The following is a 47,457-nucleotide window of genomic DNA, read 5'->3' as shown; positions in this document are numbered from 1 at the left end:
GATCTGGACCAGGTGCGGTCGTTTCTGTCGAGCGCTGGTCCGATCGCGCTTTTCGACCTGCCGTGGGTGCCGCTTTATCTCGCAATCTGCTTCCTGTTCCATTTCTGGATCGGGATGGCGGCGTTGGCTGGCGCCGTCATACTCTTCAGTCTGACGTTGTTTGCCGAGGCTCGCACGAGAGAGCCCGCGAAAAGGGCCAACAGCCAGGCTGCAGCGCGCAACACGCTTGCGGAGGCGACGCGCCGCAATGTCGAGGTGCTGCAGGCCATGGGCTTTGGCACGCGCGTCGCCGAGCGCTGGTCAGGGATCAATGCCGGCTATCTCGACACCAATGCAACGGCCAGCGACCTTGCCGGGACGCTCGCAACGATCGCGAAGATCCTGCGCATGATGCTGCAATCGGGCATCCTGGCGATCGGCGCCTATCTTGTCATTCACCAGGAGGCAACAGGCGGCATCATGATCGCCAGTTCGATCATGATGAGCCGGGCGCTCGCACCAATCGAACTGGCCATCGCCCACTGGAAGGGCTTCGTCACCGCCCGCCAGGCGTGGGCCAGGCTGACCCAGCTTTTGGCCCTGCTCCCCGACACTGCCACAAGTGTCTCGCTGCCGGCACCGATATCTGCTCTTGCGGTCGAAAACATCAGCGTCACGCCGCCGGGCGAGCGCCGTGTGGTCGTGCAGGATGCCAGCTTCGCACTTGAGAATGGCGCCGGCCTTGGAATCGTCGGACCGAGTGCGTCCGGCAAGTCATCGCTCGTGCGCGCGATTGCCGGCATATGGATTCCGGTCCGCGGAACCGTCAGGCTGGATGGCGCAACGCTCGACCAGTGGTCGCCGGAAGAGCTGGGCAACCATGTCGGCTATCTCCCGCAGGATGTCCAACTGTTCGACGGCACCATTGCCGAGAACATTGCGCGCTTCGAACCTCAAGCCCCATCGGACAAGATACTGGCGGCTGCGCGTGCGGCCGGCGTTCACGATCTGGTCGTCCATTTGGAGGAAGGCTACGAAACGCAGATCGGCGAGGCCGGGTCGGCGCTGTCCGCCGGCCAAAGGCAAAGGGTCGCGCTTGCGCGGGCCCTCTACGGTGACCCGTTTCTGCTCATCCTCGATGAGCCTAACTCCAATCTCGATTCCGAGGGTGAAGTCGCCTTGTCGGCCGCAATCCAAGGTGTGCGGGCGCGAGGCGGCATTGCTGTCGTGGTGGCACATCGCCCAAGTGCGCTGGCAAGCCTGGATCAGGTTCTCGTCATGGCGAACGGCCGTATCCAGGCGTTTGGCCCGAAGAATGAGATCTTGAGCAAGGTAACCCGTCCGGCAGGCGTTCCTCTGAAGGTCGTCTCTAGCCCTGAAGAGGCTGCATCCTGATGGCGGAAGGCACTGCATCCGCGATTGACCGAACCATTCGGCGCTACTTGCTCGGCGGTGTCGCAGCCTGCATTTTTCTGGTCGGTGGCGCGGGAAGCCTCGCCGCCGTGACCGAGATTTCCGGAGCCGTCATCGCTTCGGGAAAGCTGGTTGTCGATTCCAGCGTCAAGAAAGTGCAGCATCCAACCGGTGGCGTTGTCGGTCAAATCTTCGTCCGGGAAGGCGATGCTGTGAAGGCGGGCCAGATCTTGCTTCGCCTCGATGAGACCATCACCCGGGCTAATTTGGCGATCGTCTCGAAGAGCCTGGACGAATTCGAGGCGCGGCTGGCTCGCCTTGAGGCCGAGCGCGACGGCAAGGCAAGCATCGTCTTTCCAGCTTCGCTTGTGTCACGCCAGGATGCCCCCGAGATTGGTCGGGCGATGGCCGGCGAGCAATCTCTGTTCGAATTTCGCCGACAGGCACGCGCCGGTCAAACGGCCCAGTTGCAGGAGCGCATTGCGCAGCTTGCCGAAGAGGTTTCCGGCTTGAGCGAGCAAAGAGATGCCAAGAGCCAGGAAATCAAGTTGATCGGCTTTGAGCTCGAAGGCATGCGCAGACTTTGGCAACGCAAGCTGGTTTCGATCGATCGCATAACGGCGCTTGAACGCGATGCCGTGCGGCTCAAAGGCGAGCACGGGCAACTGACTGCGGCGATAGCGCAATCGAAGGGTCGTACCTCCGAAATCCGTTTGCAGATCATCCAGATCGATCAGGATTTGCGCAGCGAAGTGGCAAGCGAACTGCGTGACGTCCAGGCAAAGATCTCCGAGTTCGTCGAGCGCAAGGTTTCGGCCGAAGATCAGCTCAAACGCATCGACATACGCAGTCCGCAGAACGGTGTCGTTCATCAGCTCGGCGTGCACACGGTCGGTGGCGTTATAGCTCCAGGCGAGCTCATCATGCTGATTGTCCCGGTGACGGACGACCTGACCGTCGAGGCGCGTGTGGCTCCGCAAGACATCGATCAGTTGACGCCAGGGCAAGTCGCGACGCTGCGGCTATCGGCATTCAATCAGCAAACGACGCCGGAACTGAATGGTGCGGTCAGCAAGATTTCCGCCGACCTCAATGTCGATGAGAAAACAGGCACCGGCTTTTACACCGTGCATGTTGCTTTACCGCGCACAGAGCTTACCAGGCTCAAGGGCGTGGCCCTGGCGCCAGGCATGCCTGTCGAGGTGTTCTTTTCGACCGGCAGCCGCACCATGCTTTCCTATCTCGTGAAACCTTTGGCGGACCAAATCCAACGGGCATTCAGGGAAGAGTAGCTGCGTCTCTGGACCACCCACGCTGCTGAATTCCGGAACAGGTACGCGATTTTGCCGTTTCGCCTGAAACTGGAAGCGATCCACATGTCCGGCATTCAGGGTTGCCGCGATGGCGTTGGTGAACGGCCTCGACGCTTCGCCAGGCGGCGCGACGCATGAAGTGCTTGAGCTTGGCGGAACAGCTGCTCGATCTGATCGAGATCGGGCTGTAGGGCGGCAAGAAGAACAGCCGCGCGCCGGCGGCCCTGACGATGCCGCGCACGGCAGCGCTCTTGTGGAGCCCGAGCACGACGATGTCGCCCGGCTTCAAGGTTTTGATGAGTTGGCATCGGCGCCAAGTTTGGGGACGATGAACGGAACGCGCTGGACCATCGTCCGGCAATGAAGGCGACGTCACGCGAGAGCCTGTGTTGCCGAGCCTTCAAGTTCGTCCACGACCGCTGCCGGGTCCAAGGCCGCGTCAAACCTTTAGCTATCATAATCTTACCGACGTCGCGGCCATTGACCTAGATCATTGCCAGCGTGCAACCGTAGCGGTCCGTTAGCCGGGTCGCCTCGATGCACAGTCACGGGACCTGCTCGCCAGCAACTCGGCCATCCGATAGCGCCGTCGCTATGCTTCGTCGGTGTTTTCGCTGGCTTCAAAGCCTTGATCTCCGTGTCGGTTAGCGGCATTTGCTGGTATCCGGCTTGGCTAGACGTTGGCATTTCGATCGCATGCCAACGAAGATACCAACAAATTAACCGGATGCCAACAAACCGCGCTGGACGCTCTCGGATCACAAGGCAACAAAAAAGCCCGGAAAACCGGGCCTTCTTAGAAGTTTCTGGACGCTATCGAACGGTCCGAAACGGGAATTTGGTGCCCAGAAGAGGACTCGAACCTCCACTCCTTGCGGAACACGGACCTGAACCGTGCGCGTCTACCAATTCCGCCATCTGGGCTGGTGCGGGCTCTTTAGGCGGGCAAGGGGTGAGTGTCAACGCGCTTTTTTGCGCAATCAAGAAACGCGCCCCGCGCGCCGGCTAGTGTAGTTTTGAATTTGCGCATGATCCTTTCCGAACCTGCGGTTCGGGGTCATACGCCGTCCAGCACTTCCTTGGATGCCACGGTCGAATCGGCGTTGAGCTTGTAGATGACCGGCACGCCGGTGCCGAGCTCCAGCTTGACGATCTCCTCGCCCGACTTGCCGTCCAGCGCCATGATCAGCGCACGCAGCGAATTGCCGTGCGCCGCGACCAGCACGGTACCGCCGCGCAGCACATGCGGCTGCAGGTCGTGCAGGTAGTACGGCCAGACGCGCGCGCCGGTGTCCTTCAGGCTTTCGCCGCCCGGCGGCGGCACGTCGTAGGAGCGGCGCCAGACATGCACCTGCTCCTCGCCCCATTTCTTGCGCGCGTCATCCTTGTTGAGGCCGGAGAGGTCGCCATAGTCGCGCTCGTTCAGCGCCTGGTCGCGAATGGTCTCGAGATCGCTCTGGCCAACCGCGTCGAGAATGTGCTGGCAAGTCTTCTGCGCCCTGATCAGCGACGACGTGAAGGCGATGTCGAATTTCAGGCCGCGCGCCTTCAGCTTTGCGCCTGCCTCCTTGGCCTCGGCATGGCCCAACTCGGTCAGGTCGACGTCGCGCCAGCCAGTGAACAGGTTCTTCAGGTTCCATTCGCTCTGGCCGTGGCGCACGAGCACGAGAGTTCCCGACATTTTTGCTCCTTCAGTTTGTGGATCAGATCGCCTCAGGCGAGGCCGAGCACGTCCCGCATCGAATACAGTCCCGGCTTCCTGCCGCGCGCCCACAGTGCGGCCTTGACCGCGCCGCGGGCGAAGATCGCCCGGTCCTCAGCATGATGGGCGAGCGTGATGCGCTCGCCGGTGCCGGCCAGCACCACGGAGTGGTCGCCGACCACCGAGCCGCCGCGCAGCGTGGCGAAACCTATCGAGCCCGTCTTTCGCACGCCGGTGTGACCGTCGCGCGACCGCACGCTGTTCCCGTCAAGATCGATGCCGCGCCCGGCGGCGGCCGCCTCGCCGAGCAACAGCGCCGTGCCCGACGGCGCGTCGACCTTGTGCCGGTGATGCATTTCCAGGATCTCGATGTCGAAATCGTCGGCATCGAGCGCGCGCGCCGCCTGTTCGACCAGCACCGCCAGCAGATTGACGCCGAGGCTCATATTGCCTGATTTGACGATCGTCGCGTGGCGCGCCGCCGCCGCGATCTTGGCATCGTCGTCGGCCGAGCAGCCGGTGGTGCCGATGACATGGGTGATGCGTGCCTGCGCCGCGTATCCAGCGAATTCGACTGTCGCTGCCGGGCTCGTGAAATCGAGCACGCCGTCGGCCTTGGCGAAGGCCGGCAGCGGATCGTCGCCGATCGCCACGTCGATACTGCCGATGCCGGCAAGCTCGCCGGCATCCTTGCCGAGATGTGGCGAACCGGCCCGCTCGATCGCGCCGGCGACGCGCGCGCCCGGTATCGTATGGATGGCACGGATCAGCGCCTGGCCCATGCGGCCGGCCGCGCCCACCACCACCAGGCCCATATCGCTCGTGGGCGTGTCGTTCATAAGGTTCTCCCAACCGCCTTTTTCGCGCGGCGCACCGGAGTTTGGATTGGCTTACCGTCGTCGACAAGCCCCAGCCCCTTGTTGCCCTGGACCCGGTGGAAGCGGGCATAGACGCTGTGCGGGTCGGCCATCAGCGAGGCGTGCGTGCCTTGCTCGACCAGTCGCCCCTGTTCCAGCACGACGATGTGGTCGGCGTTGACCACCGTCGACAGCCGGTGCGCGATGACGATGGTCGTGCGCCCGTGCATAACCTTGGTGAGCGCTTGCTGGACACGGGCTTCCGCCTCGTTGTCGAGCGCCGAGGTCGCCTCGTCGAGCAGCAGGATCGGCGCCTGCCGCACGATGGCTCGGGCGATCGACACGCGCTGGCGCTGGCCGCCCGACAGCGTCACGCCGCCTTCGCCGACAGGGGTGTCATAGCCTTGCGGCTGTTGCCGGATGAAGCCGTCGGCCTCGGCCTGTTGCGCGGCCAGTTCGATTTCGGCGTCGCTGGCGCTCAGCCGCCCGTAGCGGATGTTGTCGCGAATGGTGCCTTCGAACAGATAGGGCTGCTGCGAGACATAGGCTATGGAACTGCGCAGCGACTGTTTGGTGATCTTCGAAATGTCCTGGCCGTCGACCTCGATGCTACCTGCCTCGACATCGTAAAAGCGCTGCAATAGCGCCACCAGCGTCGACTTGCCGGCGCCCGAAGCGCCGATGATGGCGGTCATCTTGCCGGCGGCGGCGACGAAGCTGAGATCCTGCAGCACCGGCGCGTCGGCGACATAGCCGAACGAGACGTTGTTGAAGCGCACCTCGCCACTGGTGATCTTCCCTTCGGCCGCTCCGGGGGCGTCGCCTTGCTGCGGCTCGAGGTCGAGCAACTCGTAGATCATGCGCGCATTGACCAGCGCCCGTTCCATGCCGACCTGCATGCGCGCCAGCCGCCGGGCCGGATCGTAGGCGAGCAGCAGCGCGGTGATGAAGGAGAAGACTGCGCCGGGCGGCTGTCCGAGCACGGTCGCCCGGTAGCCGGAATAGGCGATGACGCCGGCAACGGTGAAGCCGGCCAGTATTTCGGAGATCGGCGTCAGTCGCTCCGAAACGCGGGCGATCTTGTTTGTCCGCTGCTCGGCATCGTCGGCGAGCTTGCCGAGGCGGCGCGACAGCTCGCCCTCCATGGTAAAGGCTTTGACGATGGCGATGCCTTGCGTGGCTTCCTGCATGGCGCCGATCAGCCGTGAGTTGATCTGCACCGATTCACGGGTGATGCGCCGCACCCGCCGCATCAGATAGGTGACGGTGTAGATCAGCGGCGGCCCGATCAGCAGTGAGCTTAGGGATAGCACCGGATCCTGATAGATCATGACGCCGATCAGTCCGATCAGCGTCACACCGTCCCGCGCGATCGACGTCAGCGTCATCGACAGAAGGTCGCGGATGCCGTTGACGTTCTCGTTGACCTGCGCGGCCAGGCGCCCCGAGCGCGTGTCGTTGAAGAAGCCGACGCCGAGCTTCATCAGATGGTCGAAGATGCGCTTTTGGTAGCGCGCCACCAGATTGTTGCCGATCCTGGCCAACGTCACCGCCTGGCCGTAGCCGGCCAGTCCGCGCAGGATGAAGGCACCCAGGATCGCAGCGCAGATCCAGGCGATCAGATCGCCGCGCCGTTCGTAGAAGATCTGATTGACCACGGGGCTCATGATCAAGGCCGTGACCGCTGTCGTTCCGGACACGGTCAACAGGCAGACTATGGTGAAGACGTAGGACCACCGGTACTCGTATCCGTTCTCGGTCAGGATACGGTGCACCACCGCCACGATCTCGCCGGGCCGGGCTTTCGCTTGATGCCGGGCTTTCGCTTGATGTTTGGGCGATTGGTTCAAGTCGGGATCCGTGATGTCGGTTCGGCTTCGCAGCCGGGCTAATTCGGCAATCCTCTTAGCGCTCCGGTGGCGGCTTGCCTATGGCCGAGGCGGCAAAACTTCGCCGGCGCCCCAGGTCGTCACCTAAGCCCGCCAGCGCCGCCCCGCGGTCTGGACGCCGAACAGCGAGGGATTTCTGGCATAGGCGGCAAGGCCGGAGAGCGCAGCCAGCGGGTGGGTGATCACATAGACGGGCATGGTCCGCATCAACTCGCTATGCGGTGCCTTGTCCTCGAAGGCGGCGCGGAACTCGCCCGTCTTCAACGCCGGCAGGATTTTCTGGGCGATGCCGCCGGTCAGGAAGACGCCGCCGCGACTCATGAACACCAGCGCAAGGTCGCCGGCGGTGCGCCCCAGGCAGGTGACGAATATCGATAGCGCTTCCACGGCCACCGGATCCGACTTCGCCAGTGCCGCCGCGGTGACCTCGGCCGGCGTGGCGAAGGGTGCCGGCTTGCCGTCCGCCTTGGCCACTGCCCGGTAGGCATTGACCAGGCCGCGTCCGGACAGGATCTGTTCGCCGGAAATTCTGCCCTCGAGCTTCTCGATATGCGGAAAGACTTGGAAATCGCGCGGCGAGCGCGGCCCGATGTCCATATGCCCGCCTTCGCCGGGCACCGGTATCCAGTGGTTTAGCGCATGAACCAGGCCGGCGACGCCAAGTCCGGTGCCGGGACCGAGCACCACCCGTCCCGCATTTGGCTCCGGCGCATCGCCGCCGATCTTTTCCATATGCTCTTCGCCAAGCGCCACGACGGCCAGCGCCTGCGCCTCGAAATCATTGAGCACCACGACGTCGCTGAGGCCGAGGCTGGCAAACATCTTTCTCGGCTTGACGATCCACGGACAGTTGGTGAGCGGGATCTCGTCGCTATCGACCGGACCGGCTACCGCCAGTACAGACGAGTTGGGCCGGACCGACGAGCGGTCGAGCACGGCTGCCTGGATGGCGTCGTCGATCGTATTGAAATTGGCCGTCTGGACGATCTGCGGTTCGGTCGGTTCCGAGTTCGCGTCGAGCACGATCGAAAAGCGCGCATTGGTGCCGCCAATATCGCCGATCAGGATCGGAAACCGCAGCGCTGTATCGTCGTCGCCTGGCATGCCTTTGTTCGTCCCGGTTCACAATGACGTTCCGCCGTTCGTTCGTTGACTAGCGCATGACCCGGGAAAGGGAAATCGCTTTTCGAAATGAGGCGGCCAGGATTCAGAGCAAGATGATATCCATTGGGGCTTCAGGTCGGGCCGAACCGGGACGAAGGCGTGCATGATGGCGGATTTTGCAGCGGGCGGTAAGTCGGAGCTAATCGTGGCAGAGCGTAGCCCGGAATCCAAGCGAACTTCCTGGGGCTCGCTCAATTGTTCCCGTAATGTTCTTGCCTCAGTCGAAAATCTGTGGTTGTCTTCGGTAACGCCGTTCGCGGCATGATCGCATGGGCTTCGGGCGAGCCCGTATCAGGGGTGAAAAATGGTTGCGCGGGTCCGCACGGTGGCTTTCCAGGGCATCGAGGCCGTACCGGTCGACGTGCAGGTGATGATCGCGCCGGGCAAGGTCAACATGCACATCGTCGGCCTTGCCGACAAGGCGGTGGCCGAAAGCCGCGAGCGGGTGCAGGCGGCCCTGCATGCGTCGGGCCTGTCGATGCCGTCGAAGAAGGTTACTGTCAATCTGGCCCCGGCCGACCTGCCCAAGGAAGGCAGCCATTACGACCTGCCGATCGCGCTTGGGCTGATGGCAGCTCTTGGCGCCATTCCGGGCGACATGCTGGCCGGCTATGTCGTGCTTGGCGAGTTGTCGCTCGACGGCACCATTGCCGCGGTGGCTGGCGCGCTGCCGGCGGCGATCGGCGCCAATGCCGAGGGCAAGGGGCTGATCTGTCCTTTCGCCTGCGGGCCGGAAGCGGCCTGGGCCGGCAAGGATTTCGACATATTGGCGCCGCGCAGCCTGATCGCCATCGCCAATCATTTTCGCGGCACGCAGGTCCTGTCGCGACCGGAGGCCGGCATCCACGCCTCGGCGCGCGACCTGCCTGATCTTGCCGACATCAAGGGCCAGGAAACCGCCAAGCGAGCCCTGGAAGTGGCGGCCGCAGGCGGCCACAATCTGCTGATGGTCGGACCGCCAGGGTCGGGAAAATCGATGCTGGCGCAGCGGCTGCCCTCGATCCTGCCGCCGCTGGCGCCCAGGGAATTGCTCGAAGTCTCGATGATCGCGTCGGTGGCTGGCGAACTGGGCGAAGGAAAGCTGACCGACCGGCGGCCGTTTCGCGCGCCGCATCATTCGGCCTCAATGGCGGCGATGGTCGGCGGCGGCCTGCGGGTGCGGCCGGGCGAGGCGTCGCTTGCCCATCACGGCGTGCTGTTCCTCGACGAGTTTCCCGAATTCTCGCCGCAGGCGCTCGATGCGCTGCGCCAGCCGCTGGAAACCGGCGACTGCATGATCGCCCGCGCCAACCATCGCGTCACCTATCCGGCGCGCATCCAGCTGGTCGCGGCGATGAACCCGTGCCGCTGCGGCATGGCCGGCGAGCCGGGCTATCGTTGCCTGCGCGGCGACCGTTGCCGCACCGACTATCAGGCGCGCATTTCCGGCCCGCTGCTCGATCGCATCGATCTCCGGATCGAGGTGCCGGCGGTCTCGGCCAGTGATCTGATCCGGCCGGACCGGGCTGAGAAAAGTGCCGATGTTGCGCTGCGCGTGGCCCGCGCCCGCACGATCCAACGCGAACGTTTCGAGCGGCTCGGCGCGACCTCCGCCACCACCAACGCGCATTGCTCGCCCTCTGTCATCGAGGAGATCGCCATGCCGGATGCATCAGGCCTGTCGCTGCTCAGGGATGCCAGCGAAAAACTCGGCTTTTCGGCGCGGGCCTACCACCGGGTGCTGAAAGTGGCGCGCACGCTGGCCGATCTCGAGGCCAGCGAGACGGTCGGCCGCATCCATCTGGCCGAGGCGATTTCCTACCGCATGAGCTCGGAGCGAATGGCGCAGGCGGCGTAGAGTATCGCTTTTTCGCGGCCGGAAAGCTTAACCGCCAAGCCAGTCGGCAAGTCTATGCACCGGTTCAGCTGGGCCGCCGGGTCATCTCGAGGAGTTCGGCGCGCAGTTGCTGCCTGTCGGGAAGAGCCATCGTCGCCAGATCGGCCAACCAGATGCCGTCGGCTGCCAGCCTGGCGACTGCGTGGCGCATGTCGCTGTCGGTGGCGCGATGCCGCTCGAAGCGGGCCTGGAACCAATCGACCCACAATGCGCGCAGATCGGCGTCGGTCAGCATCAGGATGGACAACGGAGCCCATGGACCGCCACCGGCCTCCACCCCCACTCGAAAGACGGCTTCGACATAGGCGCGCGTAAACGAGCCATACGGCTCGGGGTCGGCGGCAATGCGCTCGTCCAGCTCGCGGTCGATCGCATCCAGCAGTTCCTGGAACACGGCGTCGATGAGCGCCTGCTTGCTGGGGAAATGATGAATGAAGCCGCCCTTGGTGACGCCGGCGGCGTCGGCCACAGCCTGGACCGTGACCGCGGCAAGGCCCTGTTCCGCGGCGAGCCTGGCGGCGTGGTCGAGCAAAGCGCGCCGAACGATCTCGGGCTGCTTCTTGCGTCTGTGGGCGTTCTCCACGGTCAATGCGCCGCCGAGTTCGAAAAGGCGTTCACGACGATGACGCCGCCGACGATCATGCCGATCCCGATCATCGCCGGCAGGTCGAGCGTCTGACGAAACACGAGCACGCTGACGAAGGCTGTCAGCACGATGCCGAGGCCGCCCCAGATGGCGTAGGCGACGCCGAGCGGCACCATCTTGAGCGCTTGGGACAGGAAGAAGAACGATCCGGCGTAGAAGACCGCCATGACCAGCGTCGGTGCGAGCCTGGTGAACTGCTCGGATTTCTGCAGAAAGGCCGTGCCGATCACCTCTGCGACGATGGCGAGCGCGAGTGCGCCATAGGAAACAAAGAGAGGAGTCATGGCGGGAGCTTTCCGGGCGAGTCAGACTTTCACTAACATACCAAATATACGGTATGTTTCAAGGAGACCTCCTTCGTTATTTTCCCGTCAAAGCCCGAGCCGTCGCCGGCGGCCAATGCCGCGGGCCGGATCCGCCTTGCCGGCGGGCCCGAAGCGGCCGGCCGGCGAGCTACGCAGCTATCGCCAATCGTTTCCGCGGCAGCTACTTAACCGGGATCATGAGATGTGCGTAGGGAGTGCCGCCCACATCACATATGGCCTGGAGGTGTCAGGCTTGGCGTCTTTGGGATAGCCCTGCATCATGTCAGTTGCGTTGACGATCATCACGTGCGGGCCGGTCTCCACCCAGTTGTTGCCTTCCTCGGGCTTCGTCGCGTAGGGATCGGTGTTGCTGCCGTCGGTGCCGCCGGCCAGCATATACATGAAGCCGACCTTGCCCTTGGGCGGTTCCTTTTTTCCGATCCACGCCATCGCCCATTCCATCGCGTTGGCATCGCCACACATTGGATCCGGGCCGGGCGTGGACGGGTTGTCCGGCATGCACCAGAAGCCGTTTGTGCCCTCGCGCAGTGTGCGCATTGCTCCCTTCTCATCCATAGCGTGGATCGCAGCGCCGCTTGCTACAGCGGGGGGTGCGGCGGATTCAGCGCTCTTGATCATCGCAGCGTCATCGGCGGCTGCGCCTTGCATGGCAAGCAAACTGCCCGCCGCCACAAGGGCAGCGACCGTCAGAAGCCGTTTCATGGCCGTTCTCCGGTTTTTTGAGTTGATCTTGTGCATGATGTCGGACGCACGGCCCTCTCAAGCCGTTTGTCGGTGAGTAAATCCTAGCAGATCGCATGCGCCGAGACAATAATGTTTTAGCTATGCCTAATGTATTGGGGTGATTCATGCTGAAGTTTTGCTCCATCAATCCCGCGTATTTGTCTGCGCCGAACATGCTGCCGCAGATGCTCCGAAGCGAGCTGCGACGCGCCTGAGCATGGATAGGCTTCTCTGGAACGTGCGAAGTGAGGTCAGCGCTTTGCAGCGGCGGCTTGTTATCCCGCCATTTCCTTCGCCTTCAGCTCCAGCCGCCGGGCATGCAACACCGGCTCGGTATAGCCATTGGGCTGAACCCGGCCCTTGAAGACGAGGTCGCAGGCGGCAAGGAAGGCGATGGACTTGTCGAAGTCGGGCGCCATCGGCTGGTAGAGCGGGTCGCCTTCGTTCTGGCGGTCGACGATCGCTGCCATGCGCTTCATCGTCTCCATCACCTGGTCCGAGGTGCAGACGCCATGGTGCAGCCAGTTGGCGATGTGCTGCGAGGAGATGCGCAGCGTGGCGCGGTCCTCCATCAGGCCGACATCGTTGATGTCAGGCACTTTCGAGCAGCCGACGCCCTGGTCGATCCAGCGCACGACATAGCCCAGAATGCCTTGCGCATTGTTGTCGAGCTCCTTCTGGATTTCTTCTTGAGACCAGTTAGGCCGCACCGCGACCGGCACCGACAAGATGTCGTCGAGCTTCGCCTTGGGCCGGCTCTTCAGCGCCGCCTGGACGGCATGCACATCGACCTTGTGGTAGTGGGTGGCATGCAGCGTCGCCGCGGTCGGCGATGGCACCCAGGCGGTGTTGGCGCCGGCCTTGGGGTGAGCGATCTTCTCCGCCAGCATCGCCGCCATCAGATCGGGCATCGCCCACATGCCCTTGCCGATCTGGGCGTGGCCGGCCAGCCCGCATTCGAGCCCGGTGTCGACGTTCCAGGCTTCGTAGGCGGCAATCCAGGCGGCCTGCTTCATGTCGCCCTTGCGGATCATCGGACCGGCTTCCATCGAGGTGTGGATCTCGTCGCCGGTACGGTCGAGGAAGCCGGTGTTGATGAAGACGACGCGGTCTTTGGCGGCGCGGATCGCCTCCTTGAGGTTGACGGTGGTGCGCCGCTCCTCGTCCATGATGCCCATCTTGATGGTATTCGCCGGCATCCCGAGCAGCGCTTCGACGCGGCCGAAGATCTCGACGGCGAAGGCGACTTCCTCCGGCCCGTGCATCTTGGGTTTTACGACATACATCGAGCCGGCGCGGGAGTTTTGCCGGCGTCCGTTCGGCCCGACATCATGCAGCGCGATCAGCGCCGTCATCGCCGCATCCAGAATACCTTCCGGCACCTCGTTGCCGTCGCGGTCCAATATCGCCGGATTGGTCATGAGGTGACCGACATTCCTGACCAGCATCAGCGAGCGGCCCGGCAACGTCAGCGTGCTGCCATCGGGCGCGGTGTACGACCGGTCGGGGTTGAGTTTCCGCGTAAACGTCTTGCCGCCCTTGGTGATCTCTTCGGCAAGGTCGCCCTTCATCAGGCCGAGCCAGTTGCGATAGACCACGACCTTGTCCGGCGCATCGACAGCCGCGACCGAATCCTCGCAGTCCTGAATGGTGGTCAGCGCCGATTCCAGCACAACATCGGCAATGCCCGCCGGATCGGTCTTGCCGATCTGATTGCTGCGGTCGATGACGATTTCGATATGCAGACCGTTCCTGGTAAGCAGGACGGCTTCGGGATTGGCGGGATCGCCGCGATAGCCGGCAAACTGTTTTGGGTCGGCAAGCGTGGTGGCGCCGGCACCCTCGCCCAGTCGCAACATGCCGTTGGCAAGCGAAAGCCCGTTCACCCCTGCCCATTTGCCCGAGGTGACCGGCACCGACTCGTCGAGAAAACCCTTCGCCCAGGCAATGACCTTGGCGCCGCGCACGGGATTGAACCTCCCGCCCTTCTCGGCGCCGTCGGTCTCGGGAATGGCGTCGGTGCCGTAGAGCGCGTCATAGAGCGAGCCCCAGCGCGCATTGGCGGCGTTCAGCGCATAGCGCGCGTTCATCACCGGCACCACCAGCTGCGGCCCGGCAACCACCGAGATCTCCGGGTCGACATTTTCGGTCGCGACCGCGAAGGCCGGCCCTTCGGGCACGAGATAGCCGATCTCCTTGAGGAAGGCCTTGTAAGCTTCCATGTCGCTTGGCGCGCCATTGTCGCGATACCAGCGGTCGATCTGATCCTGCAGGGCATCGCGCTTTTCCAGCAGCGCCCTGTTCTTCGGCGAAAGGTCGTGCACGATGGCCGAGAAGCCGGTCCAGAAGGCGTTGGCGGCAATGCCGGTGCCCCGCAGCGCCTCGTTCACGACGAAATCATAAAGCTCGCGGGCAATCCGCAATCCGGCGATTTCGACGCGATCGGTCATCGGAGGTCCTCCAAGATGAAAGGCTTTGGCCGGGCCTTTGGCATGTCAGGGTAGCACGGTCAATTCAGCTTAGGGTGAAGGGATCATTTCGTCATCCTAGGGCGGAGCGAACGCGAAGCGGAGCGCAGACCCTAGGATCCATGCCGTGACGCGGGTGAGAGTCGCTGCGATCCAGAATGAGATGACCATCAGTGTCTCCCGAGATTTAGTTCTACAGGCGTGGCGAAGCTCGAAGGTCACGGCATGGATCCTAGGGTCTCCGCGACGTCGCTTACGCTCCTGCTCCGCCCTAGGATGACGAAAGCGCAGGGAATCACACCGCAATCCTTGGCCGGCCCGAGGCCACCGCCACGACATGCGCCTCGATGAACATGCGCTGGCCCTCGACAGTGGAGACGCGGAATTCGCTGGCGACCTCGATCTCGGCGCTGTCGGTGCCGGCGTCCTTTGCCCGCCCGGCGGCAATGGCGCGCACGTCGGTTTCCGCCGCGGCCATCGCCGCCGCCTCGTCGCGAAAATCGCGCACGGTTTCGCCCGAAGCGACGCGGAACAGCCCTTCCTTGGGCTGGCTGACCCGCGCCTCCGCCGAGACCCTGACCTGGCCGACGACGGCGCCGAGCGCATTGGCGACATCGGTATCGTCAGGCACGACGCAGCCATTGCCGACCAGCTCGGCCAGCCCGGCATAATGCAGCGGCGCCGAGGCGCCGAGGCCGATGACCGGCCGGTCGAGCGCAACGCTAAGGCGGGCAATGCCGGGATGGGAATCGACGGCGCGCTGCACCAGCGCGTGCGCCACGGTGGCGGCGCCATCAAGCCCATCCTCGGCAAAGGCGGTTTCGAGGATGACTTCCGCCGACAGCCGGGTCAGCGTGGTCAGCACCCGTTCCGATATCGCCTCCGGCGAGGCGGCTATTGATTGTCCCCGCCCGTCGCGCCTGCGGGCGAACAGTTCGGCACCAAGACGGGCCGCGGCGGCATCCCAATTCGCCTGCTTGCCCAGCACATGGGCGGCGTCCGACGGCGTGAAGCCGGCGACATGCACCAGCCCGCGCGACACCAGCCGGTTCAATGTGGCGTTCTGCGCGTTCGAGGTCAAAAGCCGGTCGACGGCGAGCGGCACAGCGCCGATCAGCTCATAAAGCTTGGCTTCGGCGCCGGTCAGGCCGGCAGCCAGCCGCTCCGGCACGCCGGTCCTGACAGCCAGGCGGCCATCCATGCGGCCGGGGTTCGGCGCGCGCAGCTGACGTTCGAGCTCTGATGTGACCGCATCGCCATGCACCATGCCGGCCAGCGCCAGCGGCACCAGGCGGCGCGGCCCGAGCAGGATTCTCGGGTTAAGCGCGCCATCCTCCAGCGCCACTTCGGAATCGCCGCCGAGCCCAAAAGTGCGCATGGCCACCGCCTCGACCATGGTGCGGAAACCGCCGACGGTGGCGCCTTCCGGATCGAGCCTGGGTCGGCCCTGGTCGAGCACGGCGACGTCGGTGGTGGTGCCGCCAATGTCGGAGACGACAGCATTGTCGAGCCCGGTCATGTGGCGGGCGCCGACAAGGCTGGCGGCCGGGCCGGACAGGATCGTCTCGATCGGCCGCTGGCGGGCAAAGGCCGCCGAAACCAGGGCGCCGTCGCCGCGCACCACCATCAGCGGTGCGGCGATGCCGCGCTGGCCAAGAAAACCCTCGGTCGCCGCCACCAGCCGGTCGATCATCGAGATCAGCCGGGCGTTGAGCAGCGTCGTCAGCGCGCGGCGCGGACCGCCGAGCTTGGCAGAAAGCTCGTGGCTGGCGGTGACCGGCAGGCCGGTCTTCTCGCGGATGAGGTCGCGAGCGGCGAGCTCATGCGCCGGGTTGCGGGTGGCGAAATAGGCACAGACGGCAAAGCCGGACACCGAGGCGCCGAGCTCCGGCAACGCTGCCTCCAGCCCGGACAAATCGAGCTTTGCCGCATTGCCGTGGACATCATGGCCGCCGGGGCAGAACACCACCGGGTCGGTGCCGAGCGCCGCCTTCAGCCCGTCGCGGGCGAGGTCGCCTTCGGAAAAGCCGATCATGACCAGCGCCACGCGCCCGCCCTGGCCCTCGACCAGCGCGTTGGTGGCCAGCGTCGTAGACATCGACACCAGTTTGATGGCAGCCGGATCGGTGGCAGATTTTTCCAGGACCGCATCGACCGCGCCCGATATGCCGACCGCAAGGTCGTGGCGGGTGGTCAGCGCCTTGGCCTTGGCGAGCACCTTGCCGCTTGGCCCGCCGGCTTCCGACCACAGCACGGCGTCGGTATAGGTGCCGCCGGTGTCTATGCCGAGGAACAGCGGGGTGGATTTGGGCTTGGTGGTCATATTTTGGCAGGTCCGAGGATTTTCGTCTCCGCCCCTTAGCCGATACGGAACGGCGGATAAAGCCACGAGCGCTGGGCCAACAGGCGATGATCGTGGTGGCGGCCAATCTCCCCCCTCGTGGGGGAGATGTCCGGCAGGACAGAGGGGGGCGCTGTCCCGCCAACCTTGCCATGGTTCAGGACGCGCTTCCAAGCCCAGCCGCAATCACAATATGCTGGCAGACATTGTCGATGTCGCGGATGATGTCGTCATTCCAGAAGCGCAGGACGGTCCAGCCATCCTGCTCCAGACGTAGTGTCCTTGCCGCGTCGCCCGCAACAGCATCGCCTTGCGCATGCTGGGAGCCGTCGACCTCGACGATTTGTTTCTTTTCCGGGCAAGCGAAGTCGACGATATAACCGGCGATCGGAACTTGTCGGCGGAAGCCAAGCCCCATCAATCGGTGCGCGCGAAGCTCGTTCCAGAGCTTCAACTCGGCTGGTGTCATGACCTTGCGCATCGATCTGGCGTTTGCGCGATGTTTTGGAGACAATGGCGTGTGAGGCATTGTGCTGCTGAAATTAGCGCTCTACGGCGCCCCCTCTGTCCTGCCGGACATCTCCCCCACGAGGGGGGAGATTGGCGGCTTGGCCGCCTACCCCCAAAAAGGGCTTGTTGGCCGAATAGGGCTACGCCCGGCTGCCCGGAGAGCCGTCGAGCGGCCTGCCGACAGACGCGGCAGGCCGTTCGCGGCAGAAATACAGGATCGCCAGCATCACCGCGACGAGCAGGATGGCGTAGTAGACCGACACGCGGGCATAGACCTCCGCCTTTTCCACCGGGAACGAGCGGCCCTGGCGGGCGGCGCGCGCCACCATCGAGGCAATCAGCGCGTCGTGGGAAAAGATGACGTTTATCGCGGTCATTGGCAGGACCGAAGCGAACAGCAGGGCATTGCGGAGCTTCGCCCTGGGCTCGAATCGCAACAGCATCACGCCACACCAACTGTAGAGGGCGCTGTAGAGCGCAATGACCGCGGTCTTCAGCGGCGTGTCCTCCACCATGAACAGGAACGGCATGCCGTCGTCCGGCTCGGTGAGGTGCAGCAGGTACCAGATCCCGGACAGGACACCGAGCGTGCCAAGCAACAGATTGGCCCATTGACGCTGGCCGGCTGGCTGTTCCGTCTGCGCATAGGACAGCATCCATTCGGCCACCGAGACGTTTGCCACCCGTACAAGGCTAAGCAGGATCAGCGACAGGACCTGCCGGGCCTCCCATGACGCCGGCTGGCCAAGAACGGTTTCGGCAACGCTGGGAAATACCCGGTCGGCCAGGACGATGGCCGCATTCACCCAGAGATAATCGATACAGAGGCTGAGAAACCGCAAGACATATTTGCGCAATTTGAAATCCCCCAAGCCTGACGAACCGCCGTTCCGCACATGCACGCAGCGGTAGCAAAGATCTAGCACCAACCGGTGCGGTTGTCGAAGGCCGAAATTAGCGGGAAGCTGGGGCCACGGCGCCTAATCTCCCCCCTCGAGGGGGGAGATTCCAGCGTCGCCTACTCCACAAATCCCTCGCGCTTGTGGCTGCCGTCGCAGAACGGCTTGTTGGCCGAATGGCCGCAGCGGCAGAGGAAGGTGCGCGTCGTGCGGTCGACCGTGTGGCCGGTGCCGGTGACGATTTCGAGATTGCCTTCGAGCTTGAGCGGGCCGTTGGTGGTCGGCGTCACCGTCAGCGGGCCGTTCCGAGCCTCCAGCGCCGGCGTGTCCTTCAGCGCCGGCTCGCCGGTGGCGGCAAAGCCTGATTTGTTGTGGCTGCCGTCGCAGAACGGCTTGTTCTCCGAAGCGCCGCAGCGGCAGAGCGTGGCGCGGTAGAACGTCTCGCCGCCAAGCACGATTTCGGCATGCAGCGCCAGCGGGCCGTTTTCTCGGATGCGCACGATGTTGACCACCGGTGGCTTTTCCTGCGGGCCGCCATCCTTCCTGACATAGGTGATGGCGCCCGACGGGCAGCTTTCGGCAATCGCCACGATCTTCTCGACGCTGGCCGCCTCGGGATGGATCCACTGGCCCTTCGCGTTGGGCACGAACGCATGCGGATCGCCAAGCACGCAGTTGCGCGAATGGATGCAGCGCCGGCCGGAAAAGCCGACATCGATTTTTTCGCCTTCGACCGTGCCTGCCATGGGTGGGGTCTCCTGTCGAACTACGCTATGGCGGAGGTCAGTACGGCGTCAAGCTGTGCGCCTTTTCCCTTCCCCGTGTGGGCGGCCGATCGCGGGCCATTGCGGCAGCATCACGGTGCGAGAACGACGAAGCGTCTAAGCCCTATAAAGAGATGCGCATATGTAAAACTGGCAATAATGTCAGTAATACAGACTTATTTTGCAGTGCACCAGAATCAGCATGGACCATATATTTGCTTTTTGGCAGAAAAATATTATTATTGTTTCTGAGGCGGGTGACCACGGACGCTAGGTTGTCCCCGTTGGGAGGAGTTGAGTAAGCGTCTGATTTAATGAGGAAAATTTTGAAACCGTTTACTCGCGTTAACGGTCTATTAGGCTTGTCTTGACTCCGGCATTTGCTTGCCCCATTCAGGAAGTTGCCCAGAATGAAGAAACCGCCGCAAAGCTGGGGAGCCGCGACGGTTTCAGAAGTTCTAACCCGCACAAGATGGACGTCAGGCGCGGGGTATGTGTGTATTTAGTACGCTGATCTTGAATCAGAATAATGCGCCATGGTCAAGCCTGACGTTCGCTCACGCCAAATCAAGGAGCGACTCCAATGGCGCAGCGTACTTACCCCTCGTACTGGTTGTACAAGGACAATCGTGGTGAATGGCGTTGGACATACGAAGCTGCGAACGGAGAGACTATCTCCGTAAGCAGCGAAGGCTATAAGCGCCGTGTTGATGCCCAGCGCGGTATCGACATCATGAAGGCTTCGACAAACAGCCTGGTCTGGTACCCGGCGAATCTTGAGAACGCCGCATGAAGTTGTCTGGAAGGCCCGTCAATTTTGACGGGCCTTTTCATGCAGATTCACGAGCACGCCGGAGAAGGAAACGTCGATGCCATCTTTCGGAATTTCCGCCTTTTTGAGAATAGTCCATATGAACGTACGGCCGCAGCGGACCGAGTTGCGCCGGAGGTATACGCCAAGAGAAGGCGGCTATGACTTTCATAGCAGCCTTAGGCGCTTGGCAAATAAGTTGATTGTAGGCGGAGAATCCCTGCAAAGCCTATTGGCTGCTACCGCCACAATAACCAATGAGCCGGAAAGGCGATCTGCGCAAGTCGGACTTAGACGCTTGGAGGCTTGGCGAACCCAAAACCCAGGATCGATTCTGACGTTTGAACCAGCAACCGTCCGGAGCCCTACAGGCATATACGGTGTGACATTCACTCCAAACTTCGGCCTTGAAATTGGCGGTCAGTCTGTTGCAATCCATGTGTGGAATACAGCTTCGCCGCGTTTAGAGCCGCATTTGGTTCGAGGGGTGCTTTCGCTGTTCGCTAGCGTCTACCGCGATACGCGGTACCCGCCAGGCGATTTGGCCGTTTTCTGTTTGCAAACAATGCGCCTAATTCGCCTTGGAAACGTCGCGGAAGTTGCACCGTTGGGGCAACTAATCGCAGCTAATATCGATGGTATCTTCCGAGACATCGAAAGAGAAGTCGGGGAGTCTCCGGCGGCAGGCGATCAACCCCCTGTGCCTCCTCCAGTTCCCTAGCGCAATCGGCCTAGGAAGATGAAGCACGCTGGAAATACCAATTTGCTGGGAGCTAGAACTGAAGATGGCAATATTCAATGGATCTATCAATGAACTTATGTCTGTCGTTGAGGCCACCGGAGCCGACGGCAATTGGGAAGAGAAACCTAATCAATGTTGGAAGTTCACTGGGCGAGATCGGGCCGGTTTAAACTGGTCCTCTACAAAAGGCACCATGTGGTTTGACGGTCCAAACGATTCCAAGAAAACCCTGGTGGCGGCGGTGGAGGCTGTGTTGGGGTCGGGCGTGGCCAAGACCGAGTCGCCTAGCATAATTTTTGTTGTGCACGGACATGATTCAGAAGCTCGTGAGCAATTGGAGTTGGTTCTGCATCGCCTCGGTCTTCGGCCATTTGTTTTGCAAAACACCGACGGTGGTGGGCTCACTATCATCGAAAAGTTGGAGCAGATGATTGGAAAGAACGCCACTAGTTCGTTCGGGATCGTACTCTTGACCCCGGACGATGTCGGATACTCTAAGTCTGACGGCGATGCGCAGGCAAAGCCGCGCGCCCGGCAAAATGTAATTTTGGAAATGGGAATGTTGCTTGCGTCTCTCACCAGAGAGCGCGTGGCAATCTTACAAAAAGGCTATATGGAGCATCCGTCAGACGTCGCAGGGATCATCTATATCGCATTCAAGGATCACGTAAGAGAGGCCGTTCCAAAGCTAGTTGGGAGATTGCAGGCTGTCGGCATCACGCTTGACCCAGCGAAAATTGCTGAAGCGTCAGCATAGCTTTTGATAGACTTTCTGCCCTTCCTTGTTTCTGCGAGGCGGTGCAGTTCCCACCGGGTCGATGCGCCCGGCCAAGGGCCGTACCTCAATCCCCCATCTTCAGCGCCTGGATAAATGCCTCCTGGGGAATATCCACCTTGCCGAACTGGCGCATCCGCTTCTTGCCCTCTTTCTGCTTGTCGAGCAGCTTGCGTTTGCGCGAGACGTCGCCGCCGTAGCATTTGGCGGTGACGTCCTTGCGCAGCGCCGAGATGGTTTCGCGGGCGATGACCTTGCCGCCGATGGCGGCCTGGATCGGGATCTTGAACAGATGGTTCGGGATCAGCTCCTTCAGCTTCTCGCACATCAGCCGGCCGCGCTTTTCCGCCGCCGTGCGGTGGACCAGCATCGACAGCGCGTCGACCGGCTCCTCATTGACCAGGATCGACATTTTTACCAAGTCGCCCTCGCGATAGTCGGTCAAATGATAGTCGAAGGAGGCGTAGCCCTTGGAGATCGATTTTAGGCGATCGTAAAAATCGAAGACGACTTCGTTGAGCGGCAGATCGTAGGTCAGCATGGCGCGCTTGCCGACATAGGACAGATCGGCCTGGATGCCGCGCCGGTCCTGGCAGAGTTTTAGGATGCCGCCGAGATACTCGTCCGGTGTCAGGATGGTGGCGCGGATCCATGGCTCCTCGATGGCCTGGATCTTGACCACGTCGGGCATGTCGGCCGGGTTATGCAATTCCTTGGTCGTGCCGTCGTTCAGCAGCAGCCGGTAGACGACCGAGGGCGCGGTGGCGATGAGGTCTAGATTGAACTCGCGCTCCAGCCGCTCCTGGATGATTTCGAGATGCAGCAAGCCAAGGAAGCCGCAGCGATAGCCGAAGCCGAGCGCCGCACTGGTTTCCATTTCGTAGGAGAAAGACGCGTCGTTGAGGCGCAGCTTGCCGACTGCGGCGCGCAGATCCTCGAAATCGGCGGCGTCGACCGGGAACAGGCCGCAGAACACCACCGGCTGCGCCGGCTTGAAGCCGGGCAGGGCCTGCGCCGTCTGGCGCTTGTCCTCGGTGATGGTGTCGCCGACGCGGGTGTCGGCGACTTCCTTGATCGAGCCGGTGAAGAAGCCGAACTCGCCGGGGCCGAGTTCGTCGACATTGATGCGGGCCGGCGTGAAGACGCCGGTGCGCTCGACCAGATACTTGGCGCCGGTGCCCATCATGCGGATGGTTTGGCCCTTCTTCAGCACGCCGTCGATGATGCGGACCAACACTATGACGCCGAGATAGGCGTCGTACCAGCTGTCGACCAGCATCGCCTTCAGCGGGGCGGCGATGTCGCCCTCGCGCGGCGGCGGCAGGTCGTTGACGATGGCTTCGAGCACGTCGGGAATGCCGAGACCGGTCTTGGCCGAGATCAGCACGGCGTTGGAGGCGTCTATGCCGATCACCTCCTCGACCTGCTCGCGGATGCGCTCGGGCTCGGCGGCGGGCAGGTCGACCTTGTTCAGCACCACGACGATCTCGTGGTTGTTGTCGATGGCCTGGTAGACATTGGCCAGCGTCTGCGCCTCGACCCCTTGCGAGGCGTCGACGACCAGCAGCGAGCCCTCGCAGGCGGCGAGCGACCGCGACACTTCGTAGGCGAAGTCGACATGGCCGGGCGTGTCGATGAGGTTGAGGATATAATCCTCGCCATTGTTGGCGTGGTATTTCAACCTGACGGTCTGCGCCTTGATGGTGATGCCGCGCTCGCGCTCGATATCCATCGAGTCCAGCACCTGCTCCTTCATGTCGCGCAGCTCCAGCCCGCCGGTCAGCTGGATCAGCCGGTCGGCAAGCGTGGATTTGCCATGGTCGATATGGGCGACGATGGAGAAATTGCGGATGTTCTTGATCGGCGTGGTCATGTCGCGCGCTTTAGCAGGGGCGGCTTGCCCGGGCAAGCGGCGGGACGTGCGGCCAGTCGCTGCGCATGCGTTGGACGCCAGCATTGGCCTGAAGCGCTTGTCCTGCCGGCCGCGGGAGCAAAGTCGTTAAACTTTGATCCATCCCATTAGAGCATAGTTCGCGCCCTGCGTGATAGGGAACACCCCGTCACCGTTTGGGGGAACCAGAACATGTTGCAAGCCGGACGCCATTTTCTCGATTCCGGGAGCGGCTCCTTCGCGCCGATACTCGCCATCGCACTTATCCCGATGATTGCCACGCTAGGCTTTTCGCTCGACTACAACTCGGCCGTTAGGACCAAGGCATCGATGCAGAACGCGCTCGATGCCGCGACCCTGTCGATCACGACCCTGCCGACAACCACGTCATTGGCGGACCGTCAGGTGAAGCTGCAGGAGTCATTCGCCGCCAATAGCGGGCATGGCGCCGCCAAGCTCGACGGCTTCGCCGTCGCCGCCGACGGCACCGCCACCATCAACGCTTCGGCCCGTTTTGCCATGCCGACCAATTTCATGCAGATCGCCCATATCCCAACGGTGCAGGTCGGGGTTGCCTCGGCGGTGCGCAAGAGGCCGGCGCTGATAGAGGCCACGTTCAAGGTCGACAAGGTGTCGGGCTATTGGAACAAGACGATGAGGCTTTACGGCACGAAATTCAGCGAGACGAACGCGCAGAGCCTGATGAAGATCGCTTACACGTTCCAAAGTTATACTTATAGCTACAAGATTGGAAATAAAAACTATTCGGCAGCTGAGCCAAAGGGGTACGGAACGTCGACTGTGTATACGGTAAACGGAAGTACAGAGACGAAGGTTCAGCAGCAGGTCTGCACGACGGTCGGTTCCACGACCAGCTTCGGAACCCTGCCGGCCGGTTCTTTCTCCAGCACCACCACCAACAAAAACGACAACAACAGAACTATCTACTTCAAGATCACGTGCGCGACCACCAACTTCCCCGCCACCGGCACCGGCGCGGTGATCAACGTCAGTCAGATGGACCGGCTCTATCTGCAGATGGATGTCCCCTCGGGCAATCCCACCAAACTGAAGTCGGACGATACGGTGACATCGAACCGGTTGTATCTCGACGGCGTCGAAGTCGCGAGCGGCCAACCGGTGGACATCTTCACCGCGGTGCCGTGCGGGCAACCCAGTTCACAGGCTTGGGAAGACGGCGGATCGCCCGTGCCGACGGCCGCCGCCCTTAAAGATACCCAAGCCGACTTCTTCTATACCGTGACCGGCAAGTGCGGGTTCAATCAGCGGCCTTCGGAAACAATGCTTACGCAATAGGCCACCGGCAGGTTTCGTGCCGACCGACAACACCGCTCCGCTTCCGCCGAGCGGTGTTTTTGCTTGTGGCAACGGTGACGCGTTTCAAGACATGCGAATGCGGCGGCACTTGCATTCCCCGTCCTGGGAAGAAGAACGATCACGAAGCGGTGAAGCCTGTAACGAAGTCTCCGGTCACGGCGAAGAGCTGATGGGATCGCCATTTCCGGCGCGCCACCAACCCAGAGGAGACCACCATGACCGACTTCACCCGCCTGACGCTGCCGGCGCTTGCCTTCGCACTTTGCTCGACGGCACTTTTCGCCGGCGGCATCGCCCGCGCCGAGGATGCGATGAAGCCCGCCGACCCGATGGCCACGGACGCCATGAAGCCCGCCGATGCCATGGCCACCGACGCGATGAAGCCGGCCGATCCGATGGCCGCCGAAAAGATGAAGGACTGCATGGACAAGGCCGCCATGGAAACCGACGCAATGAAGAAGGACGAGGCAACGAAGGCCTGCGACGCGATGGGCACGGCCAAGTAAATCTCTCAGCCTCGGCAATCCCCGTCCAGTCCTGGCGGCCCGGCGCGGGCAACCCTGCGCCGGCGCAGCACGCACGGTCTATATGCACGGCCCAATACGCACGGCAATGTGAGACGCCGGCGGACCCAAATGTTCTATAGTCACAACACCATCATGGGAGATCAGACATGACCGGTATTCGAAAACCGTTTGCGAGACGGTCGACGCGCTTCGCCAGGAGTGCGCTTGCGGCGCTGATGTTCGCGGTGGCGGGCGCAGCCTTGTGGCAGACGCCGGCAATCTCGGCCGAGGCGGCGGTGGTGATCCCGCCGCCGGCGATGGACGAGAAACCGGCCGCCGGCACCGAAAAAGCGGTCTTCGCCGGCGGCTGCTTCTGGGGCGTGCAAGGCGTGTTCCAGCACGTCAAAGGCGTAACCAGCGCCGTCTCCGGCTATGCCGGCGGGACCGAGGATAACGCCGTCTACGAGACGGTCGGCACCGGCCGGACCGGCCATGCCGAAGCCGTCGAGATCACTTACGAGCCATCAGAGGTGACCTACGGCCAGCTGCTGCAGGTGTATTTTTCGGTGGCGCACAACCCGACGCAGCTGAACTACCAGGGTCCGGACCGCGGCCCTCAATACCGCTCGACGATCTTTGCCGAAAGCGACGCCCAGAAAAAGATCGCCGAGAGCTACATCGCCCAGCTCGACAAGGCCAAGGTGTTTCCAGAGCCGATCGTGACCACGCTGGAGAGCGGCAAACCGTTCTATCCGGCCGAAGACTATCACCAGGACTTTTTGACGCTGAACCCGACCTATCCCTACATCGTCTACAACGACCTGCCCAAGGTCGAGAATCTGAAGAAGCTCTTTCCGGATCTCTATAGCGAGAAGCCGGTGCTGGTGATGGCCGCCAACAAGAGCTGAATGCGAGGCGGAACAGCGTCACTACAACCACTCGCCCTTGCCGAGCGTGGCGATGGCGGCGACGATGCGCGAAAAGGCTTCGCCGGCCCGCGGCACGGTCTTGCGGGCGCGCAGGAAACTGTGCACGAGGCGCGGTTCCTCGTGCCACCAGGCGCGGCCGCCGGCGGCGAGGATGCGGTCGCGATAGGCTTCGCCATCCGACGACAGCGGATCGCATTGCGCTGTGACGACGACCGTCGGCGGCAGGCCGGAGAAGTCGGTGTCGCGCAGCGGTGAGAAGGTCGGGTCGTCCGGTGACTGTGCCTTGCCGGAGCGGACTTGGCGATAGAATTCGATGTCGCTGAGCGTCAGCAGCGGCGCTTCGGCGTGCCCGACATAGGAGCCGGCGCTTTCGTCTCCGCCCAACTCGGGATAGATCAGCACCTGGCCGATTGCAGGGCGAGGGTGGCGGCGCGCCGCATGCGCGACTGCGGCGGCAAGATTGCCGCCCGCGCTTTCGCCGCACAGCACGATCGGCAGGCCGGCTGTGTCAGCCGCCCATTCGAACACCGCCAGCGCGTCGTCGAAGGCGGCCGGATGCAGATGTTCGGGCGCCAGCCGGTAGTCGGCTGACAGCACGGCAAAGCCGGTGCCGGCGCAGATCTCGGCGCAGATGTCGTCATGGCTGTCGAGCCCGCCGAGTACGAAGCCGCCGCCGTGATAATAGACGACCATCGCTTGCGGCGCCTTGCTCGCCAGCTGGTAGCGCCGGATCGGGATCGCATGGCTGCCGGCGGCAACCGTACCGTCGTTGGCTCCGACACCTGCGGGAATGCCTGCGTGGAACGCCCGGCACATCGCGTCATAGACCGACCGCTGCTTGTCGACCGGCAGGTCCATACCGGGCGGATACCATGCGTTGACCCGGTCGATATAGGTCCACAGCGCCGGGTCGAGCAGCGTCGCATATTTTCCGCGCTTTGCTGTCTCGGGCTTTGCGGCATCGCTGACCATCGCCATCGCGTCCCACCAAATCCGCTGGAAGCGTCAGAGCTCGTCGTAGAGCTGGGCCGCGTTTTCATAGGTGAAGCGCAAAGGCACCGAGCCCACGACCTGCCATGCATCGACCGTCTCGCCTGCCATCAATCGGCAAGCGCCTTCGGTCGTGGTCACGGCGCCGCCATAGAGCCGGTTGGCAAGGTTGAGGATGGCGGTCTGGTGCATCGCCGTGCTGCCGCTGCCGCAGGCATCCTTGACCAAAAGCACGCGAAAGCCGAGCGCTACCGCATCCCTGACGGTGGCGTCGATGCAGGCCTCGGTCCACACGCCGGCAACGATCAGCCACTCGATCCCTCTGGCCTTGAGCCGGGCGGCGGCAGGACCCGCACCGAAGGCGCTGGCCTCAGTCTTGACCAGCATCATCTCGCCGACGACGGGGGCCACTTCCGGACAGATCGCCGTCAGCGGATCGTCTTTGTCGGAGAAAGCCGACCTGCCATTGGCATCGACCGGATGGAACCGCCGCGCCTCCCTGGTGAGATCGACGACATAGGCCGAATGGTAGAGCAGCACATGGTTGGCCCGCGCCGTTGCCTGCAGGCGCTGGACGTTAGCGAGAATGCCTGCAAAACCCTCGACCAGATAGCGCTTGTCCTGCCGATGCTCCTCCTGGAGGTCGACGAAGACCGCGGCCGCCGTGCCGCGCTCGATGGAGATCGGGCTTTTCATGCGACCGCACCTGGCTTCCCGGCCAACGCTGTTCCTTTGGGTGGGCTACCGCAAACGTTGGGGATTGACCGAAGCCTCCCCAACTTCGTCATCCCAGGGCGAAGCAGGAGCGCAGCTCCGTCGCGGAGACCCTGGGATCCATGCCGTGACGGCTGCCGAGGAGTGCGGCAGAACAGAATTCCGCACCGCAACCGCGCTCTGAAGTCACGGCATGGATCCTGGGGTCTGCGCCGCGTCGCTGCGCTCCTTGCTCCGCCCCAGGATGACGAAGCGAAGGGTGTTTGCGACAGTCGCCAAAGCATGCGACCGGTCAAACGCGTCCGACTATCAAAACTTCTGCGCGAGGAAACGAGCGTCAAACCTGTTTCTCCAGAAAATCGTCCTCATAGGGAAAGCGTGACAGAAGCTCGGTGCCGGTCTCGGTGACCAGGATCTCGTCCTCGAGCTTGACACCCTCGCGTCCGCCTTTCTCGCCGATATAGCTCTCGACGCTGACCACCATGCCGGGCACGATGTTTCCGTCGCGACCATAGGTCTCGTAGTCCATGGCGTGCGCGATGAACGGCGTCTCGCCATGCATGCCGACGCCGTGCATGACAGAGGTATAGCGCTGGTCGACGAAGCGGTCCGGGATCTTCCAGGCCTTTTCGGCGATCTCGCGGAACGCCATGCCCGGCTTGACGATCGAGATGTTGTGCTGAACCTGGTCGTGCGCCATGTGGTAGAGCGATTTCTGATAGTCCGTCGGCTTGCCCGGCCCGCAGCGGAAGGTGCGCGAGAAGTCGGAATAATAGCCGTAGCAGCCGATCGTATCGGTATCCAGCGCCAAAAGTTCGCCCGGCCTGATCTTGCGGCCACTTGCCTCGTTGAACCACGGGTTGGTGCGCTGGCCCGAGGTCAGCAGCCGCGTTTCGATGAACTCGCCGCCCTGGCGGATCACCTCGTGATACATGATGGCGAACAGGTCGTTTTCGGACACGCCGGGCTTGATCGCCTCGCGCACCGCGTAGACGGCGGCCTCGGCGCCGGCCATCGATACCTGCAGGCATTTTACTTCCTCCGGCGTCTTCACGGCCCGCACGGCAAGGATCTCGCCCTGGCAATCGCGGACCTCGCAGCCGCGCTTTTCCAGCGCCAGCGCCTGCAGATAGCCGCAGCGGTCGAGGCCGAGCTTCATCGAGCCGCCGCCATGGGCCTTGAGCAATTCGGCGATCTCGTCGGCAAAGGGGCCGGCGGTTTCGTCGTCGCGGCCCGACACCGAAGACCACACCAGCTTGGACGGACGCGCCTCGTCGATCGTATCGAGCACCATCGAGACATGGTAGCTCTGCGGGTACTCGAATAGCACGATCGGCCCTTCGGTCGGGATGAAGAAGTAGCGCGTCGAATTTCGCAGGAAGTAGCCGAACATGTTGCGCGAGCCGGTGGCGTAGCGCTGGTTGTAGGGATCGAACAGCACCACGCCGCCATAGCCGGCCTCGCGCATCCAGGCGCGCAGCTTGGCGAGCCGGCCCTTGCGCAGCGCGTCGGCATCGATAAAGGACGGCTCGGTGTCGGACAGCCACATGCCGCCGGCCGAATCGGACGCCGCGGGGTGGCGCATGCGGTCCTTGAAATCGACATCCTCGGTGCTGTCGGGGTCAAAAACGACGATGCTCATGGGGTGCCTCCTGAAAGGCCTGAACATAGCCGCGCGCCGCGAAGAGGCTGTGCGGAATCCCGCAGGTGTTGTGCCGGATGCCGCAGGCGCTTACGCCTTTCAATTTCGCGATTAGCCGAAAGCCCCCACACCTTCGTCATCCTAGGGCGGAGCAGGAGCGAAGCGACGTCGCGAAGACCCTAGGATCCATGCCGTGACATCAACCGAGGAATGCAGCGGTTCAGAGCCAGTGCGCGGCTCGGCCCATCGGTGCGAAGAAGAACTCGGTTCTGGTCCGCAGGAGCGCTGCCGCGAGGTAACAGCATGGATCCCAGGGTCTGCGCCGCGTCGCTTCGCTCCTTGCTCCGCCCTGGGATGACGAAAGGGAGGGGTGTTTCGGCTAACCTCCGAGGTTTGCGATTTGCCGAGAACCTAATGCCTGCGCGCGACCTTCGGCGCGTGCCCATGCTCCTCCCGAAACGCCCGCGCAAAACTCGACATCGAGGCGAAGCCGCAGGCGAGCGCCACGTCGCGCACCATCAGCGTCGAATGCGCCAGGAGATCGGCGGCGCGCTTCAGCCTGAGGCGACGGTAATAGCCGTTGGGCGAGATGCTGAGCTCGGAGCGGAAGTTTCGTTCGAGCTTGTCGGAGGAGACACCCAGCTTCACAGCCAGTTCCGCCATGCCGAGCCGCTCCTCCACCGCATCCTCCATGATGGCTATGGCCGACAGCACCAGCTCGTTCTGGACGCCGGTGCGTAAGCGCAGCGGCATCAGCTTGCGGTCGACGCTGGAGCGCAGCGGGCTGTGCACGAACCATTCGGCGACGCCTGCCGCAAGCTCGGCGCCATAGTCTGATGTGATGATCTCCAGCATCATGTCGAGGCTGCCGACGCCGCCGGCCGAGGTGAAGCGCTTGCGGTCGATGACGTAGAGATCGCGCCTCAGCTCAATATCCGGAAACGCTTCGGTGAAGGCCGCCTGGCTGGTCCAGTGCAAGGTGCAGGCATGACCGTCGAGCAGGCCCGCGCGGGCGAGGAAGAACGCCGCATCCGCCACCGCACCGATATGGGCACCGGCGCGCAGGCTCCTGCGGATCCAGCTCACGGCATCGTCGGCGACGAGATGATCGGCATCGCCGCCCGAGCAGACGACGATGCGGTCGACCTTCGGCGCATCGCCGGCGAAAAAGCCGGGCTGGATGACGACGCCATTCGAGGCTTCGACCGACCCTTCGGCCGCACCGACGATGATCCAGCGGTAGCAGTCTTTCTTCGCCAGCACATTGGCAGCGCGCAGCGGCTCGATGACCGAACTGAACGCCATCATCGGAAAGCCGGGGAAGACCAGGACCGCGAAGGTGAGCGGGGCCTTGTTTGCCATCGGCTGGTCTCGCTCTCGAGTGGTCATGACTTCAACCGTGCCTGTGGGCAATTGCAGGGAGGGCCACAATTCCGCCGTGATGCCACTCAGGTCAACGGCTAACACACAGGTCCCAGCGCTATCGCCTCAGGTTTGCATTCCGGCGCTGGTGGTTGGCGAGAGCCGCGGCCCAAAAGCACCAAGCCTATTCGGCGTCATCGCCGGGAATGGCTTGGTGAATTTCCGTGACGACTTATCCCTTCGGTACGTCCTCGACGTATTGGACATGAACGTCCACGACGAACGTACTGGTGAGCGATTGACCTCTTTGGTGATCTGGTCTTTCAGATTCTGAAAACTCTTTCGAAAATAGACCGGCAGCGGCTTTTCATAGATCGCGGTATGACGCCTTTTTCGCCGGTACGTCCCTTCTCTTTGCCAAGGCCGCGATTCGCCAGCAGAGGCTTTGAGTAGCTGGCGCAGTCGGAGGTGCAGTCGCAGCCGCGACGGGCGGCTTGCCGTTGGAGTGGTTGGTGGTGCCGTTTCTCAGACCAGCAAAGGCCTAGTATCGGGCGTAGTTGGAGGAGCGCTGGGGTCGGCGACGCAGAACGCTACCGAGAGTGCATTTGACGGAGTCGCGCCTTCAGCGGAAAGCATGGCGGGGGCGGGCTCCCGGGCGGTATCACTGGTGGCTTTTTTGGCGCTGCTTTCCGACATATTAACTCTGTCGCTCCGACAGCCGCGGCACCCGGAATTAACAAGATAGTGCAAGAAATGTCGAAGAAGTCTATGAACAAGGCTACGCAAGAGGCTATCAGAAAGAGCGGGTAACAGAATGGAGACGACGGAAACGGCTCAAATAACAGTGGACACAATGACGATGGAGGGGAGCGAATGAGTAATATTTTGACTCTTTTGCGTGTTGTAGTTTACAAAAGCACAACCCTCGCGCTGGTTTGGGTATTTGTTATTATATTCATATCACTTTACTCATTATATAGGTACAATGACGTAAATATACCTGCTTTGATCAGGGAGCCGAGAACAATTGTTCTGATCTCCTTTTTGTTCGCCATGACATCCATAAACGATGCTTACGTTCGCAATTTGGCTGGAACTAGCTCATCGTACCTCACCACGATCATCTCGTCTTTTGTTATGTTTGTTTATACGGCCGTAATTTTTTCTTTGTTCGACGTCAGAACAAAGATCTCGATTTTTGGACCAAATTTGTTAGACAACTTAATCATTATTACTATCATGTTCTTGATATTCCAGGCCCTGTTCAGTTTTGCTTTGGCGGTGCAGCGCAATAGAGCTTAATTCACCTCGTTCTCGCTTCATTGTCCCGACTACTGGGGGCGTGCCAGTGGTCTAAATCTTGTTGGGGAGGAGTGCGATGCAGAACAATCGCCGCTTGTCGGCAATCCTTTACGCCCCCCTGTCCTGCCGGAGGTCTCGACAACTTCTAATCACCGGCCAAGCATGGACTCCCCTCAACTCGCCAGCGCCTGATCCAGATCCGCAATCAGATCATCACCATCCTCAATCCCGGCCGACAGCCGCACTAGCGAATCGGAAATGCCAATCTCCGCGCGCTTTTTCGCCGGGATCGAGCCATGCGTCATCAGCGCCGGGTGTTCGATCAGGCTTTCGACGCCGCCGAGGCTTTCGGCCAGCGTGAACAGTTGCGTGTGTTCGAGGAAGCGTTTTGTCCCCGCAAGGTCGCGGTCGAGCTCGACCGTGATCATGCCGCCGAAGGCGTGCATCTGCCGCCTGGCGATGGCGTGCTGCGGGTGGCTCGGGAGACCGGGATAGATGACGCGGCGGATGTCGGGGCGGCTTTCCAGCCAATGCGCGATCTTCTGGCCGTTCGACGAATGGCGCTCCATCCTGAGCGCCAAGGTCTTGAGGCCGCGCAGCGCCAGAAAACTGTCGAACGGCCCTGATATGGCGCCGATGGCGTTCTGCAGGAATTTCAGCCGGTCGGCCAGGTCCTTGTTGTCGCCGACCACGGCGACGCCGCCGACCATGTCGGAATGGCCATTGAGGTATTTGGTCGTCGAATGGACTGATATGTCGATGCCGAGCTCCAGCGGCCGCTGCAGATAGGGACTGCAAAAGGTGTTGTCTGCAACCGAGAGCACGCCTTTGCGCTTTGCCAGCGCGGCCACCGCTTCGAGATCGACGACACGCAGCAGCGGATTGGTCGGCGTCTCGACCCAGAGCATTTTGGTTTCCGGGCGGATCGCCGCTTCGACTGCGGCAAGATCGGTGAAATCGACGAAGTCGACCTGCAGGTTGGCCGAGCGTTTGCGCACCCGCTCCAGCAGCCGGAAGGTGCCGCCATAGATGTCGTCGGTGGCGACGACATGCGCGCCCGAATCGAGCAGCTCGAAAATGGTGGCGATCGCCGCCAGCCCCGAAGCGAAGGCGAAGGCGGCTGTGCCGCTTTCTAGGTCGGCCACCGCGCGCTCGAAGGCGAAGCGGGTCGGGTTCTGGCTGCGCGCATATTCAAAACCCTTGTGCACGCCCGGGCTCTGCTGGCCATAGGTCGAGGTCGCATAGATCGGCACCATCACCGCGCCGGTCGTCGGGTCGTGGCTCTGGCCGCCATGGATCGTGCGCGTCGAGAAGGCCAGACGGTTCCTGCCCGATACGGTTGCTTTGATGGTCATCGGGCGCGCCTCAGATGGTTGATCAGGTCGATGCGGGTTATCAGGCCGATGAATTCGTCGCCGTCGAAGACGATGGCGACTTCGTTGCGGTCGAACACCGGCAGCAGCGCGTCCAGCGTCTGGCTGGCCTGCAGCGTGTGCAGGGTGGAGGTCATCGCCGTGCGCACCGGGGCCTTGAAACGGTCCCAGCGGCTGTCATAGGGGCCTTCGACCTGGGCGAGGATATCGCTTTCGTCGATGATGCCGACCAGTTTGCCATCGTCGAGCACCGGCAGTTGCGAAACGTCAGAGCGGCGCATGCGGCCATAGGCGTTGAGCAGGCTTTCGTCCGGGCCGACATAGACGGTGTCGCCGGTACGGTGCGAGCGCATCACCAGGTCGCGCAGGTCGCCATGCTGCTCCTGCTCGGCAAGGCCCTGCTCGGCCAGCCAGAAATCGTCGAACACCTTCGACAGATATTTGTTGCCGCTGTCGCAGACGAAGGTGACCACCCGTTTCGGCACGGTCTGCTCGCGGCAATAGCGAAGCGCCGTCGAAAGCAGCGTTCCCGAGGACGAGCCGGCGAGGATGCCTTCTTTTGACAACAGGTCGCGGACGGCCAGCATGCTCTGCTTGTCGGTGATGGAATAGGCCTTCTTGACCAGCGACAGATCGGCATTGGGCGGGACGAAATCCTCGCCGATGCCCTCCACGGTCCAGCTTCCGGCCTCTTCCATCTTGCCGGTCTTGATCAGCGGCGCCAGCACCGAGCCGACAGGATCGGCGAGAATCATTTCGGTCTTCGGCGAGACTTGAGCGAAATAGCGGCCAAGCCCGGTCAGCGTGCCGCCCGAGCCGACGCCGACGACCACCGCGTCAACATCGCCATCGAGCTGTTGAAAGATTTCCGGGCCGGTCGTGGTTTCGTGGGCCAGCGGATTGGCCGGGTTGGCGAACTGGTTGGCATAGAAGGCGCCGGGCAGCTCGGCGGCGATCTTCTCCGCCATATCCTGATAGTATTCCGCGTGACCCTTGCCGACATCGGAACGGGTCATGCGCACTTCGGCGCCGAGCGCGCGCAGATGCTGGATTTTTTCGCGCGACATCTTGTCGGGCACGACGAGGATGATGCGGTAGCCCTTGGGGATGCCGACCTGGGCGAGGCCGAGACCGGTGTTGCCGGCGGTGGCCTCGACGATGGTGCCGCCGCGCTTCAGTCTGCCCTGTTTTTCGGCGGCGGCGATCATCGACAGCGCAATGCGGTCCTTGATCGAACCGCCGGGATTCTGGCTTTCGAGCTTGATGAACAGCCGGCATTTGCCGATATCGAATTTGGTCAGCTCGACGACAGGCGTCTGCCCGATCAGGTCGAGAACCGATGCATAGGGCGGACGCAGGCGAGACAGGTCATCGTCCCGTGCCACGATCTTGTGCTTGCTCATATCAGATGCTCCATGGTCAAGCGACCGCCTTGGGCAGGCTGCCAGCCTATCGTCTTTTCCAGCCGTTTGCAGTCGGAAAGAAGATAGATCGTGCTAATCCATTGGCCAGACGAGGAATGGGAATCCAGTTTGTGGCCACAACCGCACCGTCAAGCTAATCGCTGCATGGCGGCGGGACAGCGCCCCCCTCTGTCCTGCCGGACATCTCCCCCTCAAGGGGGGAGATCGGCAGTTTCAACGTCTCACCTTTTCTTCAACGCTGGAGATTGGCGAAGGCAGATGCGAAGTCCAATCTCCCCCCTTGAGGGGGAGATGGCCGGCAGGCCAGAGGGGGGCGCCGTAGAGCGCCGACCTCACCAGTCATATCCTAACCCAGCAGCCGTTTTCCCAGCCGCGCACACTGCACGCGGATATCGGGAATGGCGTCGATCTCGAAGAAAGTGCCGCGCGTCAGCGGGCCGACGGCGAGGATCTTGGCCGATACCGTTCCGTCGCTGGCAATGACCTCGCAATTGTCAGATACGTCGAGGCCAAGGCGCAGCGGATCCGGCCGGGCCAGCCCGCGCTCGACCAGTGACCGCACCACGCTGTTCGAGGTGGTCGAGATATCCCTGGCGATGCCGCTGCAATCGTAGATGCGGGCGACATCGATCGTTTCGAGACGCTGCGTATGGCGCGACTGGATCTGCACGGTGAACCCATCGCCGGCGGCGATGTTGACGACGCGCCCGGCGACAAGCCGGATGCGGCCCGAGTGGACCGCCTCTGTAACGCGGGCGTAGACTTCCGGCGCCATGCGATGGCGGTGGATGTCCCACCATGCCTTGGTGTGCTCGACGAAACGGCGCTTGGCGGAAGACGGCCAGTTTTGCCAGATCTTCTGGTTGAAGGGCCTCAGACCATCGACGACGTCGCGCCAGTCGATGCCGGCTTGCTGGTTTTCCCGGATCAGGTCGCGGAACCAGCCGACGAAATAGGAAAGCTGGGTGCCGAGCGGAATGTCGGCAACGTCGAGCTTGATCGGATTGCCCTTGCGGTGCGGCGAAGGCAGCAGGCCGCGCCTGGACAACGCGACGATATCGCCGCGATGGCCGCGCTGTTGGAGCGACAGGAAGGCATCGACCATGCTCAAGCCGGTGCCCAGCACCAGGACTCGGGCTTCGGGGTCGAGCGTGGTGTCGGCTTCCGATCCTATCCTGATCGCGTGGCCCTGGCCAGCGCCCGGCTCCTCGTCATGTCCAGTCGCCAGCACGGCAAGGTGGGCGACGACGCTGGTGCCGTTGGCCAGCGTCACCTCGACCCCGGAGGCGGTTGGTGAGATCGACAGGCTCTCCTCGCGGATCAGGCGAAGACGACCCGTCTCGCGGGCCTCGAGCTCGTCCAGCAGTTCCTTCAGGTAGCGGGCATAGACGCTGCGCGGCGCATAGACCGGCGCCTGCTCTGGGGTTGCCAGGCCGCGTTCGAGCAGCCAGCGCCAGAAATTGCCGGGGTCGTCGGCATAGGCGCTCATGCCGGCCGCGCTGACATTCAGCACATGCGCCGACAGCAGCGTGGAGTAGGCGATGCCTTGACCGAAATGCGGGCGCTTTTCGATCAGGGTTATGCGGAGATCGGGATTGGGCGATTTCAACAGATGTGCGGCAAGGATGACGCCGCTGGCGCCGCCACCGACAATGATGATTGAACTTGGGGCGATCGAATTTGCGCGACTGGTCATTCGCGCACCAATTGCCTCAGGCGCCATTGGTTCCGGCGTCGTTGGTTCAGGCCTGGATTTTCAACGCAGCCGAAAGGTCTTCGTCGCTGGCGAAATCGCGCATCTCGGCGAGGCTGCGCTGGTCCAGGACCTCGGCGATCGCCTGCCGGACCTCCAGCATCAGGTGTCGGACTTGGCATGTCGCCTCGTTGCAGTCTTCACAGCGCTGATACTGGGTGCGGCTGGCGCAAGGAATGGGGGCGAGCGGTCCGTCGAGCACGCGCACGACATGGCCGATCTTGATTTCATCCGCCGGCCGCGCCAGGCGATAGCCGCCCTCCTTGCCCTTGCGGCTCTGGACGAAACCGGCATTGCGCAATTCGCCGAGGATGGCGTCGAGAAACTTCTTCGGGATGTTGTTCCCGGTGGCGATGTCGCCAACGAAGGCGAGCTGTCCAACCGGCAGCTGCGCAAGATGTACGAGCGCCTTAAGGCCGTACTTGCCCTTTTTCGTGAGCATAGACCGACTGTTTCTCTGTCATGCGATGGCGCAAGACCATCGGTTGCCAAACGCCTGGCGTGCGTCCCCGCCGCGTCCAAGCCTGCATGACACATAATTTCTAGTGACATGATATACAAGCCAGTTGCTGTTGATTTTGCTTGGTTTTCAAGCCGTGGCAGCGATTTTGGGCCAGGCTTGTGACGCCGAGGACACAGAAACACGGCTCGCACGCATCGGAGCATGTGGCCCGACGCCACGAGCGATCGCCGGAGTACGGGGGGTATCGTCGCTCATCTCGTCAACTCCCTATGTCCATAAGAATACTGTAGTTACCCGCTGAGACAGGGAATCAGGTTCCAATTCGTCGGCTGTTTGAGGCATGGATTTTTAAGCCAGTGGGCTGATGGGGAATTCCAGTGCGGGCCGACTGTGGCCGGTCGCAACCCGGTCAGCGTCGAAGCCTGATCTGCAAGGTTTTTGACGCCACCTGCTGCAACGACCCGCCGCAGCCGCTCGATCCGCTCGCCAGCCACTAGCCGACAGCTTTTTTCCACCAAACCTGCCGCTGTTGGAAGGATTTAACTCTACAAGAACGATAGAATTAGACGACTATGCGGGGCAATCCGGTTTTCTCTTTTGAAGGAGCCCTTTCATGTCCATCATTTCACGGCGCATCGTTCTCCTGTCGTCAGCAGCCCTGGCAGGCGCCGCCTTCCTCGGCCCGGCCGAGGCGCAAGACCTCAAGATCACCATCGGCTACCAGACGGTGGTCGAACCTTCGAAAGTGCCGCAGGCAGACGGCGTTTATGAGAGCACGACCAAGGCGGCCATCGACTGGCGGAAGTTCGATTCCGGCGCCGACGTGATCGCCGCCGTCGCTTCCGGTTCGGTCGACATCGGCTATGTCGGATCGAGCCCGCTGGCGGCGGCCGCCAGCCGCGAGCTTCCGATCCAGACCATTTTCATCGTCGGCCTGATCGGTGAATCCGAAGCCCTTGTCGCCCGCAACGGCGCCGGCATCGAAAAGGTCGCCGACCTCGCCGGCAAGAAAGTGGCTGTGCCCTTCGTCTCGACGACGCATTACAGCCTGCTTGCCGCGCTGAAGCATGAGGGCGTCGATCCGAAATCGGTCGAGATCCTCAATCTCAGGCCGCCGGAGATCGCAGCGGCCTGGGCGCGCGGCGACATAGACGCGGCCTATGTCTGGGATCCGGCGCTCGGCCAGATCAAGACGTCCGGCAAGGTCGTACTGGACTCCTCGCAGGTCGCCGCGTGGGGCGCGCCGACCTTCGACGCCTGGATCGTGCGCACCGATTTTGCCGAGAAGAACCCGGAAGCGGTGCGCGACTTCGTCAAGGTGACTGGTGCGGCCTACGCCGAGTTCCTGGCCAAGCCGGACGCCTGGTCGGTGTCGTCGCCACAAGCGGCAAAGATCGCCAAGCTCACCGGCGCCAAGCTGGACGACGTGCCGCAGCTGCTCAGGGGCTATGTCTTCCCGACGCTCGGAGAGCAGGCCTCGGACAAATTCCTCGGTGGCGGCACGGTCAAGGCGGTCGAGGCGACATCCGCCTTCCTCAAGGAGCAGGGCAAGGTCGACGCCGTGCTGCCCGACTATTCGAAATATGTGTCGTCGAAATATGTCAGCGAGGCGCTTGCCTCGAACTGAGTGCAGGAGTCCGGAACTGTTGGTTCCGGAAAGACGCGCGCGGTTCTCCTCCCTAACGCCGCGTGCTGCCTGTCCCGGAGCCGCAGACGAGGAGCGGCTTCGGGACAGGGAGATTCGGACTATCAGCGAGGCCACATGACGCATCTCGTGCTCGACAAAGTCTCTGTCCATTATGACGGCCAGCCGGCGTCAGCCGTCGAGCGCGTGTCGATCGATGTCGCCAAGCACGACTTCGTCGTTCTGGTCGGCCGCTCCGGCTGCGGCAAGACCTCACTGCTCAATGTTGCCGCCGGTCTGGTCGAACCGGCGCGCGGCAGCGCCACGATCGGTGGTAGGCCGATCACCGCGCCCGGCTCGGACCGGGCCGTCGTGTTTCAGAACGATGCGCTGTTTCCGTGGCTGACCGCACGGGAAAATGTCGCCTTTGCCCTCAGGCTGCGCGGCGTCCGGCCGGACGAGCGGACGCGGCGCGCCGACGAGCTGCTCAGGCTGGTGAAGCTCGAGGGCGCCGGCGACAAGCATATCTGGGAGCTTTCCGGCGGCATGCGCCAGCGCGTCGGGCTGGCCCGCGCTCTCGCCGCCGAACCGCAATTCCTGCTGCTCGACGAGCCGCTGGGCGCGCTCGACGCGCTGACGCGCGAGCGCATGCAGACGACGCTGCTCGATCTGTGGACCGCAAGCCATGTCGGCGTGCTGATGGTCACGCATGGCATCGAGGAAGCGCTGGTGCTCGCCACCCGCATCGTGGTGCTGGCACCCGGGCCGGGCCGGGTGGTGCGGACTTTCGAAACCGGCTTCAGCCGGCGCTATGCGGCCGGCGAGCCCATCCGCGGCATCAAGGCCGATCCGGCCTTCGCGGCGGCCCGCGGCGAGCTGACCGACGCGATCTTCGAGGGAGAGGCGGCATGACCGTCTCCTCCTACACGGAACGGCCAATTGCCAACACCGGCGCCAAGGCCGACGAGGCCGACGAGACCGACGCCTTGACGGTGCCGTGGTCGCGGCCAAAACGGGGCCGGGTTTCGGCACGCGTGGTCAGCACTGTCACCATTCTGGCCACGCTGGCGGCATGGGCGCTGTCGGCTCGCCTGCAACTGGTGTCGCCGGTCTTTCTTCCGTCGCCTGCTGCCGTCTGGACCAAGTTCATTGCCGTCGTCGGCGATGGTTTTGTGGACGCGACGCTTGCCCAGCATATCGTCGCGAGCCTGGGCCGCGTGTTCGCGGCGCTGGTCGCGGCCGTCATCGTCGGCGTTCCTGTCGGGTTGGCCATCGGCACCAGCGTGATAGGTCGCGGCATCTTCGATCCGCTGCTGGAATTCCTGCGGCCGATCCCGCCGCTCGCCTATCTGCCGCTGGTCATCATCTGGTTCGGCATCGGCGAGCCGTCGAAGATCCTGATAATCGCCATCGCCATGCTGGCACCGGTCGCGCTGTCGACGGCATCTAGCGTTCGCGGCGTCTCGCAGGAGCGCGTCAACGCGGCCCGTTCGCTTGGCGCGACGCGGGCGCAGGTCATACGGCATGTGATCCTGCCCAGCGCCCTGCCCTCGATCCTGACCGGCCTGCGCATCGCACTTGGCGCCGGCTGGTCGACGCTGGTCGCCGCCGAACTGGTGGCGGCGACGCGCGGGCTTGGCTTCATGATCCAGTCGGCCGCCCAGTTCCTCGTCACCGACGTGGTGGTGATGGGCATCCTGGTGATCGCGGCCATCGCCTTCGTGCTCGAATTCATCATCCGCAGGCTCGAGCGCGCGCTCGTTCCATGGGCAGGACGGGAGTGAACAAAGGAGAGACAGTGATGGACCATTCCACCGCAACGCTGTTTGCCTTTCTTGACAGCCGGCTTCGCCTGATCCAGGCCAGGGACAAACAGCCGGCCGAGGACAAGCCGAGATCGCCAGTCCCTGTCCAATTGGACGCCGAGCGCAGCCGCCTGCCGCCGCGAGACGAAGGCTTCTACTGGGCCTGGCAGTATTGGTCACAGTGAACGGCGCCGCGCTATCTCATCTGATCCCTGCCACTAGACATTCAGCACGCGTTGGCTCAGCCGCGCGGGTTCGCCCACACCAATCCGACCAGCCCGACCAGCGCGGTGATGATGCCGATATAGAGCCATTGCGACTGGCCGGTCATGAAGCTGCCGCCGACGAGGCCGATGCCTTGCAGCGACCAGAGCGCACCGATGGCGATCACAATCAGCGCCAGCAGATTTTTGATCAATCTCGTCACCGGAACTTCCTTTCCAAGTCGATCCTCGATTGCGCCATGATCGCGATGCAAGAGTGATAGGAAGAGATCCTATCGCGCTCACCTGATCTTGTACCTCGACGCCCGATCTTACCGAAGACATCTCGAACATCAGCGCGAACATCATCAAAGTTCCGCACTAGTCTCACAGAAAACCTCTGACAGATTGTTTCGCACCGACTCCAAACGTGTAACGTTGCCATGGAACCGCCAGATCGCTGCCGCATTTGCCGCCTCATTCCGCCCCAACGGCTTTGGGTCTGTCAATGGAGCCCATTCCCCACCGATGAAGAAATCCAACCAGACCGCGCTTGTCGCGGCGACGATCGCGGCTGGCCTAATGGTCGGCGCATCCACCTCTCCTGCCGCCGCTCAATGCGGCCGCGCCTCCTGGTACGCGTTGCATTCGAAGACAGCTTCCGGCGAGCGGATGAACCCGTCGGCACTGACCGCCGCTCACCGCACCTTGCCTTTCGGCACCAAGCTGAAGGTGACCAACCGCAACAATGGCCGCAGCGTCGTCGTGCGCATCAACGACCGCGGCCCGTTCATCAAGGGCCGCGTGATCGACCTGTCGAAGGGCGCCGCCAGGCGGCTCGGCTTCATCAGCTCGGGCCATACCTCGGTGTGCACGGCCCGGGTGTGATGCCAGGCTGAGACATGCCGTCCGGCTTCACGGCCGGATGGCCGCAAACCTGAGGCGATTGCCCGTGTCTCCCCGGCGCCTTCGCAGTCGCACAATAAGCCGGCTCGCACCGTTCAAAGCCGATTTTCAACGCCTTGGACGAAAGGATAAGCATAAATCACGTCACTTGACGTATTGCATCGCAGCAATTTGTTGTTAACGTCCGCGCGAGACATCTAAGGCTCGGCGCTGCCGTCGTCCCTTTGGTCGCAGCAGCGGGGTTCTCGATGTTCTACCAGCTTTACGAATTGAACCACGCCGCCCTGCAGCCGGCCCGCCTCTATGCCGATGCGGTGCGGATGCTCTACACTAATCCGCTCAATCCGCTTTCGCACACGTCCTGGGGCCGCTCGGTCGCGGCAACGGCCGAATTGTTCGAGCGCACGACGCGCCGCTACAGCAAGCCGCAATTCGGCCTGGCGAAGACCGTGGTCGACTGGAAAAGCGTCGACGTCACCGAAAAGACGGTGTGGTCGCGGCCCTTCTGCAATCTGCTCCGTTTCGAGCGGGCGGTTCCCGCCGGCCGCCGGCCCGATCCGAAGCTGCTGATCGTGGCGCCGATGTCGGGCCATTATGCGACGCTGCTGCGCGGCACGGTCGAGGCGATGCTGCCCCATGCCGACGTGCACATTACCGACTGGGTCGACGCCCGCATGGTGCCGCTCAGCGACGGCAGCTTCGACCTCGACGACTACATCGACTACATCATCGACATGCTGCACGCGCTGGGACCCGACACCCATGTCATGGCGGTGTGCCAGCCCTCGGTGCCGGTGCTGGCGGCGGTGGCGCTGATGGAAACGCGCGGCGATCCGTTCGTTCCCTCTACGATGACGCTGATGGGCGGGCCGATCGATACGCGCCGCAATCCGACCGCGGTCAACCTTCTGGCCGAGGAAAAGGGCATCGACTGGTTCCGCGACAACGTCATCATGCAGGCGCCGTGGCCGGTGCCGGGCTTCGGCCGCGAAGTCTATCCCGGCTTCTTGCAGCTTTCAGGCTTCATGAGCATGAACCTCGACCGCCACATCATCGCCCACAAGGACTTCTTCATGCATCTGGTGAAGCATGATGGCGACAATGCCGAGAAGCACCGCGACTTCTACGACGAATATATGGCGGTGATGGATCTGACGGCGGAATTCTACCTGCAGACGGTCGACACCGTGTTTGTCCGCCATGCCTTGCCCAAGGGCGAAATGACGCATCGCGGCGTGGCCGTCGATCCCTCAGCGATCCGCAATGTCGCCCTGTTCACGGTCGAGGGCGAGAACGACGACATTTCCGGCCTCGGCCAGACCCAGGCCGCGCACGATCTGTGCGTCAACATCCCCGCCGACAGGCACGCCCACTACATGCAGCCGGCGGTCGGCCATTACGGCGTCTTCAACGGCTCGCGCTTCCGCTCCGAAATCGTGCCACGCATCGTCGACTTCATCACCAGCTATGGCCGCCAGACCCGCGTTGCAGTGAAGCCGAAGCTGGTCCGCACCGCCAAAAAGTAAGATGAGGCCCGGATGGTAGCGGCCGCTCAAATCGACCTGTTGCACAATAGCCGCGCTTTCGGCCGCGCCGGTAACCATGTCGCAAATCTGGCCGTTCGTATAATTGACGGGACTGTTAATCGCCCTTAACGTTTCGTTAACAACAAGGGACGAGGGGGACAATGATTTCCTCACCAATGGCGAGAAAGGTGCGCGTGTGCGCACTCGCAGGGCTGGCACTTGCGGCAGGCTGGTCGACGGCGGCTTCGGCGGCCGGACCAATGGCAACCGGCGGCCCGACGTCGCAGCCGATCGGCCATTACGATTTCTGCAAGACCAATCCGGCCGAGTGCTCAATCCGCCCGGGTGATCTCTCTCCCGCCACCATGACCGGCTCGCTCTGGCGCAAGATGCTCAGCGTCAACGCCAAGGTCAACGCCTCGGTCAAGCCGATAAGCGACTTCGACATCTACGGCAAGGACGAGGTCTGGGCCTATCCGGTCAAGGGTGTTGGCGACTGTGAGGACTATGTCCTGGAGAAGCGTCGCGAATTGAACCGCTTGGGCGTGTCTTACGCCGATCTTCTGATGACCGTGGTGCGCAAGCCCGACGGCGAAGGCCATGCAGTGCTGACGGTGCGCACGAGCAAGGGCGACTACATCCTCGACAATCTGGACGAAAAGGTCCGCTTGTGGGACCGGACCGGCTACCGCTTCCTCAAGCGGCAGGCGATCGACAATACCGGCCGCTGGGTCTCGATCCGTGATGGCCAGCAGGTTCTGGTCGGCGCGGTCCAGTAGGGGTTATCACTTTGGCCGCTTCAGCGCGGCACGGATCGATGCTGTGATGCGGCGAAGCTCGGCTTCGTCGAGTTTTTCGATGTTTTCGGCCAGGAGATTGGCAAGCTCGGTGGCGGCGGGAGTAAGGCCCGACGTGTCGAGCTTCACCCGCGGGTGCGAGGTCTCGGCCAGCCGCGCGAGTTCCTCCGCATCGTCCCATATGACATTGAAATAGCCGATGATCTTCTGGATCAGCGTCCAGGTCGGCGCGCCGCGGCGGCCATGCTCCAGCGCCGACAGATAGGCGGCACTGACACCGATCGCCTCGGCCATGGCCTTTTGGCTGACGCCACGTTCACTTCGCAGCGCGCGAAGCTTTTCGCCGAACGGCGTCACAAGTTCGTCCTCATGCGCGCGTCCTTCGCAGGCGGACATAGAGCGCGCCCGAGCCGCCATGGTTGCGGGCGGCATGGTCGTGGCTGGAGACGAGCGGCCTGAATGCCGGGGTCGCCAGCCAGGCGGGCACGGCGCGGCGCAACACACCGTCGCCGCCCGACGAGGAACCCTTGCCGGTGATGACCAGCACATAGCGGATGCCGCCGGCATGCGCCCGGTGCAGGAAGGAGAACAATAACGAATAGGCTTCGTCCTGGGTCAGGCCGTGCAGGTCGACGCGGCCTTCGATCGGCAACCGCCCCTTCGACAGCTTTTCCAGCGTCGGTTCGTCGAGCGCATGCGAAACGTGCTGCGTCTTTGCTTTCGCCGCCGCAGCCGGAGCCATGGCCTGGGCACGCGGCGGCGGCTTCATGTCGTCGTCGATTTCAGGGCCGATTTCAGGGCCAATGTCGGGACTGGTGACGGCGGTCCTGCCCTTCAGCGGCTTGGCCGTTCGCGCCACCAGGTTCCACAGGACCCGGTCGTCCTCGCTCAGTCTGTCGATGCGCCGGGTCATCGCCCCGCTCCCGGAACGAGCCGACGCGGCAGCAGCGCATAGAAGTCGGCAGGATTGCGGACGACGCCGGCGATCTCGCCGGCTGCATCGCCCGATCCGGCGAACAAATCGCCGCGGGCCGGTCCGGTGATGGCCGAGCCGGTGTCCTGCGCGATCATCAAACGCCGGAACGGCTTTCCGTCGAAGGCGTTCAGCGACGGCGCGTCGATGTAGAACGGCGTGCCGAATGTATGGAGCAGCCGGTCGACAGCGACGGAGCGACCCGGCGTCAGCGGCACCTTGGCGGCGGCGATCGGCCCGAGTTCCGGGTCGTCGACCCCCGGCTCGCTAAAGGAAATCTCGCGGAAAAAAATATATGAGCGGTTGCGCCACAGGATCTCGTCGATGCGATCCGGATGCGCCTTGAACCAGGCGCGGATCGACTCCATGGTCACCGCTTGCAGCGGGATTTCGCCTAGCTCACTCAGGATCTTGCCCGGTCCGGTAAAGCGCTGGCCGGACTTGGCGGCATAGGTGACGCGGCAAAGCCGGCCGTCGGTCATGGTGAGCCGCGCAGAACCCTGCACATGGATGAAGAAGGCGTCGACCTTGTTGGCGAGCCAGGCGATTTCCAGGCTCCTGTCCGCCAGCGCGCCGCGCTCGATCTCGCCACGGTCGAAATATTCGACCGGTCCGTCAGGCGTGTCGCGGCCGAAGGCGAGATAAGGGTCCATGCCGGGCGGCCGGTTGGCGTCGTCTATGCCGACGAGATCGGCCGGGCGCGACAGCAGCGGCACCGTAAATCGTTCGGTTCGCACCGGTGAGGCGTCGACCACGGGTTCATAGAAGCCGGTTACCAGGCCGGCGCCACCGCTTTCCGCCTCTATGAGAGCCGGAACGAAATGATACTCGAAGAAAGCGCGGGCTTGCGCTCGGTCCGCTGGCGCAACCGTGCGGGCTACAGCGTAGGCTTCGGTGAAGGCATCGAAGTCGACGCCGAGCCCGCCGGAACGATAGGGTTTTGTCAGGACATGAAAGGCCGAACGCCGGAAAGCAGCGAACGCAGCCAGATGGTCGTCCTCGTCCCAGCCGGGCAGATCGTCAAAGGATTTTTCGCTGAAAGCCTGAGAAAGCGACACGACAGGCCCCGCCGCCGCAGTTCAGTCTTCTTCTTCGGTGGCGACGAGCTTCCAGTTCGGATCGCGCGAGCGCGTATCGCGGGCGAAGGTCCAGACATCCTTGACTTCGGCGACGGTCTCGGGATCGCCATCGATGACGGCGCCGGCCTTGTCGCGCGTCGCCGAAATCAGCTCGCTGACGATGCGCAGCGTGATATGCGCCTCGCCGCCCTTCATCTCGGCGGAAACGATATCGGCCTTGTCGATGCCGACGAAGGAAGACTGGATCTTTTCCGATTTCGCCTCGCGGTCGCCGATGGCCGCGACAAAGCCGTCATAGACCTCGCGCGACAACAGGTTCTTGAGCGTCTTGCGGTCGCCATCGGCATAGGCCATGACGATCATCTCATAGGCCATCTTGGCGCCGTCGACGAAGGTCTTGGGGTCGAATGACGGATCATTGTCCTTGATCGTGCGCAAGCCCTTGTTGAGATCGGTGTCCGGCTTGGCGAAGGCGTCGATCGCCGCATAGGCGTCGACTGGCGGCTCTCCCGGCGCCCGCTTGCGCGGCAGCGAGACCACATTCTCTGATTTCTGGGCTGCGTCCTCGCGCGTTCGGTTCGCCGCATAGGGGTCGAAGGGCGGGCGCTCGCTGCCGGTGCGACGGCCGAGCACATTGCGCAGCTGGAAAAAGATCACAACCGCCGCAATCAGAAAGAAAATCGTGCCGAAGTCGAAGAATCCCATATCTTCCGCCAATCAATCCCTACTCCGGCCGGACCACCGGCCTAACAATGGCCGCGATCGCATAGCGTTCAACATTCAAAGCATATAGAACGCAAGGTGCAATCATTCAAATCAAAGGCAGGCATACCTATCTAAAAGGTCCAGTGCCAGCGGCGATTGCTCGCCGGCCGGCAAAACATGGAAACGATCGGTCAAGATTTGCGTATTTCGCTGCTTCCCCTGTTCATTCTCGCGCTTCCGCTGCTGGAGATCGCCGGTTTCGTCGTTGTCGGCCGCCAGGTCGGCGCATTGGCGACGGTCGGCCTGGTGCTGGCTTCAAGCATCGCCGGCGCGCTGTTGTTGCGATACCAGGGTTTTGGGGTGATGAGCCGGGTCCGTGCCGAAATGGACGCCGGACGTGATCCAAGCCGCCAGCTCGCGCACGGCGCCATGGTCGTGCTGGCGGCGATCCTGCTCATCATTCCCGGCTTCATAACAGACATTTTCGGCATTCTGCTGTTCCTGCCGCCGGTCCGCGACCTTGCCTGGCGCCTGCTGAAAGGCCGCATCGTGCTGGCGACCAATTTCGGCACCGGCGGTTTCCACGCCCGGCAACCCGACAAGACCATCGATCTCGACGACGGCGACTATTCGCGCGGCGACGATCACGGGCGTGGGCCGGATCACAGTTCTCCCTGGCGCCGCCTCAAGGACGACTGAAGCGCGTCGCGTTGAAGCGGATTCAAATCGAAGCGCTTTAAGCCTTCGTTTTTATGCATGTCGTTGTCACAAAACCGCTGCGCACCCTCGGGTCACGCCCGAGGGCATGCTTTTGGGCGACATGCACCAGGAGCGGCGAAGGGGTCGGCAAACCTTGTCTTGTCATGCCGACCATGGTAGCGAACGCCCGATTTCAATCCGGTCAGCAACGCTGCCCAGGCAAAAGGACAAGGCTTATGGCCAGCAAAGACGACG

Annotated in this window: 44 protein-coding genes and 1 tRNA gene (1 of these 45 cut by a window edge); 18 read left to right on the top strand and 27 right to left on the bottom strand. The window is 62.8% G+C overall.

The genetic code is table 11. The features are described 5' to 3' along the window. The 3 genes from AC0L26_RS27645 to AC0L26_RS27635 form a co-directional block, all read left to right on the top strand. Positions 1–1,374, top strand: a 1,374-nt coding sequence (locus AC0L26_RS27645) for a type I secretion system permease/ATPase (RefSeq protein ID WP_473635422.1), incomplete at its 5' end; no start/stop codon positions are given. Then, positions 1,374–2,684, top strand: a complete 1,311-nt coding sequence (locus tag AC0L26_RS27640) for an HlyD family type I secretion periplasmic adaptor subunit (protein ID WP_473635421.1) — start codon at positions 1,374–1,376, stop codon at positions 2,682–2,684. The genes AC0L26_RS27645 and AC0L26_RS27640, both read left to right, overlap by 1 nt. Positions 2,685–2,793: 109 nt before the next feature. Further along, the gene (locus AC0L26_RS27635) at positions 2,794–3,069 is read left to right on the top strand and encodes a hypothetical protein (protein ID WP_473635420.1); all 276 of its coding nucleotides are present in this window, start codon (positions 2,794–2,796) and stop codon (positions 3,067–3,069) included. Between the two features lie 475 nt (positions 3,070–3,544). On the opposite strand, the gene AC0L26_RS27630 is transcribed toward AC0L26_RS27635, so the two are convergent. From AC0L26_RS27630 to AC0L26_RS27610, 5 genes are all read right to left on the bottom strand, one after another. Next, positions 3,545–3,629 (bottom strand) — tRNA-Leu (locus tag AC0L26_RS27630). A gap of 133 nt (positions 3,630–3,762) precedes the next feature. Continuing rightward, positions 3,763–4,386, bottom strand: coding sequence for a 2,3-bisphosphoglycerate-dependent phosphoglycerate mutase (locus AC0L26_RS27625; protein ID WP_473635419.1), 624 nt, complete (start codon positions 4,384–4,386; stop codon positions 3,763–3,765). A gap of 32 nt (positions 4,387–4,418) precedes the next feature. Next, the gene (gene dapB, locus AC0L26_RS27620) at positions 4,419–5,246 is read right to left on the bottom strand and encodes a 4-hydroxy-tetrahydrodipicolinate reductase (protein WP_473635418.1); all 828 of its coding nucleotides are present in this window, start codon (positions 5,244–5,246) and stop codon (positions 4,419–4,421) included. Next, positions 5,243–7,114: an ABC transporter ATP-binding protein gene (locus AC0L26_RS27615; RefSeq protein ID WP_473635417.1), complete on the bottom strand. Its 1,872-nt coding sequence runs from the start codon at positions 7,112–7,114 to the stop codon at positions 5,243–5,245. The genes dapB and AC0L26_RS27615 overlap by 4 nt, the downstream gene beginning before the upstream one ends. Positions 7,115–7,237: 123 nt before the next feature. Continuing rightward, positions 7,238–8,257: a glucokinase gene (locus AC0L26_RS27610; RefSeq protein ID WP_473635416.1), complete on the bottom strand. Its 1,020-nt coding sequence runs from the start codon at positions 8,255–8,257 to the stop codon at positions 7,238–7,240. 364 nt (positions 8,258–8,621) lie between these two features. Here AC0L26_RS27610 and AC0L26_RS27605 point away from each other — a divergent pair, with 364 nt between their 5' ends. Further along, a complete protein-coding gene (locus AC0L26_RS27605; RefSeq protein WP_352936478.1) occupies positions 8,622–10,154 on the top strand; it encodes a YifB family Mg chelatase-like AAA ATPase in 1,533 nt (510 codons plus the stop codon). Positions 10,155–10,218: 64 nt separating this feature from the next. On the opposite strand, the gene AC0L26_RS27600 is transcribed toward AC0L26_RS27605, so the two are convergent. The 8 genes from AC0L26_RS27600 to AC0L26_RS27565 form a co-directional block, all read right to left on the bottom strand. Further along, the gene (locus AC0L26_RS27600; RefSeq protein ID WP_473635427.1) at positions 10,219–10,776 is read right to left on the bottom strand and encodes a TetR/AcrR family transcriptional regulator; all 558 of its coding nucleotides are present in this window, start codon (positions 10,774–10,776) and stop codon (positions 10,219–10,221) included. A gap of 2 nt (positions 10,777–10,778) precedes the next feature. Continuing rightward, the gene (locus tag AC0L26_RS27595; protein ID WP_473635415.1) at positions 10,779–11,123 is read right to left on the bottom strand and encodes a DMT family transporter; all 345 of its coding nucleotides are present in this window, start codon (positions 11,121–11,123) and stop codon (positions 10,779–10,781) included. A gap of 216 nt (positions 11,124–11,339) precedes the next feature. Continuing rightward, on the bottom strand, positions 11,340–11,867 hold the full coding sequence (locus tag AC0L26_RS27590; protein ID WP_473635414.1) for a hypothetical protein: 528 nt from the start codon (positions 11,865–11,867) through the stop codon (positions 11,340–11,342). Positions 11,868–12,163: 296 nt separating this feature from the next. Further along, complete coding sequence (locus AC0L26_RS27585) at positions 12,164–14,338, bottom strand: malate synthase G (RefSeq protein ID WP_473635413.1); 2,175 nt, start codon at positions 14,336–14,338, stop codon at positions 12,164–12,166. A 313-nt stretch (positions 14,339–14,651) separates the two neighbouring features. Next, entirely contained in the window at positions 14,652–16,679 is a 2,028-nt protein-coding gene (locus tag AC0L26_RS27580; protein WP_473635412.1) for a hydantoinase/oxoprolinase N-terminal domain-containing protein, read from the bottom strand. A 175-nt stretch (positions 16,680–16,854) separates the two neighbouring features. Continuing rightward, the gene (locus tag AC0L26_RS27575; RefSeq protein ID WP_473635411.1) at positions 16,855–17,226 is read right to left on the bottom strand and encodes an endonuclease domain-containing protein; all 372 of its coding nucleotides are present in this window, start codon (positions 17,224–17,226) and stop codon (positions 16,855–16,857) included. A 121-nt stretch (positions 17,227–17,347) separates the two neighbouring features. Then, positions 17,348–18,064, bottom strand: coding sequence for a hypothetical protein (locus AC0L26_RS27570; RefSeq protein WP_473635410.1), 717 nt, complete (start codon positions 18,062–18,064; stop codon positions 17,348–17,350). 161 nt (positions 18,065–18,225) lie between these two features. After that, on the bottom strand, positions 18,226–18,852 hold the full coding sequence (locus AC0L26_RS27565) for a CDGSH iron-sulfur domain-containing protein (protein ID WP_473635409.1): 627 nt from the start codon (positions 18,850–18,852) through the stop codon (positions 18,226–18,228). Between the two features lie 601 nt (positions 18,853–19,453). Between AC0L26_RS27565 and AC0L26_RS27560 the strand changes: the two genes are divergently transcribed. After that, the gene (locus AC0L26_RS27560; protein ID WP_473635408.1) at positions 19,454–19,663 is read left to right on the top strand and encodes a YegP family protein; all 210 of its coding nucleotides are present in this window, start codon (positions 19,454–19,456) and stop codon (positions 19,661–19,663) included. An 803-nt stretch (positions 19,664–20,466) separates the two neighbouring features. Then, on the top strand, positions 20,467–21,180 hold the full coding sequence (locus AC0L26_RS27555; protein WP_473635407.1) for a TIR domain-containing protein: 714 nt from the start codon (positions 20,467–20,469) through the stop codon (positions 21,178–21,180). Positions 21,181–21,265: 85 nt separating this feature from the next. Here AC0L26_RS27555 and lepA read toward each other — a convergent pair whose 3' ends face one another. Next, positions 21,266–23,071: a translation elongation factor 4 gene (gene lepA / locus AC0L26_RS27550; RefSeq protein WP_473635406.1), complete on the bottom strand. Its 1,806-nt coding sequence runs from the start codon at positions 23,069–23,071 to the stop codon at positions 21,266–21,268. 210 nt (positions 23,072–23,281) lie between these two features. Here lepA and AC0L26_RS27545 point away from each other — a divergent pair, with 210 nt between their 5' ends. The 3 genes from AC0L26_RS27545 (at position 23,282) to msrA (ending at position 25,841) form a co-directional block, all read left to right on the top strand. Next, positions 23,282–24,406 (top strand): TadE/TadG family type IV pilus assembly protein, encoded by a 1,125-nt coding sequence (locus tag AC0L26_RS27545; RefSeq protein WP_473635405.1) that lies wholly within the window; start codon positions 23,282–23,284, stop codon positions 24,404–24,406. A gap of 236 nt (positions 24,407–24,642) precedes the next feature. Further along, positions 24,643–24,933, top strand: coding sequence for a pentapeptide MXKDX repeat protein (locus tag AC0L26_RS27540; protein WP_292624703.1), 291 nt, complete (start codon positions 24,643–24,645; stop codon positions 24,931–24,933). A 167-nt stretch (positions 24,934–25,100) separates the two neighbouring features. Then, positions 25,101–25,841 (top strand): peptide-methionine (S)-S-oxide reductase MsrA, encoded by a 741-nt coding sequence (gene msrA / locus AC0L26_RS27535; protein WP_473635404.1) that lies wholly within the window; start codon positions 25,101–25,103, stop codon positions 25,839–25,841. Between the two features lie 21 nt (positions 25,842–25,862). On the opposite strand, the gene AC0L26_RS27530 is transcribed toward msrA, so the two are convergent. From AC0L26_RS27530 to AC0L26_RS27495, 8 genes are all read right to left on the bottom strand, one after another. Then, entirely contained in the window at positions 25,863–26,840 is a 978-nt protein-coding gene (locus AC0L26_RS27530) for an alpha/beta hydrolase (RefSeq protein WP_473635403.1), read from the bottom strand. A gap of 27 nt (positions 26,841–26,867) precedes the next feature. Next, a complete protein-coding gene (locus AC0L26_RS27525) occupies positions 26,868–27,548 on the bottom strand; it encodes an isochorismatase family protein (protein ID WP_473635402.1) in 681 nt (226 codons plus the stop codon). 355 nt (positions 27,549–27,903) lie between these two features. Then, on the bottom strand, positions 27,904–29,208 hold the full coding sequence (locus AC0L26_RS27520) for a M24 family metallopeptidase (RefSeq protein WP_473635401.1): 1,305 nt from the start codon (positions 29,206–29,208) through the stop codon (positions 27,904–27,906). Positions 29,209–29,619: 411 nt separating this feature from the next. Next, positions 29,620–30,597, bottom strand: a complete 978-nt coding sequence (locus AC0L26_RS27515; protein ID WP_473635400.1) for a GlxA family transcriptional regulator — start codon at positions 30,595–30,597, stop codon at positions 29,620–29,622. A gap of 1,448 nt (positions 30,598–32,045) precedes the next feature. Continuing rightward, a complete protein-coding gene (locus AC0L26_RS27510; RefSeq protein WP_473635399.1) occupies positions 32,046–33,227 on the bottom strand; it encodes a cystathionine gamma-synthase in 1,182 nt (393 codons plus the stop codon). Beyond that, positions 33,224–34,648: a pyridoxal-phosphate dependent enzyme gene (locus AC0L26_RS27505; protein ID WP_473635398.1), complete on the bottom strand. Its 1,425-nt coding sequence runs from the start codon at positions 34,646–34,648 to the stop codon at positions 33,224–33,226. Before AC0L26_RS27505 ends, AC0L26_RS27510 begins: the two co-directional genes overlap by 4 nt. A 367-nt stretch (positions 34,649–35,015) precedes the next feature. After that, complete coding sequence (locus AC0L26_RS27500) at positions 35,016–36,365, bottom strand: FAD/NAD(P)-binding protein (RefSeq protein ID WP_473635397.1); 1,350 nt, start codon at positions 36,363–36,365, stop codon at positions 35,016–35,018. A 46-nt stretch (positions 36,366–36,411) separates the two neighbouring features. Beyond that, complete coding sequence (locus AC0L26_RS27495; protein ID WP_352936524.1) at positions 36,412–36,864, bottom strand: RrF2 family transcriptional regulator; 453 nt, start codon at positions 36,862–36,864, stop codon at positions 36,412–36,414. Between the two features lie 634 nt (positions 36,865–37,498). Between AC0L26_RS27495 and tauA the strand changes: the two genes are divergently transcribed. The 4 genes from tauA (at position 37,499) to AC0L26_RS27475 (ending at position 40,499) form a co-directional block, all read left to right on the top strand. Then, positions 37,499–38,512 carry a taurine ABC transporter substrate-binding protein gene (gene tauA / locus AC0L26_RS27490; protein ID WP_473635396.1) on the top strand — a complete coding sequence of 338 codons (1,014 nt, stop codon included), beginning with the start codon at positions 37,499–37,501 and terminating at the stop codon, positions 38,510–38,512. A 135-nt stretch (positions 38,513–38,647) separates the two neighbouring features. Then, positions 38,648–39,421: a taurine ABC transporter ATP-binding protein gene (locus tag AC0L26_RS27485; protein ID WP_473635395.1), complete on the top strand. Its 774-nt coding sequence runs from the start codon at positions 38,648–38,650 to the stop codon at positions 39,419–39,421. Then, on the top strand, positions 39,418–40,293 hold the full coding sequence (locus AC0L26_RS27480) for an ABC transporter permease subunit (protein WP_473635394.1): 876 nt from the start codon (positions 39,418–39,420) through the stop codon (positions 40,291–40,293). The genes AC0L26_RS27485 and AC0L26_RS27480 overlap by 4 nt, the downstream gene beginning before the upstream one ends. A 17-nt stretch (positions 40,294–40,310) precedes the next feature. After that, positions 40,311–40,499 (top strand): hypothetical protein, encoded by a 189-nt coding sequence (locus AC0L26_RS27475; RefSeq protein WP_473635393.1) that lies wholly within the window; start codon positions 40,311–40,313, stop codon positions 40,497–40,499. A 56-nt stretch (positions 40,500–40,555) separates the two neighbouring features. Here AC0L26_RS27475 and AC0L26_RS27470 read toward each other — a convergent pair whose 3' ends face one another. Next, the gene (locus tag AC0L26_RS27470; protein WP_473635392.1) at positions 40,556–40,741 is read right to left on the bottom strand and encodes a hypothetical protein; all 186 of its coding nucleotides are present in this window, start codon (positions 40,739–40,741) and stop codon (positions 40,556–40,558) included. A gap of 304 nt (positions 40,742–41,045) precedes the next feature. Here AC0L26_RS27470 and AC0L26_RS27465 point away from each other — a divergent pair, with 304 nt between their 5' ends. The 3 genes from AC0L26_RS27465 to AC0L26_RS27455 all read left to right on the top strand — a co-directional run bounded on the left by AC0L26_RS27465 (position 41,046) and on the right by AC0L26_RS27455 (position 43,728). Next, positions 41,046–41,405, top strand: coding sequence for a septal ring lytic transglycosylase RlpA family protein (locus AC0L26_RS27465; protein ID WP_473635391.1), 360 nt, complete (start codon positions 41,046–41,048; stop codon positions 41,403–41,405). A 266-nt stretch (positions 41,406–41,671) separates the two neighbouring features. Beyond that, on the top strand, positions 41,672–42,949 hold the full coding sequence (locus AC0L26_RS27460; RefSeq protein ID WP_473635390.1) for a polyhydroxyalkanoate depolymerase: 1,278 nt from the start codon (positions 41,672–41,674) through the stop codon (positions 42,947–42,949). A 161-nt stretch (positions 42,950–43,110) separates the two neighbouring features. Then, complete coding sequence (locus AC0L26_RS27455) at positions 43,111–43,728, top strand: transglutaminase-like cysteine peptidase (RefSeq protein WP_473635389.1); 618 nt, start codon at positions 43,111–43,113, stop codon at positions 43,726–43,728. Between the two features lie 6 nt (positions 43,729–43,734). On the opposite strand, the gene AC0L26_RS27450 is transcribed toward AC0L26_RS27455, so the two are convergent. Genes AC0L26_RS27450 through AC0L26_RS27435 form a run of 4 tightly spaced genes read right to left on the bottom strand, consistent with a single transcriptional unit; the run spans position 43,735 to position 46,503 of the window. After that, entirely contained in the window at positions 43,735–44,103 is a 369-nt protein-coding gene (locus AC0L26_RS27450; protein ID WP_473635426.1) for a helix-turn-helix domain-containing protein, read from the bottom strand. A gap of 10 nt (positions 44,104–44,113) precedes the next feature. Continuing rightward, positions 44,114–44,659: a Smr/MutS family protein gene (locus tag AC0L26_RS27445; RefSeq protein WP_473635388.1), complete on the bottom strand. Its 546-nt coding sequence runs from the start codon at positions 44,657–44,659 to the stop codon at positions 44,114–44,116. Then, positions 44,656–45,777 carry a murein transglycosylase A gene (gene mltA, locus AC0L26_RS27440; protein WP_473635387.1) on the bottom strand — a complete coding sequence of 374 codons (1,122 nt, stop codon included), beginning with the start codon at positions 45,775–45,777 and terminating at the stop codon, positions 44,656–44,658. The genes AC0L26_RS27445 and mltA overlap by 4 nt, the downstream gene beginning before the upstream one ends. A gap of 21 nt (positions 45,778–45,798) precedes the next feature. Next, a complete protein-coding gene (locus tag AC0L26_RS27435; RefSeq protein WP_352936547.1) occupies positions 45,799–46,503 on the bottom strand; it encodes a Tim44/TimA family putative adaptor protein in 705 nt (234 codons plus the stop codon). 198 nt (positions 46,504–46,701) lie between these two features. Here AC0L26_RS27435 and AC0L26_RS27430 point away from each other — a divergent pair, with 198 nt between their 5' ends. Both AC0L26_RS27430 and secB read left to right on the top strand, forming a co-directional pair. Beyond that, positions 46,702–47,202, top strand: coding sequence for an FxsA family protein (locus AC0L26_RS27430; RefSeq protein WP_473635425.1), 501 nt, complete (start codon positions 46,702–46,704; stop codon positions 47,200–47,202). 236 nt (positions 47,203–47,438) lie between these two features. Further along, positions 47,439–47,457, top strand: the 5' portion of a protein-coding gene (gene secB, locus AC0L26_RS27425) for a protein-export chaperone SecB (protein WP_473635386.1). The gene runs 482 nt beyond the window's last position; 19 of the gene's 501 nt are visible here — the first part of the coding sequence; it begins with the start codon at positions 47,439–47,441; the stop codon falls past the right edge of the window.

The sequence above is a fragment of the Mesorhizobium sp. WSM4823 genome (assembly GCF_055811195.1).
Note: the sequence above shows the minus strand (reverse complement) of the source record. Positions and strands in the feature narration are given on the sequence as shown.

What these genes read in the sequence shown, in the direction of transcription:
- AC0L26_RS27525 (WP_473635402.1), bottom strand. Translation starts at nt 27,548, where the DNA reads ATGAAAAGCCCGATCTCCATCGAGCGCGGCACGGCGGCCGCGGTCTTC.
- AC0L26_RS27575 (WP_473635411.1), bottom strand. Translation starts at nt 17,226, where the DNA reads ATGCCTCACACGCCATTGTCTCCAAAACATCGCGCAAACGCCAGATCG.
- AC0L26_RS27610 (WP_473635416.1), bottom strand. Translation starts at nt 8,257, where the DNA reads ATGCCAGGCGACGACGATACAGCGCTGCGGTTTCCGATCCTGATCGGC.
- AC0L26_RS27460 (WP_473635390.1), top strand. Translation starts at nt 41,672, where the DNA reads ATGTTCTACCAGCTTTACGAATTGAACCACGCCGCCCTGCAGCCGGCC.
- AC0L26_RS27555 (WP_473635407.1), top strand. Translation starts at nt 20,467, where the DNA reads ATGGCAATATTCAATGGATCTATCAATGAACTTATGTCTGTCGTTGAG.
- AC0L26_RS27480 (WP_473635394.1), top strand. Translation starts at nt 39,418, where the DNA reads ATGACCGTCTCCTCCTACACGGAACGGCCAATTGCCAACACCGGCGCC.
- AC0L26_RS27625 (WP_473635419.1), bottom strand. Translation starts at nt 4,386, where the DNA reads ATGTCGGGAACTCTCGTGCTCGTGCGCCACGGCCAGAGCGAATGGAAC.
- AC0L26_RS27605 (WP_352936478.1), top strand. Translation starts at nt 8,622, where the DNA reads ATGGTTGCGCGGGTCCGCACGGTGGCTTTCCAGGGCATCGAGGCCGTA.
- msrA (WP_473635404.1), top strand. Translation starts at nt 25,101, where the DNA reads ATGACCGGTATTCGAAAACCGTTTGCGAGACGGTCGACGCGCTTCGCC.
- AC0L26_RS27515 (WP_473635400.1), bottom strand. Translation starts at nt 30,597, where the DNA reads ATGACCACTCGAGAGCGAGACCAGCCGATGGCAAACAAGGCCCCGCTC.
- AC0L26_RS27530 (WP_473635403.1), bottom strand. Translation starts at nt 26,840, where the DNA reads ATGGCGATGGTCAGCGATGCCGCAAAGCCCGAGACAGCAAAGCGCGGA.
- AC0L26_RS27495 (WP_352936524.1), bottom strand. Translation starts at nt 36,864, where the DNA reads ATGCTCACGAAAAAGGGCAAGTACGGCCTTAAGGCGCTCGTACATCTT.
- AC0L26_RS27585 (WP_473635413.1), bottom strand. Translation starts at nt 14,338, where the DNA reads ATGACCGATCGCGTCGAAATCGCCGGATTGCGGATTGCCCGCGAGCTT.
- AC0L26_RS27640 (WP_473635421.1), top strand. Translation starts at nt 1,374, where the DNA reads ATGGCGGAAGGCACTGCATCCGCGATTGACCGAACCATTCGGCGCTAC.
- AC0L26_RS27445 (WP_473635388.1), bottom strand. Translation starts at nt 44,659, where the DNA reads ATGACCCGGCGCATCGACAGACTGAGCGAGGACGACCGGGTCCTGTGG.
- AC0L26_RS27465 (WP_473635391.1), top strand. Translation starts at nt 41,046, where the DNA reads ATGAAGAAATCCAACCAGACCGCGCTTGTCGCGGCGACGATCGCGGCT.
- AC0L26_RS27635 (WP_473635420.1), top strand. Translation starts at nt 2,794, where the DNA reads ATGGCGTTGGTGAACGGCCTCGACGCTTCGCCAGGCGGCGCGACGCAT.
- AC0L26_RS27435 (WP_352936547.1), bottom strand. Translation starts at nt 46,503, where the DNA reads ATGGGATTCTTCGACTTCGGCACGATTTTCTTTCTGATTGCGGCGGTT.
- AC0L26_RS27455 (WP_473635389.1), top strand. Translation starts at nt 43,111, where the DNA reads ATGATTTCCTCACCAATGGCGAGAAAGGTGCGCGTGTGCGCACTCGCA.
- AC0L26_RS27510 (WP_473635399.1), bottom strand. Translation starts at nt 33,227, where the DNA reads ATGACCATCAAAGCAACCGTATCGGGCAGGAACCGTCTGGCCTTCTCG.
- AC0L26_RS27565 (WP_473635409.1), bottom strand. Translation starts at nt 18,852, where the DNA reads ATGGCAGGCACGGTCGAAGGCGAAAAAATCGATGTCGGCTTTTCCGGC.
- AC0L26_RS27540 (WP_292624703.1), top strand. Translation starts at nt 24,643, where the DNA reads ATGACCGACTTCACCCGCCTGACGCTGCCGGCGCTTGCCTTCGCACTT.
- AC0L26_RS27505 (WP_473635398.1), bottom strand. Translation starts at nt 34,648, where the DNA reads ATGAGCAAGCACAAGATCGTGGCACGGGACGATGACCTGTCTCGCCTG.
- AC0L26_RS27500 (WP_473635397.1), bottom strand. Translation starts at nt 36,365, where the DNA reads ATGACCAGTCGCGCAAATTCGATCGCCCCAAGTTCAATCATCATTGTC.
- AC0L26_RS27560 (WP_473635408.1), top strand. Translation starts at nt 19,454, where the DNA reads ATGGCGCAGCGTACTTACCCCTCGTACTGGTTGTACAAGGACAATCGT.
- lepA (WP_473635406.1), bottom strand. Translation starts at nt 23,071, where the DNA reads ATGACCACGCCGATCAAGAACATCCGCAATTTCTCCATCGTCGCCCAT.
- AC0L26_RS27595 (WP_473635415.1), bottom strand. Translation starts at nt 11,123, where the DNA reads ATGACTCCTCTCTTTGTTTCCTATGGCGCACTCGCGCTCGCCATCGTC.
- AC0L26_RS27485 (WP_473635395.1), top strand. Translation starts at nt 38,648, where the DNA reads ATGACGCATCTCGTGCTCGACAAAGTCTCTGTCCATTATGACGGCCAG.
- AC0L26_RS27545 (WP_473635405.1), top strand. Translation starts at nt 23,282, where the DNA reads ATGTTGCAAGCCGGACGCCATTTTCTCGATTCCGGGAGCGGCTCCTTC.
- AC0L26_RS27520 (WP_473635401.1), bottom strand. Translation starts at nt 29,208, where the DNA reads ATGAGCATCGTCGTTTTTGACCCCGACAGCACCGAGGATGTCGATTTC.
- tauA (WP_473635396.1), top strand. Translation starts at nt 37,499, where the DNA reads ATGTCCATCATTTCACGGCGCATCGTTCTCCTGTCGTCAGCAGCCCTG.
- AC0L26_RS27590 (WP_473635414.1), bottom strand. Translation starts at nt 11,867, where the DNA reads ATGAAACGGCTTCTGACGGTCGCTGCCCTTGTGGCGGCGGGCAGTTTG.
- AC0L26_RS27580 (WP_473635412.1), bottom strand. Translation starts at nt 16,679, where the DNA reads ATGACCACCAAGCCCAAATCCACCCCGCTGTTCCTCGGCATAGACACC.
- AC0L26_RS27475 (WP_473635393.1), top strand. Translation starts at nt 40,311, where the DNA reads ATGGACCATTCCACCGCAACGCTGTTTGCCTTTCTTGACAGCCGGCTT.
- dapB (WP_473635418.1), bottom strand. Translation starts at nt 5,246, where the DNA reads ATGAACGACACGCCCACGAGCGATATGGGCCTGGTGGTGGTGGGCGCG.